Here is a 57,671-nt window from a genome sequence, read left to right on the forward strand (position 1 = left end):
CGGTGGTGTGAGAGGTCGGATAATCAATTAATGGTTATCCTCCTACTCGATTATAGTAGCGTATATTTCTTTGCCGCGGCGAGCAACGTAACTTTATACCTTATCTTTTATATTGCTTTTGTTTGCCTTCTACTTGAAGTTGCTTTCAAATATTTTCGCCGGAGGCGACGCCTTTTTTTATTTTTTACATCTACTACCCATTTAATAAATTTTAATTAACACTTTTTACATTTTCTTGGCTTACCACTTTCTGAAATCGTGCCGCTTAATATAGTTTTACTACGACTTAAGGAACTGCAGTTTCTTGAAGTATGATATACTTCTCCATTTGGTACCCAATAAACTGTTCTTTCATTAGATACACTGTTTGAATTTGTTACAGCTTCTTCTTTTACTGGTGCTACTTCTTCAACCTTAGTCTCTACTTTTGTTTCTTCTGTAACACTATCAATTTCTTCTTCTGCTTGTTTTTTGTCATCCTCTAGATTGTTTTCTACTTTTTCATCTACAGATTCTTTAGTACTTCCTTGCTCTGAACTTATTTTATCTTCAGTTGATTCTGCTGGACTACTTACTTCCACTTTATCATTTGTTTCTTCTATTTTTAAGTCTGTTTTATTTTCAGCAGCTATAATATTATTTTGTGGCGTCGAAGGCTTCTGTGTTTCATGACTTGTTACATTTTGGGTAACTTGAGTGGTTGGTTCTATTATTGCTTCTGTTGCAGCTGGCTCCCAAGGAATTAAACAAGCTATTAGAAGTGCTACGCCATAATATTTAAGAACTGTTTTTCTAGTTCTTTCTTCAAAAGGTTTTAAGGTTGGCAAGTTTTCCGGATTAATCATCCCAACTATTAATGCAATGACTAAAACGACTCTTCCTAAACCAACTAACCACTGGAAACTATCTTCAGTAATTGCTGCAAGCATGCCCAGCATCATAGCACCTAAAAAGCCTATTCCATAACAAAAGCATACTTTTTTACGATTTCTTTCTTCTTTTGGTCCCCATACAATAACTGTTTCTGGGCTAATCATTCCTATAATAAATCCAGCTAAGCAGGCTACCATACTTGTGACCGTTAAAGCTTGTGTAAAAGATATTTCCTTCGAACAGCCCATGCCTAAAGTTAACATGAGCCATGCACCCAAACCATAATATCTCATTACATTTTTTCTTGTTCTTGCTTCGCCCCATTTAATAACCCAGGTTGGTTGAGCTAACCCTATAGGTATCGCTAATAGGCACAGTATACTTAATACAACAAATAAATTTTCCATTTTCTCACCTTTATCCTCTAAACTCTTTTATCCTTTTTAAGCTTCTTCAATTTTTTCATCATTAAATTGTTCTTTATCTCTTTGAAAATGGAAAAATTAATACAGGTAATAATGATGCGATAAATGACATTGCCAATGAACAAATCATATGCTCATTATTATATGTAGTCGTTTTAAGCCTTTCTCCAATAGCCTCATGTATTTCTCTTTTTTGCTTTCTTTGTGCTTGCAGTTCATCCCATTGTCTTTGCATGACATTATCATAAACCTTTATACATACATTTACAGATTTAGTGTCTTCCATTTTGTATGTTTCAGTAATTGTAACTTCAAATTTACAGCGCTCGTTGTATGTGTCATATATATGTTCCGCAATGTCCGCTGGTAACACCCCTAAATCTAATCCATCCTTTTGTCTTACAACCATATAACCTACTTTATCTATGTACAAGAATGGTTCTATCGCTACCTTACTGTTTTTTCTTATTGCTGCAAGCACATCTTGTCTTTGAATATTAGGTGCTTTCTTACATTCAAAGGTTACACCCACTATCTTCGTATTGATGATTTCTGCAAGTTCATATGTATCTTTGTTCTGTACTTGTGCTTCGTCTGCCTTATATTGAGTATTACTTCTGCTTGCCTGTGGCTTAGATTTTGAACTATTTAAATGATGTGTATAAGATATACCATGTCCTAAATTATGTGTTACTCTCCCTCGTGAATTAATAGTCGTTCGGCCAAGCTTTACTGAAGTTGAAATTCCCTTATTGCTGATATTTAAGTTAACGCCCTTACAAATCTTGATTTTCTTTCTAACTTTAAATCCCATTTGTTCCTCCTATGATGTAATATTCTAGTGCCTTACGCCTTAATGTATTATAAATTACCCTATATTTTTCTCTAGTAATATTTTCCACATTTTATTGTGTTCAATTCTTATTTATTTAATACCAATATATAATCTTCAATACAAAAATTTTATATTAACGTACAATAAAAGGAATGTCCCAAATGGCACATTCCTAATTTTTCTACCTATTTTTTAATAATAGATGTTATACCTGCTACCGCATCATAATTTACAGTCATTCCAAAAGACTCTGCAATATATCTTGCTGGTACATAAGTACGACCATCTTGTACTGTTGGTGCTACTGTTAATTCTGTTTTTACACCATTTGCTTTAGCTGATTTTGAATTAAGTAATAAAGAAACATAACCGTTATTATAACGTGCAATAACTGCTGATGCTGCTTTATCATACTCTAATGAAATACCTAAACCATTTGCAAATGTTTTAAGTTCTACTAAACTTACACCATTTTTTACGATAGTATTGATTGCAACTATTTCCCCATTTAAATCAAAGTTTTGCTCTTTTACTGTATAGGTTGGTACAGCTGCTTGCGCTTTACTTGCTGATGAACTAGTTGATGTAGAAGATGAACTGCTACTTGGTGCAACATATCCTGAACTATATGGACATACCCCATTACTATGTAAATGTGCTGGATAGCCGCCACAGTGATAATGATAACTTCCTAATCCACTCTTATTCTTATTGTCTCTGTGTCCCCCATTGCTATCTGTTCTTCCGCTATGTGCAAAGCTAGTTACTGTCATAGCGATACTCATTGCTAAAATTATGCCTAATCTAATTGTTTCTTTAAAGTGTTTCATATTGCCTCCCATTAGTATCTTTATTCGTATATCCTGCTGTTTATTTATCTAGTTAAACAGTCAACTGCCATATTACTATATATTAGGAACAAAATCAATATTTAGTATTATTGCATAAGTAGTTCTATTTCTTATGTTAACTTTATTATCGACATTTTTGTCACTTTACTTTACTTGCTACTGTATAGACTGTATCTAATAATGCACGCTGTGTATTCTCGATTTTTTTAGATAATACGCCCACAACCTATGTTTCTTATCCTTATACCCTCACAATATACCCAAATTGGAACCGAGACTTTTCACTCACTTCTTTTAATATCTTTCCCGTACTGGCAATCTTAAAATTTTCTACCGTATCTTCTGCCGCTAATTCTGATATCTCATCAATCTTAAACCAAGTTTCACGGCACGCCAATTGCCATGCCTTAGGTGTTAATAATGGTTCAGGGGAAACAATTTTGCTACGTCCTGTAATAATCCCTAATACACGGGCCTTAACGTATAATTCATTGATGCCATCATATACTTTCCCAATGCCAAAATATATTTCTACAACTTGTCCTTCACTAATTGCTCGTAAAAATTCTTCTTTTCTTTCCTTACATATTCCTAGCGCTAAAGCACTCGTTCCAAACCAGGCATGTGTATGTAACTGTAGAAACTCTTTATAATCTCTTATAACTTGCCTGCCATTATATGCATTCTCTGAATCCTTTCCTAACTTTAAAAATATCTTCAGCGGATAAATGACTTGTTCCATCTTGCTACCTCCTCTATACTCATTTTTATTGATATTCTTATGACCTTTTTTTGCTTATGCAAAAAGCCTGAAAAATGTATTGCTACATTTCTCAGGCTCTGTTTGATACTTCTTTCAATTACCTCCCGCCGGATCTCGCACACTATCTATCGCTTAGTCTCCTTACTTCTCTTAAAAATAGTTATAGTTTCCTATTTCTAAGCAAAATGCTCCTATAAATAGCCTCCCGATGCTTTATAGTCTTTTAAGTATCAGTAAGGTTTCTTAGCAATATCTATTTTACAAAGATCAGATGAAGGGGGAGGCAAACCTTTTTTCACTTGCTAACATGTTATATTTTAAGCTTACCTATAAATTTATTATAAGTACTGCTTAAAATTTGGATTCCTACAAGTTTCTAAGGCCATCTGAATTTTAAACTTAAATTTGATTTATTTGGTGTAAATCCTTACACATTTTCCTTAATAAGCGTAGCCATCTGGCATCTTCTCGCCACCATGAGCTATGATAGTGCTCGCCTTAATGGGTTAGATATCGCACCGCTGGTTTAAAGGGTAGCCGTTTTGCATTGCTTTTTAGGTATTGGTGTTTGTCTCTACACTTATATATATGTCATAAAAAAAGCTTTTCCCTATCTAATATTCTTTTTAATTCTCTTCCCATCTTCTCAACTAAATCAACAACTAAAGCATTTCCCATACAGAAATATCTAAATTTCTGTGGCATGCCTGAGTTTGTCCAGTTGTCTGGGAAACCATTTATTCTTTTACACTCTACTGGTGTTAATACTCTTAATCTTTTTGTTTCTGGATCTTCTACAACATGTGTACTTCTATTTTTATTCTTCTATAAAATACTTTACTAGCTGCTCATAATAGTTCTGCGCTGAAAGACAAGTATCTACTAAATAACCTTTTTCATTTTTATACTCATTTAAACCGCGATAGTAAAATAACTTTTGCGATTCCTCAATAATAAATGGCATAATATTATTTCTTAAACATTCCTTAAACATAATGAGCCTTCCAACACGACCATTACCATCTTGAAAAGGATGATTTATATTCACCTACATTCTTTAAGGCCTATCTCTTTTTCTTCTTTTAACATTTCTAATAATATATTGTGCGTATTATTTTCCATTCTCTTTTTATTATTATTGCCTTTTTAGATTAATATTTTCCATAATAGCCGTGATCTTTCTGATGATCTTAATGTACATAAGATAATATTTTTATTATAACACCTTTGCCTACTAATATAATAAAATAATTTACTTATACTTCATTTCACTTTATTATTAAATTACTATTAATTATTCTAAAAAGGGAGAACTCTCGTGCAAAATTTATCATCTCATTCACCTTCTTTTCCTTGGTCTACTATGCCTACACAGCAAGAGCAGGCTTATTTAACTCACAACAAACTCATTATCAATCATGGGGAACGCAATCTATTAGATGAGCTTAAACAGTGTCTTCTAGAATGTGAACGTTTCTATATGAGTGTTGCCTTCATTAACTTTAGTGGCTTACAACTTCTACTTGATACGTTTAAATCACTAGAAGAAAAGGGGATAGAAGGTAAAATTTTAACTTCTACTTATTTAAATTTTACGCAACCGAAAGCCTTGGAGCGTCTAAAAGACTTTAGTAATATTGACCTTAAAATCTTCATTGCCACAGAGGAAATGGGCTTTCATACAAAAGCCTATATCTTCGAAAATACTGACCATTATAAAATTATCATTGGTTCCTCTAATATTACACAACGTGCACTTAAAAGTAATATTGAATGGAATGTACGTGTCATTTCTAAACATGATGACCACTTTGCTAAGGAAGTCCTTGAAGAATATCTTAAACTTTGGGAGCGTACAACCATTGTAGATGATGATTTTTTAAGGAAATATGAAGCCCTTCTTAAAGAGCTAAAAAAGGTTGAAAAGGCAAAATCGCTAAGCTTAGAAGACTATACGCTTATTAAACCTAACACCATGCAACAAAGAGCCTTGGATAGCCTGGAAAGATTACGTCATGCTGGTGAAAACAAAGCACTTGTCATTGCTGCTACTGGAACTGGGAAAACTTATATGTCTGCCTTTGATGTACTTGCCGTGAGCCCTAAACGTATGCTCTTTTTAGTACATCGTGAAGAAATTCTAAAATCAGCAGAAAAAACTTTTCAAAAGTTAGTGGCTAATAAATATATCACCACAGGAATCTTATCTGGAACACAGAAAGATTTAAATGTTAACTATCTCTTTTCAACTATTCAATCTATGTCTACCCATTACACAGATTTTACGCCAGATGCCTTTGACTATATTGTAATCGATGAAGCCCATCATGTTTCTAGTCCGACTTATCAAAAGGTCCTTCATTACTTTAAGCCTAAATTTCTCTTAGGGATGACCGCTACCCCTGAACGCTGTGATGGTGAAAATATCTTTGAAGTTTTTGACCATAATGTTGCCTTAGAAATCCGTTTGCATGAAGCTTTAGAGGCAGAACTTGTCTTACCTTTTCATTATTTCGGAGTAACAGATATTGAAGACATTGATTTAAGCGATGTACCCCTTACCCAAATAAATGAGCTTGTTAAACGCCTTAAGGTAAATGAACGTGTAGATTATATTATAGAAAAAATGAATTTTTATGGTTTTGATGGTGCGAAACGAAAGGCGATCGGTTTCTGTGCCAATATTGAACATGCACAGTATATGGCTGATGCCTTTAATAAACGTGGTATCCCTAGTATTTGTTTAACGGGAAATAATACAGTTGAAGAAAGAACTGCTGGTATCCAGCAACTTGAATCTGATGAAGACCCATTAGAAGTGATTTTTACAGTGGATATTTTTAATGAAGGTATAGATATCCCAGCTATTAACCTAATTCTTATGCTAAGACCTACTAACTCACCGATTATATTTATTCAGCAACTTGGTCGTGGACTTCGTAAATATGAAGATAAAACTTTCTTAACAGTACTCGATTTCATCGGCAACCATGCTAAAGCTTTTTTAATCGCCATTGCCCTTAATGGAAGTCGCTATTACGACAAAGATAGTCTACGTGTTGCTGTAGCTACGGAATTCGCCACTATTCCAGGCTGTAGCCATATTCAAATGGACCGCATTTCTCAAGAACGTATCTTAGAGCAGCTTAATACAGAAAACTTCAATGCGCTAAAATATCTTAAAGAGGAATATCTGGAATTTAAAATGCTTAATAGTGGACATACCCCTTATTTCTTAATGGACTACATTAAATATGAAGGTGCCCCAGATCCACTGCGATTTATAAAGAAAGAAAAAACTTACCCTGGTTTCGTTGCTAAAATGGAAAAAGAAGAACGCCTTAATTATCTTCTAGCCTATGAGCCTTTTAGTAAATTTCTTAAAGAGATTTCAGGTCAATTGCCTATCAAGAGACCTCATGAATTTGCTATACTTAAATACCTTTTAAAACATGATTTCATTACCCTTGAAATAGCTGTTCAAGAAATCTCTAAATACATGGAAACAGTAACCTTAGCCACCGTAGAACATGCCTTTCAATGCCTTAGCCGTGCTTATCATGATTCGGGTCAGCTCAAAAGTACCATTTCTGCTTTTTCTTATGAAAATGAAACTTTGACCAGAACGGCTACGCTAACGGAGCTCTTAAAAGATAAACGCTATAGCGTCTTTATTGAAGATGTTATTTACTATGGTTTAATATGTTATGAAAAGAATTTCGGCGATACCAACTACGGCTTACCTTTCTTCAAACTCTATGAACAATATAGCATGGTTGATACTGCCCTTTTATCTAACTATACCAAATGTCATAGTGCTTTCCGTGGTAGTGGTCTCTTAACGAATGGCAATGATTTCTTCCTCTTCATTGACCTTCACAAGGACGAAGGCATTAAAGAAAGCATTAACTATCAAGACCTCTTCATTGACTCTGGTCATTTTCAGTGGCAGTCACCTAACGCAACATCTACAACCTCTGAACGTGGTCAAAACATTGTACATAACAAAGAAAATAACATCCGCCTTCATCTCTTTATTCGAAAATATAAAGAACTAGATGGCATCGTTCAGCCTTATATTTATATTGGTACAGGCGATGTCATCGAATTCTATGGTGAAAAGCCAATTACAACACTTATCGCCCTGCACCACGAAGTACCTAGCGGGCTTTATACAGAATTTACACAAACAGGGACACTAAAATAAATATCTTACCTAGTCAAAAAGGTTCCAATACATTCATCACAAGAATATATTGGAACCTTCCTTTTATATTACTGATTATATTACTAATTCTTTTTGTAATTTCTCTACAATAGGAATATCTGCTGGTGCCCAGTCTAGTGTCATAAGTTCTTCTACTTTTAGCCACTTATGATCTACATGCTCTTTTCTTATAAAGTGAGGTGTATCTACCTTACAAATATAACTATGCATCTTAATCTTAAAGTCTGGATAAGTATGCTCTACTGTCATAAAGAAATCTTCTTTCCTTATTTGAACTGCTAGTGCCATCTCTTCTCTTAGTTCTCGCTCTAATGCAGCCATCTGAGTCTCCCCATCTTCAATTTTGCCTCCTGGAAATTCATATTTATAGGAAACATAATCATATTTCCCCTTATTCCTCTGCATGCAAAGTATACGATCTTCATAAATAATAATTGCTGCTACTACTTCATGTTGTTTCATATACGGCCTCTTTTCCCTAATAAACTATATTAATTCTATTATACTGGATTAGGCTTTAATATTTAAGATACTGCACTTATTTTCACTACTGATTGTAACTTGCATTTTTAAAGTCTAAACGTACTAATTCTTTCTTATTAGGCATCTCAATTCTTTCTTCATATATAAATAAGTATCCACTATTACACATATTGATTATCAGCTCTTCTTGATTAACATCATGATGTATTGTATCCAAGCAGCTAAGTGCTTCTAGATATGGTGAATCTGATACAAAGGTATTTTCATGATTAACTTGAATTACTACCGATACATAATGTGCATTCATCTTTAAAATATTCTTTAAAAAAATATCAATGCCTATGTATTCAATAAGTAAATTAGCAATAACCAACTCTACATGAGGTAAAATTATATTGTTTATATCTAGCAGATTTGCATGAATCAATTTTAGTGTATTAGATAATCCACAATATCTCTGATTACATTCACTTAAATATTTACCATTAATATCTACACCATATACTTTATCAATTTTATCGCGCTGAATATGATCCAAACCATTTCCTCCAGCTACTCCTAATATACATAATGTCTTTATATTATATCTATATATTTGATCTTTCATCATTAAATTAAGTACCTGTAACTGTTGTACTGTATTTAATTTCATATGCTTCTCATAATCTTGTAAATCAATTATCTCCCATGGATTCATATTTCACCTTCATAAACTTAATTTTCATCAGCTATTTTATCTTTAATTAAAAATTTCTTTATCATTGTAAAACATAATATTACAAATAAAAAGGCCTGTATTGCAAAAGCAACACTAACATCTATTCTCTCAATGATAATTCCACCAATTGCTAATCCTAATGCCATAGATATCATACTTCCTAATGCTTTAAATGAATATACCCTTCCTAAGAATTCACCTTTTACCTCTTTTTGCAAAATTACACCTATATTTACATTAACAATTGCAACCGAAATACCTAAAATGAAAAAGAGTACACTAAAACTAATAATGACAAATAACTCATAATTTATGTACACACTATTAATAATCAATATTATAGGTAGCATTACAAATACTGGAAGTTGTATAATAACTACATGCGTTAAGTGCTTATACATATTCTCTTTCATGTTATACCTTGAGGCTATACTAGCTCCTATAATCATTCCTACGAACATACCTATTTGAATTATGGCTACTGCTCCAATAGTCGTCTTATATATGGTATTAAATACATATGGAATGTATATAGAATATACAGATATATATATATAGTTCCAAACTAAAGCAAATACGATAATAAAAAGTATTCTATTATTCGTCATTAAATACTTAATACCATCTTTTAAACTAGTATTTTCTTGTTTTCTACTATTTGTAATAGATCTATTAGGATGTATAAACATCTCAGAAACACCAGATAAAACATAGGCCATACCAGCTATGAGAAAGATTAGTTTTATTCCAAATATCTGATATATTATTCCTCCAACTGCTAATCCTATTAGAGCTATTAAATTATCTACCATAGATAGTAATGCGTTAGCTTTCACTAATCCCCTTTCCTCCACCAATTCGGGTATTATACTCATTGATGCAGGGTTAAATAGTGCTGCACATATATTTAAAACTACTGCACATATGTACATCCATATTAACTGTCCTTCCAATTTAAATACTATAACAGCAAAAAGAAAGAGTATATAAATTCCACGTATAATATCAGCTATATATAAAACCTTTTCCTTTTTCCATCGATCTATGTATCTTCCGAAAATCATAATTGAGATGCCACACACAACATTAGCTAATACTAAATATGAACTCATTGCTGTTGCCGAATTTGTAACACTTAATATGTACCATGGTAACGCTAGATTAAATATTCCATCTCCAAGCTGAGAAACTATTTTACCAAATAATAACAGCCAAAAATTTACCCCTAAATTATAAGTACCTACCTTCTCTGGTAATTTAACTGTTTCATCACAACTCATAATAATCTAGGTCTCCTTCTATAGCAAATAATCTTTGAGTTACCCTTTTTAATAATTCACAATATTCTTCAAGTACATAATTTGCACTTCCAAAACTTTGTTCCAATGGCCCTAAGCAGAATCCTGAACAAAATCCTTCAATATCACAAGCCTTACATTTACTTGAATTATTAATACTTCTCTTAGCATATATTTGATATGTTTCATTACTTAGTAATTCTTTAATATCTCTTATATCACCAAAGTATGCTGATGAACCCTTACAAGAAAAAACTTTTCCATTTGGTTCAATGCTAAATTGGCTTCCTGTTCCTGAGCATGTCTTAAACCCTTTTTTCATAGCCATAAAATCAAGTGATGCTAGATATGTACTCATCCAATAACCTGATACTTGAATATCTTTTTCTAACCCATATTGATAAACCTCTATCAACTTGTCACTGATTTCTTCAATTGTATCTTTTGTATAGAAGCTTGGATCCAAATCAAGTACTATACCAACCTCGCTTACATTATATTCTAATGCACAATCTATAATTGAAGTATCAAAATATTCAATAGTCTGTTGTGATAAAACTGAATTAAATGCAACATGATTATTATTACTTTTTAGTATTTCTAAAGATTCTATAACCTTCTCAATACTGTTTTTCCCTGATTTCATATTCCTATCTGTTTTTTTGGGGTTATCAAAGCTAATAACTACACCAACGTTGTATCTTTTAAAATACTCAGCTATATTTTTATCAATTAAAGAACCATTTGTCACAATACTATATGAGATATCAATACCATATTGTTTCCCGTTTTCAAAATGTTCTAGAACTGCTATTATGGCTTCCTTATTAGTTAATGGCTCGCCCCCAAAAAACTGAATATGCAAGGCATCTGCATCTTCCTTTTTAATGGTATCTATTACTACTTGAATATACTCTATAGCATCAGCTGAACTCATAATCTTATTATTTATATCATGTTGATACTTTTCTCTTTCCTCAGAACAATATATTTTATTTTCAAAACAATATTTGCACTTAAAATTACAATTGTTACTTACTACTAATTGAATAGTCTTTATTTGTCTACCCGTTGATAAATTTTGTATTCTTTCATTTGTATACTTCTCTACATAATCTGTATCAACTCCATCTACAATGAGAAATCCTTTTTCACTAAATTCTTGAAAAACTTCTTCCAGTTCGCTTTCATCTATATTAAATTTTAGCTTAGAAATCAATTCCTGAGGTGAATTACATACTTTAATATCCTTCAACTTTTCAAAGATTTCTCTTATTTTTTCATCAATTGCACACGCACCACCAATTTGACTATGATAAATAACTGTATCATTTGGCCTCTCTATAAACTTCACATATTTAGATACTTGAACTTGGCTCATTCTTATTCCTCCATCTGCTCATTCATAATAAATATAGAATCAAAATCAGAATCCTGTGATCTCATTATCAACTCTTGAGTTACCTTTTTATATATATAACAAAGACTTTCATTTATCCCATACATGCTCCCCTTCTTTTCAAGTGCCCCTACACATACACCTGAGCAAAAAGCGTGTAATTCGCATGTACTACATTTTTCACCATTCATATATACCTTATTTAAATACTGTGTATATCTTTCACCCTTTAAAAGAGAATCCCAATCTTCTAGAGAACCAATTTTATATGTACAACACTTACATGCAAATATATCTCCAGAGGGTTCTACGCTTACCTTACACCCTGTTGCTGGACAGGCCTTATATCCTTTTTCAAAATATGTATAGTCCTTATTAGCTATCTGTTGATACATCTTTTCCCAATAACCAGTAACATTTAGCCCCTTTAATCTTCCATAATCATATGTATTTAATAATAGTGTAACAATATCATCTTCTGTCCAAGTATCTGTCAAAAACTCTGCATCTAAATCTAATATTAATCCCAAATTTCGAACTCCATTTTCTAAAGAAAATTCAACTAATCCTTTATAATCATAATTACCAATGGTCCACTTTGAGATAACTGAATTAAAACTTACTAAAATATTTTTTCTCTTTAAAATTTGTAATACTGGGCGAAGTATACTCGTTAAATCTTCACCATTTCTATATAAATCAAACACTCCTTTTATTAAAGGCCAATTCATTAATGGCTCACCACCAAAAAACTCAATCGATAAGACGCTATTACCATTTATTTTGATGTTATTAATCATTCTATCAATAGATTTTTGTGCAACTTCAAGTTTCATATTAGAGGGTGCATTGTAAATACTATTATCTCTTAACTTATGCTCTTCATCTAAAAAACAATATTTACAATTGAAGTTACAATAATTTGATACAATAAGTTGTAAACCAATTAAATTCCTTCCATCATTTGCTAACTTTCTATCCTCTCTTTCTTCTCTAACTACTTCATCTTCTTCATCATCCTCGACAATAAAATAGTTATCACTTAATCTTTTAATAATTTCAGGATACTTTTCTTCATATTTAGAAAAGTTATTAAGCATCTTTATGCATTTCTCATCAAACTTTGATAAGTTCCCAAATAACTTATGATACACATAATAATAGTCCCCATGCTTGCATATACTTAACTTATTACTAACCTGTCTCATTTTTCATCCCCTTATTCCTAATACATAATAAACATCTTAGAATTTAAAAATAGCAATCTTAATACAATATCCATCGTATTAAGATTGCTATAATTTAACAGTTTATATTTTATAAGCTTATTGTTTTCTAATTATTTAACAGCACCAATTGTTCCAGCAATTGTATTGTTTTTTACTGTTTTAGTTGTTTTTTTCATAATATCCCTCCTTCCTATAAATATGTAGGTTTAAATATCTTTATAAACTGTTAAATTTATTTGATTTTATTATATTTCTTTATTTTTGCCAAACTATTTAGTTAATTAAATGTGCCCGTTTAATATTACATCAATACAGCTAGATTTATACTTGATGTATTCTACTATTTAGCATTTATAATAACAGAAACATTACTATTATTACCTTAGATATTAAATATTTCATTTTGTTATATTGTAACTTCCTTGTCTCATAAGCATTTTTGTCTGCCCTCTTCATTACTTATAAAATTACAGCAATAAAATACCTTCCTTATATAGTAAACAGTTTTACCACTTCCTATAAGGAAGGTTTATATATTATTTTATTTTTCCATCCATAAAATCACTCTACGACACTAACTTCCACTGCTGATTGTAACTTGCATTGTCATACCACATCTGTACACTATCCCCATTGTTCGATAAGCCACCTGTGTCTAAACATTTGCCACTGACACGATTGATGAATTTCACATAGCCATTTCCTTGGTCAACGATTTTCCATTGCTGATTGTAGCTTGTTCCTTCTTGCCATAAGCCTACATTGTTACCGTCACTGCTTCTTCCTAGACTATCAAGGGCTATATTGCCATTTCGGCAAAGGATTTTATAATAACCGCTCTCTACATGTACCAACTGCCATTGCTGATTATAGCTAGAACCACTTTCCCATTGTCCGACATCTGTGCCATTGGTTGTGCTACCTAGACTATCGAGGCATTTATTAGAGCTACGGTTTAATAACTTATAATAACCGCTATAAGTAGGTATCGTGCTTGTCCCGAAACCTTTTAGGGCAGATGTAAATTTACCGTTACTATCACATGCCCCTAAATTATAACCACCATTAAAGCCTGGATAAGCTGCTGGTTCCCAATAAAATACACCTAATCCTTTTGAATTAGATAATGATTTTACCTTAGATACCATATCGGCTAAAAATGTTTGTACAATGTCTGGGCTTGCATAATCCATCCCCACTTCACAAATCATTATTTCTTTATTATATCTAGAAATCATACTGTTCATATTGGTTAATGTCTGGGCTGTAAGTGTTGACCAATTTGATGTCGAAGGATATAGGGACATACCAATCACATCAAATTTTGCCCCATTGTTTACAAGCCCATCAAACATCCACGTATAGAGGGCATTATCATTGCCATTAGCTAAGTGAACGATTACCTTGGAATTAGGACTAACAGCCTTTACAGCATCATAACCACAGTTAATGAGCCATGCAAAGTTTTTCATATTATTAGTAGCCTTTCCATAATCCCAAAGCATGCCATTGTTCGTCTCATTCCCCACCTGTACCCATTTAGGATAAATGTTTTCACTAGCTAGACTAGACATGACATCATATGTATAGTTGTAAACTGTATTCATGAGCTGCTCGAAACTATAACTGCTCCATGCTGCTGGAATCTTTTGATTCGCTGGGTCTGCCCAAGTATCACTATAATGAAAGTCTATCATCACGTCTAAACCTAATGCTTTAGCCCTTTTTGCCATAGCGATTGTATTTGCCTTATCACACCACCCATTTCCTATGTCCCCTGATGGATTCACAAATACCCTTAAGCGCACAGCATTGACCCCGAAATCATCTTTTAAAATACTAAGCACATCTTTTTTTACACCATATTGATCATACCAAACGTACCCATTTGCTTCCATAGCAGGCACCCAACTCACATCTGCACCATTTGCAAATGTTGTAGCTGCCCTTACTTCATCATTCATGCCAAGACAAACTAGTAAAACTAACGAACACATTACATATCTTAGTATCTTCCTAAACATAGCCGCCTCCAATTATTTAATTAATAATACCAACCACACAACTCCCCTTTAGGACCTTATCCCGACTAGCCTTATCACCCTCTTTAATATGAATAGTCATAATTTTAAAATATCTATACTCTATTTTTACAACATTTTCTATGTTTTTTCAACTAATTATTCACTATTTTTTAGACAAATATCACATTTGTGTTTAAAAATGCTCTGATATATCACTTTATATCTATTTGCAAAAATATTTTATTATAAATTTCATATCCTTTTCTTTTTCTGCTAAAATATATTAATCATATCTCTTAGAAAGGTTAATAATCATGTCTAAAATTTCTATTAAAAAATTAATTACACATAAAAAGACACTTCTACTTTCTCTCATGCTCATCATTAGCTTGGCACTTGGGCTCTTTGTAAATCAAAAGTTCTATCATGCTGATGATACAGCCATAGCAAGTTTAGAATCTACATCTAGTCTTACTGTTGTAGAGACTTCTGATTATTATGCATTCATTCCCGTAGCTGAGGCTACAGGGAGTGCCTTTATCTTATATCCTGGTGCATTAGTTGATGCTAAGGCTTATGCACCACTTATGGCTAAGCTTGCAGAACAAGGTGCTACCAGTTTCATTGCAAAGATGCCCCTTAATATGGCTATCTTGAAAAAGGATGCTGCACGTCAAATCATTGCAGATTATCCAAATATCACAGACTGGTATATAGGTGGCCACTCTTTAGGCGGCGTCATGGCTGCAAGTTATGCTGATGAAAATCCTGATTTAATTAAGGGTATTGCTTTTCTAGCTTCTTACCCTAATAAGGACTTAACGGACCAACCCCTTAAAGTCGTTTCCCTCTATGGCACCAACGATGGTGTCCTCAATATGTCTGCTTATCAAGACGCCAAAAGACTCTTACCAACGGATTCTGCTAACTATAAGGAAATTCCCCTTATAGGTGGCAATCATGCAGGCTTCGGAAATTATGGCTCACAGTCCGGGGATGCCACTGCTACTATTTCATCTAAAATACAGCAAGAACTTACCGTTAATGCACTTATTAATCTAATGAATAATAACTAATGAAACAAAAGGGCTATAACGAAATCCTTAAAAATCTCGTCATAGCCCTTTTTTAATATTGGCATATAAACAGCCCTTACTTCATCCCTTAACCTTTTTATATGCATTTCATATAACTGTCTCGGTATTGTTACTCTAAATCAACAATAATGCAACCACTGGTAATGCCATTAATATTAATGCCCATATCCAGTCGGCTTTTCTTGTTATAATTGTTACCATACCTAGAATCCAGGTTAAAATGGCACTTAAGATAATGCCTACTTGTGCTTGCATCACGTAACATATAAAGTAAGCAATACAGCTTATAGTACATAATATAAGCCATATGTGACTCCCCTCTTTTTTCTCAACTTGTGCATCTACGACAACGGCAATGCTAGTAGTAGCTGCACCTTCTACTGCTTGGCAGGTCAGCATACAACTTCCTACACCTCTTGCCCACAAAAATTGTGAACCATCTTTTTGACTTGCTACAGTTGCTACGCTACCATCAGTCGTATACCACCTATATTCTGTATTATAGGCATCACTAGGTTCTACTGTAACCTCTATAGGTTTCACCTCTCCTACCACAGCACGCCATTGGCTCTGGCTTAATGTAATCGTCTTAATCTGTGGCCTTACTATAAGTGTTATAGTCGCTTGCGTATGTTCACCCTTTAAAGTAATCGTACACGTTCCTTCTGAAATGGTTCGTATTCTGCCCTCATCTAATATCACTGCAACCTTAGGATCATCACTTATGACTTCTATTTTTGTTACATCTTCTTCATCTATCGCATATTTTTCAAAATCCACTTTTTGAGTTTTATCAACTCCCATAACCATTTCCCCTAATGGCATAGGTGCTATTTCTTCTACTTCTTCTATTGCTTCTACTTCTTCCTCTACTTCAGTTGCTGCAACTTCGCCATCGCTCATAGCATCGCTATCAATTGCAATGGCCCTAGCCAATAGGTTTAATTCTTCTGCGCTTAAGTTTTCAGCTTCCTGCTGCAAGTCATGATGTAAGGCTATAATTCTTGGTGTATAAAGCTTTCTTTGTACTACTGTTTCTAAAAATTTATAAGCCTCACTATCGGTAAGCCCAAGCACATAACTCTTACCTACTCTTCTGGCCTGAATAGGCTCATCTAAGTAAATAATGAATTTGCCATCCTGCTTCTTTGCTAAATCTACGCTTTCTGGTTCATTATTAACCATAATAACATCTGCTTGTTTTTCTTCAAAAGTTGTTGTATAACGCATAGGTAAAGCAATCTTTCGAATAGCTTCATCACATATTAAAATGTTATCTTCAAACTTTTTATAATCTGCAAGATACTTTTTCCCTAATGTTTCTAATGTATTTAAACGGATTTCATCACTTTCATCTACTTCAAATGGTTCATAAATATATTCTGTACACCTTGAATGAGCTGTCTTTAAGTGACTAAGTAATATATTTTCAAATTCCCCTGCTGTAACGATTAATTTAAATTCATCCCCAATAGCTTCTTCTACTATTTCAAAAAATATATAAGCCCACTCCAAAAATGGACGTTTCTCTAAACTATTTAATGTACTACTTGGTGAGAGCGGCTTATCATTAATGCGTATAGAATTAGTATTTTGATACGGATTAATCTTTAACTTTACTACATTCATATATCTAATCTCCTTTAGTTTAATAATGTATCCCACTAGCTTTTCCTATATAAATTTAGGGATGTTCATTATGACCATCCCTAAATTTAAGCACTATTTCTCTTCCGTATTTCATTCTACATAGATTTCTTTTCTATAGATTTATCTTCTATAGATTTCACATTTATAAAACTTAGTGATTCATAGTTTTATAAATGTGAAATCATTTATATATGTGTCCCATTATTAATATTATATTTTCTTTAATCTAATAATTCAATATTTACTAAAAATTATTTCTAAATTTCCTTTCTCAACTTCTCCAATGCCTTCTGCTTCTTATTTTCTACTGTCCTATACTTTAAATTTAATCGTTCTGCTATAACCTTTAACGGCATTTGTTTCATGTAATACTCACAAATAATTTCATATTCTATATCTGAAAGCACACTTAAGCATTTCTCGCATAACATTTTGCTAATAATCTTTTCTTCAATACTGATAGTCTCATCTACATATCCTGTTTCATCTTCTAAAAGTGTGAACTGTCTTAGCTTGATTTTACGATTCATATTGGCACGCCAGCCATAGAGCCTTGCCCGATAATATGTTCCAAAGGTTACCCCTAAACTTTCATCATAGTTTTCCCATGTCTCTCTAAAGATGAAGTAACATTCCTGCTCTATATCTTCCTTTTCATACCCAAATAAATACGTCTCCCTACAAAACTTATTACGTAAATTCCTTAGTTTCTCCCACCACATCTCAAATGCACTTTCTACACTTGGTTTCATCTCAGCTTCTTTCCGCTGCAGCTGTTTTATTTGCGCAACTCAAAGATAGCATATTCCTCATTTCCTATAAAACCTAACAAGGCACTACGTCTTACGCGCCCTAGACCTATTTGCTGCATTTACAGTACTCAGTTCCTCCTTTAGGCGCTTCTTCTATTGCATTGTAGCCTTTCTAGCATATTTTATATATTTACACATTAAAAAAGCAGTTTGAAAAGTCTTAACGCATTACCTCTTCAAACTGCTTTTATTTATTGATTTATTTATGCTTTACCTGAAAGCACTTTTTATCTTCTTGTAAAATATGTGTGAAAAACCATTGTTGTAAAAATGTTCTTAACTTCTTTAGCTCTGCTGTTGGATTTTTAAGCAGCTCCTCACAGTCCACAGCATTGATAACCTTCATAAATTCCTCATGCTGCGCTTTATGTTCGCCTAAATAAATGCTATTATTTTTCAGCAAAATTTGTTCCTCTGTATAAAAATGATATGTCATGTAATCCCTAATCTCACATAACGTGTCTAATATCTGCTGATGTTGGCGATCTATTTCTTCTACCCCTACACTGATACTGTCATCCCAATCAAACTGAAAATCAAACACTTTACTATCCTCACTTTACTACTTTCTCCTCTCCCCTCTTTATAATCTATCTCCATTTCCCGTTTCTAATTCTTACCTTCTTATTCCTTACTCCTCAATTATCCCGCTGTGCGTCTCCTCTCCCTTCTCTCCTTTTTATTTTTCATTATAAATTACCAGCCTTCCCCTTTACCGCCTTTAGGATGCACACTTCAATGTACACTTTGAAACAATACGCCCCCTTAGGTATGGCAATGCCACACTTCTGATGGATTTGCCTCATAAGTGGCTTTACAATTTGCTTTAAAATGGCATCATTGGTTAGTGGAAGTTGTTGCTGAATATTGGTTAACTCACCAATGGCTTGCGGTGTTAATATTTCTCGTTGTAACTTTTCAGTAGCAGCCTCTACTATGTCATACCTTTCTTGAAGTTCGCTTCTAATTGTCTCTATGTTATTTATTTTTTGTTCTAAAACTTGAAGCTGCTCTTCTAATACAGTTTCATTGTTTTTTTCTTTTAGAATACCTAAATCATATAGCGGCTTCTTCATTAAATAACCTAGTTTTCTTTTTCTACAACGCATCTCTCGATGCTGCTTTTGCAAGCTTTTATAAGAAGCAATTAATTCTTCCATAAGCTGATTTGCCTGTGTTAGACATGTAGGCTCTTGTGCTATTTCTAAGCTGCTATTGTCCTCCTTAGTATTTCCATCTCTCAGTAACGTTGCTGTCTGCTTAAGGTGCTCTATATTTTTGCTTTGTTTCTTTTGATACTCATAAACTTCTATAATATGGCTATTGATTTCTACCAGATTATCAAAAATGCTTTCTTTCATAAAAAAATGTTTTGCTTTCTCTTCAAATAATCTATAAGCCTCTGAAGCTTTTATGTTATTTATTATGTCCTCGTACCAACTTTTAATATCCCCATTTAGCATTTCTAAAAAAGCATCTGAATAAATAAATTCTATAAATTCTGCTGGTAATGTCTGTTCATCCTGCCAGTTTAATGCCCTATATGCCTTTTCATCTTGGCCATAATCTGCCAGAAGATTGATATAATATTCTTCTGCTCTTCTAGGTTCCACCTCTCTATTCAACTTTTTTTCTTCCTCCTGTTACTGATCCCTTGGTGATTTTTATATTTTCTTCTTTATTCTACCATATTCTTTTACTCTTCGTTATAAAAAATCACCTTAAAATCACCTATTTATCATCTCGTGGCTCTAACATAGACCTAATGTGCAATAAATTCCTTTCCTGATCCTTTGAAAGTGTGTCACCATTCACAAGTATTTCACCTATTTCTAAGAGGCTCATTATATTGGCACCTGCACATTTAACTTGTCTTCTTCTCAAATCTTTAATAACAGCTAAAATCTTCTTGGCTGATTCTTCACTAATGCAATCTCTTCGCCTTCGTCTATCACCTATCTCTATCAGTGCATACATCCCATTATAAGTAATATAAGTTACATCTTGTCGCTGTTCCTTGTTAATAATATCTATAATGACAGGGATACTATACTCCACTTGTGAAATATCAATAGGATGTGTATTTTCTCTGCTCCCTATCTTACCAATTGCCCAAAGTGTAGATATATTCGTTTTTTCTTGTGAAATAGTTAAATAACGAATAAGTACATCCATAGATTCTCTTGTGGTCGCAACCTTACCTAATGATATAATCACAGCGTCAACTAAGCCTCTCATATTGGGTCTTTTGATATTCAGCAATTCTCTTAATATCTCTTCTATCTGATTATCTCCCGTTTTGCCTATTGCCTCTATGAGATATCTATAATATTGAATTTTTCTCGTTTCAATAAAAAAGCTCTGTTTAAGATCTGTAATTTCTTTACTTACATAAGTTAAAAATTGTTGATTGAGTCCCGTCACTTTCATTAAGTTCCCTGCTGTAAGTGCTAATCTACTTAATGTAAATATATCTGACTCCTTATTCATGCGTTGCATCAGCCAGCCCATAAGTTCGTTTTTATTGCTGCCGCTTACTATCATCTTCTCCGCTGCCTTAATCTTTAGCATACAATTACTCTTATCTTGTACATATTTTTCCCGTGAATAACGCTTACACTGTTTCATGAGCTGTTCAATTATACCTTCACCTACCACATATTCTGTGGTATCTTCATAGGCTTCTTTTAGATTCTTTCTCCCGATATTTTTTAATCTGGCATCTTCTACTTCTGCTGCTTCTCTTTCTTCCTCCATTAAATATCTGATTTCCATCGTATATTTATGCGCCACATCTTCATTAATCCATGCTTTCGTTGTGGCAATACCAGCTTCATCTATTTCTAGCTGAATAGAAATCTTATCTCTTTTATGCAAAGGTCTATCAAAGGTAATTTCCCGCATAGCTATTTGTTTATTGGGCAAATGGGTGTCCTCTCTGCTCCCGCGATAAAACGGAATCTCTATAGATGTGGTGCCATCCCTTACTGCAAATTCATCATAAACTGGTGATGTAAAAGGTAAGATTACACCTGGCTTTGCCAAATGCCTTACATACCCCCCTATCGTTTCAATGCCAATGCCATCATTTAAGATATTTGAAATCTGCAACCCATTGTGTAATGCATGATGATAATATACAGCACCTAATGCCACTGATAAATCAGGATTTTGTACTTCTAAAGGTTCTATGCCAAAGAACTCCTTTAATCGTCTTTGAATAAGTGGCAATTTGGTCATGCCACCATTTAAAAGCACCGCATCCACTTTCACACATTTACCTTCTTTTTGATATGCCTTGCTTAGTACATCTAATATAGGATAGATTATATTATTTACATCTAAGATTTCGCCTGCTTCTACCCTTGCTACATCTTGTAAGGTATAGTCCTTAGCAAGTAATTCTGCTACCACTTCTTCGTATTCTTTCTCTGTGATTTTTTCGTCAATAGGCACACCGCCCATAATAGCTGGATGACTAATCTCTATGACGACTTCCTCTATAGGCTCCTCTATGGCTTGCTGCTCATAAATGAGTTTATACTGCTGATAGCATGCTACAATATCCTTTTTCGCCTTTTCAGCTAACTTCTTTAATTTTTGTAATCCTACCTCTTTTTCTTGATGATTAATCCCCTTTACCTTATGGGCAATCTTATTGTATAAGTATCTGGAAAACAATATATCAAAGTTGTCCCCGCCCACCAATGTATGTCTGGATATAGCATAATCCTCAAATTTAACTTCTTCATTTTCATCACGCCATACCTTATGAAGAGAGACATCTAGCGTCCCTCCCCCTAAGTCATACACCAAAATATTTTTAGGCTTCTCTAATGCTAACACTGCTTCTGGGAAAAGGTCTCTATCTAGGCCATCAATAAAGTTATATAATGCAGCCCTTGGTTCATCTAAAAGTATATTACGCATAGAGCCATCTTCATTTTTTACCTTAATGCCTGCTAGCTCCGCTGCCTTCAAGGTATCTCTTCTCATTTCACTATCGAAGGATGCTGGTACTGTAATAATCACATCATCTGGAAATTGTCTAAAGAATGTTTTTGCATTTGCCAAAGCAAATCTTATAATATAGCTGCTAATCTGAGGTGCCGTATATTTCTTATCTAAAATGTAATATTCTCTTCCTGTTCCCATGCTACTTTTCACAGATGTCACTACCTGCCGTGGCACTTTTGCCGCCATCTCCTTGGCATAACTGCCCACTATAGGATTCGCCTTCTGATCCATATAAACACAGGATGGGACAACTTCCTGTTCTATAAATTCCCCATTACTCTGAGGTACCTTAAGCCGCATTATATGCGCCTCAAACCTCTTGCTCTTATGATTAAATGTCCCATATGCAATAGCCGTATTAGTCGTTCCTAAGTCAATCGCGCAATAAAAATTGTGGTTCATCCTGTCACCTTCTTACCCATATAAACTGGCTTCGATATGATGCTCTCTTTATATCGCCAACCGGGTGACTTCACCTCTATATCTCTCTTATCTTCATCACTCATAAAAGGGTCTCCATAATATATACAATCATCTAATTCCTGCTTGGTTGTAATAAAATGCTTCTTATGCGTGACTGCCGTTATCCCATAGTTCTTTAGAAATCTAGCAAGGCCTTTTATTAGCACCATCATAGATTGTAGCTCTTCTGGTACCACATACCCCTTTGCTTCTAATTCTAATATCTTTTCATTACATTTACTCAGTTCATTGAGTAAATTGCCTTGGTCATCTTCATTAAGTGCACTTAAAAACTGGGCAATATATTTTTGCTGCTCGTTCTTTTGATTTTTATCTATATGATTTTCATAATCTCTTAACTGCGTTTGACTCAGTTTCAAAGCACTTTTTAAATCCATATAGCTTGTGTCATTGTATACCTTAATACCTGCTGACATTGCCATCTTATCTATGAATTCTCTCATGAAATGCTTAGCCGTTACACAGGTCATTGCCTGCATTAATTCCCCATAAGTGCTCAGTAACCTTCTATCTAATAATTGTGCAAAATAATAGGTGACAAGTTTATATTGTATTGCCATCCACTTCCTATCATTCAAGCTTTTGTATACTTGAGTATATTTATTTTTAGTTGTATCTCCACCAATACTGAAGGCATATATGGCTTCAGCTACTTCTTTACTCTCTTTAATCAGTTCTTCTCGCTTTTTCTTGCTTAGATTATCTATATCCTTTAGGCACCATCTAACAACTCTTCCCTCATACCCCTTTTTAATTAACTCTTCTTCATAATGTTTAATCTGAGCGGTAGGTGTGCTTTCCATCAATTCTACAATTTCTTCCTCTACTTTAGCCTTCATCACTAATTTTTTATCATACTTCATAATTTGTGATTTAAAGTTTACAAAATTAAATTTTAGAATTTCCTCTCCGTCCATTATTTCATCTCCACTTCATATACCTTCTTATTTTCCACCCGCACGACATCTATATCTGGCATTTCTTCTTGTATTTGTGCCATAAGTGTCATCGCTTTATATTGCATATTCTGATGCACCAAGAATAAATGTTTAGGACTTACAAGCCTCACAAATTGCACCAATTCATCATAGTCTGCATGTCGCTTTGTATTGAGATTAACTTCATCCCTTTGCCCATGTGTGCTTTCCATAATGAGTACATTACATTGTTTCAAGATTTGTAGTACCTTTTTCTCACATTCCTTTGGGCTAAAGCCAGTTAGTGGAAAAGAGAAATCTCCCGTATATAAAACTCTAAAGTCCTTATATTCCATTAAGGTCATAGCTGCACCGCTCATATGGCCAGCCGGTAAAAATGTTATCTTTACATTTCCAGAATAAAAGGATTTAAAATACTCATATGGAATGATAGAGTGCATATAACTCTTTACCTTTAATGCTTCCTTATCCATCTCATACTTTGCAGTATTAATTTGTTCTAGTATCCTATCTCTAGTTTTAGGCGTTGCTATGATTCTAAATTTATCTGACTCCTCTTCTAAATATCTCACGCCCTCATAATGATCCTTATGGGCATGAGATATAATGATGGTCTTAATATCATACATATTTTCAATTAAGGCATTCCTTAATAACTCATCATAATCTGGCAGTCTATTTCCTTCACTTCTAAGACCAAAGTCTAATAGAAGCTTCGTATCTCCTATTTGCAAGTAGTAGCTACTTGCACCTATTTCATCCCCTCCTCCTACTGCCATAAATACGATACGTTCTATAATCTCATCTCCTTACAACCACTTTACTTGGTTATACTTCTTCTATATATACTATGGACTCCCACATACATATATGACGTATCCCGTAGCGTATTTAGGGGCAAGAGGCGGGCTATTCTTTTTTATTGCTCTGGTAAAATGTATATATCTGTATCCTGGGCTACCATATCAGCCACTGTAATCATTGTTTTTCCTTCTGCTTCTTTATAGAGTGCGTATCCCTCTGGTGGGAACACTTGAAAGACAGCCTCCTTAGAAACTGTATATTTATTGACCTTACCATTTTCACGGTGTAATGTGACATTATAAGTTGCTTTATCATTCTCTAAGTTTGTTACAAATTCAGGTACTTCTAACCCTTCCTCTGTATAGGTTATAAAAGACTCTGTCAAAATCAATTCCGCCTCTTCACCATAAGCAATCTCACTGTATTTCTGTAGCTCCAATGTCTCTGGATTATACGTATACACAAAGCGCATCACATCATATTTTCCCGCATCAAAGTAACTACCTAAATATACATCTTGGCTACTAATAGGAACTTCTGTAATCATTGTCCCTACACCATTTTCTATGGAGTTCTCTACCATCTTCTCATCGCCCCAAACATTTAAATCCTTTGCTTCTAGGTCCCCAATATAAGCTTCTATCTGATGGTCTATAAAGAGGCGTATACTAAATTTATTATCTTCTGGATCAAAGATATACATCCTTCCTCCCTTTTGAAATTCAGTATAACCATAGGAATTTTCATAAGTTGTTTCATACCCCTCCTTACCTATGCTAATACCTTCATAAGTCGAAAAATCTGCGCTTCCGTCCTCCTTATAATAAATTGTATTCACTAGTTTGGTGCAATGGCCTTTTAGAACCGATTCCGTCGTATTGGCTGCCACTAAATCCCCTAGTGTAATTTGAGGTGCCTTTTCATCTGCTCTCTGCCTTGTTCCACAAGCGGTTAAGGCTATGCACAGGCATAAGATTGGTAGTAACTTCTTTATTATTTTCATATAAAGAAGCCCCCCTTCAATAATTACATGATGTTATTATATGCAAGGGGGACTTTAAACTTCACATAAATAAGCTATCAAATTTATGGCTTAATTTCGTGATTTTTAAGGTACTTTATATGATTAGTATAACATCTCAGGCATGTCATTTATTGTATATCTGTGAACCCTAGTCCTAAAATTTTTCACAGGTAAAAGAAGTATCAAAATAAATGAATCTCTCCATTTTCAAGATATACAAGGACTTGTTCTTCGCCCTTGCTATTATAAGCCTTTAATATACCACTGATGGACATCTTACTTTCATAAACCTTCGTTTCTTCACCTGTATCCTTTCTCATCATAACCGCCTGATGTGCTTCATCAATTGTATATAAAGCTTCCCCTATAACAAGTGACTGCTCTAATTTTATTTGTTTCTTATCTATAATCTTTTCAAATCCCCTCAGAATTTCCTCTTTTAATTCCTTCTTGAGTTCTTCTTTAAACTCATTTTTCATTTGTCCTTCGATTTCTCTGCCCAGTTCATTAAGTCTTACCATTTGTGCTGTATTAATAAGTTCTAAATCTTCTTTAATCCCTGCAATATGTTCTTCTAAACTTGTAATCTTTTCATGACTTTCTTCAAAATCCTTTAGCTGCCCCACCGACTCTATCTGTGCCATAAGTCTTTTAAAAGATTCATTAAATGCCATAAGTGTTTCACTTAAACTTTGGCTCTTGTTTTCATTTTCTCTAATTCCAGCTATAAGCTGCTCCATTTGCGCATCATTCATCTGTTCGCTTCCTCCTATATATACTGCGTATTATCTCTCATTATCTTTTATCTCATTATATTTGTTTCTAGCATTTTAGCAGATGTTTCTACGTCCTGCCTAAATTCCTCAGCACACAGGATTGTAAAATCCTGCTCCTCCTGCTCATGTGGCAACCTCTCTATATAATAATTCACACACATTGCTTCTATTTTATCTCTCAAAAATGCTGTCATATAAGGCTGCAGATCTCTTTCATATACAATGCTTTCATTACATATGATTTCTTTCATAAAACTTTTTTCATCCCATCTTACGAAGCATTCATAATATTTCTCATATATCTTAGCCTTATAATATACCTTTGTGGCATCTTCCCATGCCTTAGCTTTTTCATAAAAAGCACCTGCTTCTTTAAATGCCCCATTGGCTTCTTGCAGTTTACCTTTACAAAAGGCTTCTCGTAACCTTGCCTTCGGCATACGTAATTTCTCATATTGCATAAGTGCACGTCTATAATCTTCTGCCGCCTCAAACTTAAGGGCCTCCAAATAAAAATCTTCTGCACTAGAGTCTTCATCTAACCCAAAGACCTCATCATTAAATACGGTTTCATTCTGCATCTCCATGTCAAAAAGATTTGTAATGAAATCTGCATCTACCTCATCTTCTATCAGGCATAAACTTTCCTGTGTCCTCGTTAAAGTCACATAAAGCATATTCATAATGTATCTGTAAAAATAATTTTCCTTAATACCCTCAGATAAAGTCTCTTCCTTTTTACACTGTGCAATAAACTGCCATTTATTCTTAAAACTGCTAAGTAAATTGACACCTATAATATATTTGTTTTCTAAGCCCTTTACTTCATAAATGGTAAAGATACGGATTTTATTTTCTAGCAGTTCTTCTAACTCTTCCTTTTCCCTATCCGTTGCCACCACAATATAAACATAAGCCTTTTTAACGGCTTCTCTTAGCAACTTCATCTTTTCTATGCGGTTTCCGCACAAAGTATAAAGGTTTCCTTCCTGCTCGCACATGGCAACTTCTTCGCTATAATCATTACGTTTATCTTTCCCAAAGAGCTTTTTTCTAAGCTGGCTAATACCATTAGCCAGTTCCACAACCTGTCTAGGATTTCGATAATTATGCGTTAAGACAAGGCGATTGGCATCTTCCTTATAACGATAGTTATGATGCTCTAAAAGAGTCATAATACGCTTCGTATCAAAATACGTAGGTGCAATCGTCTGATGATAATCTCCACTCAAGAGAAAGTTCCCGGACTGTCGTACTCTTGTTTGTAAAAGATAAATCTCAAGTTCCGTTAAATCTTGTACCTCATCAATTACAATCCAATCATATAAAGTTGGCATGCTCTCTTTATCTAGTCCATCTTTTCTCTCCTCGTAGCTAAAGCTACCAAAACCACGCTCTGTCTCTTTTGACAACGTTTCTTTTGCTAGTAGCTTTCTACAAAGGTCATTTTCATCATAGATACCTTCTTCCTTTTGCCAAAGCACATATTTATGAGCTAAGGCATACAGTACCTTGCGCTGTGCTGCATTATAGAAGGAATGCTGCTGACTTAATCGCATATATTCTGCTTCTGGCAAAAGCCCGCTGCCATCTTCCTCAATATGTGGCTGCCATGCATCTCCTGCATACCCCTTAATAAGCCCTCTAATCTCACGCCACGCTTCATAACCCGTTAAATTTAAAATCACATCTTTATATTCCGGATTCATACTCCAATTCTGACGCAGTGGCATAAAGAACTTCTCATTAAACTGGTCATACTGAATCATATAATCCGTCTGTGTCTCTTCCTTTAGCCAATCTCTAAGCGGATGAAAATCTACTTGTGCTTCATAATCTGCAATTTCATTTGCCTCTAACTCATTTTCAAGTACCGTATGAAAAATCTTCTTTGCGGATTGTGCTAATTTACTTGAGTAAGTAAAGTATCCCACCTTAATGCCTGGATTCTGTTTAATTAAATCTACTAATTTATAAACACCTATAGTCGTCTTGCCACTTCCTGCACTTCCAAATAAAATAAGGGGCCTGTAATCTGCATTCACACATTCCCTTTGATTTTTGTTTAAATAATAGATTCCCTGTAATCGTTCTAAATCAATAAGTGCCTCAATACCAATATGCTTAAACACTCTAGTAATAGACGTTTCCGGATCATATCTTAGCTGCATTGCCTTCTCATCTGCCACCTGATCTGCCAATAATTCCGTATCACCGCCACTTATGTCACCTACCATTTGTGCCATATTGCCACTTGCCTCAAGTGACTCTTCTACCTTCGGCATTACCTTAGATAGATTCCTCGCCTTCACAATCTGTGTATCATGCTTACAGAACATCAGTAAAATCAATGCATCCTCATAACCACTTTCTTCTAAATCCAAACTCTTTCCTTTCGTGAAAAGTATACGGCACCCATCACTCACCTTAAACTTCCACACTTCCGGCAGCATCGTCTCACCATATACCTTCTTCACGCTAAACCTACGATTTAATTCTGTAGGGTCAATATTACTTTCCCATGCCCTTACGAATTCACCTATTTTACTTAAAATCTGGTCTCTATTCTCCCTTGGCAGACTTCTCTCAAATCGAATATCTTCTAGTACACTCATACTGCCACCTCATTTCATTTTATTACTTTTATATTTGATATTATTTTTTTATCTAATACTACTTTTTATATTTTCTTCTCTATAGATTTCACATTTATAAAATTTAGTTATTCATAGTTTTTAGTCATGTGAAATCATTGGGAGAAATCTATTTACCTACAGGTATATTTCAAGGTTTTAGTTGCTTTCTCTATAGATTTCACATTTATAAATTTTAGTTATTCATGCTTTTTAGTCATGTGAAATCATTGAGAGAAATCTATTTACCTACAGGTATATTTCAAGGTTTTAGTTGCTTTCTCTATACCTTATTTTAAGACCTACTTATGTTTTTACTATAAGCAACCTCATCTATTTCATAAATTTACCTGCGCCTATAACCCAAAAGGCCGTAATAAAGTTAGCGTCAAATCCTCTAACTTTACCACGACCTTCTTATAGCTCTTCAATTTTGCACCGCTACTCCTTTAACATCTTTTGTGCATATTCTTTTAATTATTATACTATCTCCTTATTTTATTCCAAGGCCCTTCAAATTTTATCCCTAACTTTAATAAGTTACTACAAAATTACCTTTATCATATATTAAGTTATAAGATATACTGCCCTCGCCTAATGTAAATATACTTACAAGCCTTTTCTCAAGTAAGGTATTTTTACCATCAATCCATTTATAAATACCTGGTGCGTAACCAGATGTCACATAAGCAATGCGTTTGCCAGATACTTTAAAATCTCTGATAGGTTTATCACTTACTGTAGTCGTTGTTCCCGTGCCTAAACCATAGATATAAAGTCCACTGCCCAAATCTTTGTTACCGCCCTGCTTTGTATAATAGAGGCAATTATTTTGAAGGTCAGCCTTTTGAACTGGCGTGCTCACCAATGTCTTTTCTCCATTGCCTTCTAAATCTACTGTTTTTATGTATCCTGTAGCTGATTCAATATAATAAATATGCTCTCCATTCAGCCAATAGTTTGCCGTTGGCGTTGTAATCTGTTTTTGTACATTGGTTTTTAAGTCAATACTACATACTGCCTGTTTCTTTGAACTACCATTTTCATAAGCTAATGTATAAAGCTTGCCATTTCTAATAAAGGCATTGCCACAAATACCATAGCCATTAGCTTCGTCATCCACTAAACTCATCTTCATGTCATACACGTAGCTTGGGCTACCTATCGTTCCATTTTGTTTGGTCTTTTGATTATAACAGCCTATGTTCTGAGTATTGAGCCAGTTAGACATTTCTGTGTAGTAAATCATATTCCCATCTATAATAAGGCTACCAAATTGACTGCATCCTATCAGTTTTTCACATTTTCCATCAACAATCTTGTAAAGTTCTTCACTTCCCATAGTCCAATCGCCATTATGAACGACTACATAAAGCACATCCTCTACTGGAATTACCCTACTGACAAAATTGAAATTCTCATCAACTGCCATTTGCCATACAACATGTGACTGCATTGTGGTTAAGTCAAATCTTTCTAAGTTTGCCCCTCTACTGCCATTAACTAAATAATAAAAGTCATAATCCACTACTTGTACATTGGTATTATAGGCACTTTCAATTTTCTTAAGTACCTGTGGCGTCCCTTTACCTTGCTGGCTATAAATGGTTAGCTCATTCTCACCAGTCTTTTCATTATAGTGACTAACTGCATAATAATTAATCCCATTGTAATTTGTTACGGCCGTTACATATTCATCAGATTGAACAGCCTGTCTATTACTTTCTAGATGTGTCTTCACTGTTTGAATTGCACCAGTCATCTCTTCATTTTCTAAGTTAATACCATTCTGGCTTATAAAAACCAAACCATTTTTATAGCTCACTTGTTTACCTAGTATTTCGCCTATGGCACGTAGTGGTAAACAAATACTTCCATTTATTTTCTTAGGTGCCTTAGATAACTGCTGCATACTCTTCGTCGCTGCATCATCATTTGTCCCAGACGTATTTATCTCAGCAGCGCAGCTTCCTACCGTTAGCTTAATTGTCTTAGTCTTCCCGCTACTTAACCAGCCGCCTAATTCTGTACTCGTCATATAATTACACTGCAAAATAACCTCATTTGGTTTCTTACTATCCCATTTAGCTTCCCAAATTTCCTCATTGGTACTCACTACCTTTGTCAGCAAGCGCAGTGGCAAATAACTCGTATTTGATTCACTATATACTTTGTATTTTTCATAAGATAAGTCAATATATTCTCCATTGGTAAAAATCTTACCTTGATAATTCACAGGTACAATGCTGACTTCATCTAACTGGTCCTCGCTCACTTTCTGAGCTGCTGTTGGTGCCACTTCTTCATTTTTTGCTACGTTCGCTTCCTGTACGATTTCCTGTTTATTTACTGCATCGCTGCTTACTATTTCTTCTTTATTTGTTACTGCATCACTACTTGCTGTTTCTTGTTTATTTGTTACTGCATCGCTGCTTGCTGTTTCTTGTTTATTTGCTACTGCATTGCTACTTGCTATCTCTTGCTTTAAAGCCACTTGATTACTACTTCCTATATCTTCTGCAAATAACGTCCCACCCATACTTATTGCCATAAGTCCTATTATTACCCATTGTTTGTTCATCCCAATATCATCCTCCCATTTATAACATCTCTATTTATAACATCTCTATTTATAGCATCTTTATTTATAGCACCTTTATTTATCTTTTTATCTAACATCTTATCTAATTTCTTTTCTATTTTTTTATCTGCTATTTGTCTTGTCATTTATTTATATTGCTGTTTATTTATCCCCTTCTCTTTTTTATCTAACCTTTATCTAGCACCTTGTCTATTCTTACATTACCACACCTATTTGTTCTTAGCCTTGTCCTCTCCTCAATCTTAAACAAATAGTAATCTTCCTGTAAAAATCTATTTCTTCCCAACAAAAAAAGCCCTTTAGGGAGCTATGCATTGCATGCCCCTAAACGGACCTTCTCTAATACCCTAATTCTTTCCACTGCCCATATTTTCTAAAGCGGTTGTAACGTGCTTCTACGAGCTGGTCAGTTGGTACTTCTTCTAAACTATTTAATGTCTCTAATAAATACTGTTTTAACTTTTCTGCCGCAGCTTCTGGATCTTGATGTGCCCCACTAGCAGGTTCTTCAATGATTTGATCTATGATTTGATAATCCAATAAATCTTTGGCCGTAAGCTTCATTTTGCGTGCCGCTTCCTTGGCACGGCTCGCATCTTTCCATAGAATACTTGCAAAGCCTTCTGGTGAAAGAATAGAGTAAATCGCATGTTCCTGCATAAATACTTTATCGGCTACACCTAAAGCTAAAGCTCCGCCACTGCCGCCTTCTCCAATAATTCCTGCGATAACTGGTGTACGCAATTTAGACATTTCAAAGAGATTCCTTGCAATAGCTTCACCTTGACCTCTTTCTTCTGCGCCCACACCGCAATATGCTCCGGGTGTATCAATAAGGCAAATAATAGGCCTGTGAAATTTCTCAGCTTCCTTCATTAAACGAAGTGCCTTGCGATAGCCTTCCGGATGAGGCATTCCAAAGTTGCTAGCTATATTTTCCTTAGCTGTATTACCCTTGCTCTGCACAATGAGCGTTACAACTTTACCTTCTATTTCACCTATCCCACCAATAATAGCCGGATCATCTCTAAAGGCTCTATCACCATGTAGCTCTATAAACTTATCACACAGGGCATGAATATAGAATTTACCACGCGGTCTTTCTGCTTTTCTTGCCAGTAATACCTTATCCCATGGTTCCAATCTTTCCATCTACTTTCCCTCCCTTGTATGAAAGTCTAGTAACATACCTAACGTTTTCTTTAAATCACGTCTTTCTACAATGGCATCAATCTGCCCTTTTTCTAATAAAAACTCAGCACGCTGAAAACCTTCTGGCAATTTTGCTTTAATAGTTTGTTCAATAACCCTTGGACCTGCAAAACCTATAAGGGCACCCGGTTCTGCAAGTATAATATCGCCTAATGTTGCAAAACTTGCTGTGACGCCACCTGTTGTTGGATCTGTCAGGACATTCATCTGTAACATTCCAGCTTCATCATGTCTTGCTAGTGCCGCACTCGTTTTTGCCATCTGCATGAGTGAAAAAATCCCCTCTTGCATTCTGGCACCACCTGATGCAGTAAAGATGATGATAGGCAATTTACACGCTGTGGCCATTTCAACTGCTCTTGTAATTTTTTCACCTACTACTGAGCCCATGCTTCCCATCATAAAGTTAGCGTCCATAATAACAAGCATAACCTCATGTCCTTCTATTTTTGCCTTACCAGTTACAACAGCTTCTTTTTGCCCCGTCTTCTTTTGATACTTTGCAAGTTTATCATCATATTCTCTAAAAGCTAATGGATTCACACTTTCTAGATTTTGATTAATTTCTTCAAAAGTATGTTTATCCACAATAAGGCTTATTCGCGCCTTAGCTGTCAGTGGATAATAGTAACCACAGTGTGGACAAATTCCTAAAGTTCCTTTTAAATCAGGACGATAAATACTCTTTTTACATTTAGGGCATTTCACATAAATACCTTCTGGTACTTCATTTTTCTTTTTTCCTACATGCTGAGATGTGGTCGCATATTTTTTCTTTAACAACGTCCTAAGCCTCATTTAAGATTCCTCCTAAGATATTGTCTAAATTTTTCTCGATAAAGCCTGTATTTACATTGGCCACTACAAAGTCTGGATGATTTAAAAGCTGATATTCAAATAATATATTTGTTTGAATACCTTCAATGTTTATTTCATCTAAAGCACGTTTCATAATCTGAATGGCTTCTTCTCTTGTATCACCATAAGCAATAATCTTTGCCAACATTGCGTCGTATTGAGGTGGTACTTTGTAACCTTCATAAAGGGCAGAATCTACACGTACACCTCTTCCGCCTGGTAAGTAAAGCTCTTTGATTTCACCAGCAGAAGGTCTGAAATCTAATTCTGGATTTTCAGCATTGATACGGCATTCTATGGCATGCCCTTTAATCTGCACCTCACTTTGGCTCACACCCAAAGGCTCACCACTTGCAATCTGAATTTGCATTTTAATTAGGTCTATACCCGTAATCATTTCTGTTACAGGGTGTTCTACTTGAATCCTTGTATTCATTTCAATGAAATAAAAATGGCCCGATTCATCCACGATGAATTCGATGGTTCCAGCATTTTCATAATTTACAGTTTTTGCTGCTCTAATGGCTACTTCACCCATTGCCATTCTTAAATCTTCACTTAAAAAGGGTGATGGCGCTTCTTCCATAACCTTTTGATGTCTTCTTTGTAATGAGCAATCTCTTTCTCCGAGATGAATCACATTACCAAACTGGTCACCTAATATTTGAAACTCAATATGTCTTGGATTTTCGATATACTTTTCTAAATACATACTGCCATCACCGAAGGCACTTAAAGCTTCACTACTAGCTGCCCCAAAGGCTTCTTTAAGCTGCTCGCGATTTCTAGCAATACGCATACCACGTCCACCGCCGCCTGCTGATGCCTTAAGCATCACAGGATAGCCGATTTGCTCAGCTAACTGAATGGCTTCTTCTGTATTTTCTAGTTTGCCTTCTGAACCAGGTACGACAGGTACATCAGCTGCTATCATCATTTCTCTTGCCTTTGCCTTATCACCCATAAGTGTAATCATCTCACTACTAGGGCCAATGAATTTAATGCCACAATTGGTACAAATCTCTGCAAACTTAGCATTCTCAGATAAAAAGCCAAAGCCTGGATGCAGTGCATCACATCCTGTAAGTACTGCTGCACTAATAATGTTTTCTATATTAAGATAGCTATCTTTAGGAAGAGGACTGCCAATACATACTGCCTCATCTGCAAGCGCCACATGAAGCGCATCTTTATCTGCTGTAGAATATACAGCCACAGTTTCTATTCCCATCTCCCTGCAAGCTCTAATAATTCTTACAGCAATCTCTCCCCTATTTGCCACAAGTACTTTCTCGATCATCCTCTTATCCCTCCTAATTAACCAATAGCAAAAATGAGTTCTGCCTCACAAACCTTTTTATCACCCACATAAGCTGTTGCCTTTCCAACACCCATAGGCCCTCTTAACTTAATAATTTCACAGCACAACTTCAGCGTATCACCTGGTACAACCTTGCCTCTGAATTTAGCTTCTTTAATCCCTCCAAAGTAAGCAATCTTACCTTTAAATTCATCCTTAGATAAAAGTGCAATAGCACCCACCTGAGCTAAAGCTTCCACAATAAGCACCCCAGGCATCACCGGTTCTACAGGAAAATGCCCCTGAAAGAATGGCTCATTAATCGTCACATTCTTATAACCAACAGCACCATTCCCATCCTCAGCAATCTCAGCCTTATCCACCAGTAAAAAAGGATATCTGTGCGGAATAATCTCCATAATCTGTTTCACATCCAACATCTTCTCATCCCTCCTACTTTCTACTTCTCAATCTACTCCAACCTAAGTCTACGTTATTCAACTTCATACTTATTACATCTATCATTATTCAATCATTTCTTATTAGTAATTTATCGATATCCTTGCTACTATGTCTACGCCAACTATTACCTTGTATTTTTCCCAAGCAGATACAGTTAACTTCTTCTTTTCTCCACTACACTAGTTTGTGTGTGTGGCTACTACTAGTCTGCCTGTGGAGTAATTTGATGAAGCTCTTAGTGAAAATTTAAGGAGCTTTTAGCACTGCTGTTTGAACGCAGTGAGTTCAGTGCGTTTCTTTAATTTTTGAACTTAGAGCTTCACAAATTACGGAAGGTGCAGCTAGTAGTAGCCACACACACAAACAATCATTCTTTATTACCTCACCATAAATAATGGTTGGCCGTATTCTACCATGTCTTCATTTTGGACTAAGATTTCTACGATTTCGCCGTCTACTTCTGCTTCCACTTCGTTCATTAGTTTCATTGCTTCTATGACGCAGACAACATCGCCTTTTTTCACGTAGTCACCTACTTTTACAAAAGGTTCAGCGCCAGGTGCACTTGCACTATAGAATGTCCCTACCATAGGTGCCTTAATGCTTTTTTGAGATACTGACTTTGTATCAGCACTTACAACATGCACTGCATTCTCCTCTGTATGGCTCTCATTGCCACAACTATCATCTTGGATATTTTCGTTGCTATAGCTACCTGATTCAAATTGATATGCTGAATCAACTTGACCGTCACCTATGCCGTTTGCACTAACTACAGTAACTTCTTTTTTAAGCTTTAGCTCAAACTCATCACATTTTAATGATAAATTTGTAAGTCCTGCTTCTTTAAACGCTGATACAAGTTCCTTTACTTTATTAATTTCCATGGTTTTATTCCTCCCATTTTTTCACAATAAGAGTGGCATTATGTCCTCCGAAACCTAATGAATTACTCATCGCATAACGTACCTTTTGGCTTCTTCCTTCATTTGGTACATAATCTAAATCACAATTTTCATCTGCTACTTCATAACCAATGGTTGGTGGTATAAAGTCTTCTTCTACAGCTTTCACTATGGCTACAGCTTCTACGCTTCCTGCTGCGCCTAAAAGATGTCCCATCATAGATTTAGTTGAACTTACAGCCACTTTTGTATTTTCACCAAATACTGATTTTATTGCCTCTGTTTCATATAAATCGTTAAACTCTGTACTTGTCCCATGGGCATTAATGTAGTCTATCTCCTCTGGTTTTATGCCCGCTTCCTGTATTGCTAATGCCATAGCGCGCGCCGCACCCTCACCATTTTCTGCTGGTTTTGTAATATGATAGGCATCACCTGTTGCACCATATCCTACAATTTCACCTAAGATTCTAGCGCCTCTTTCTATAGCATGGTCTAAAGTTTCAAGAACTAAGATACCTGCACCCTCACCAAGTACGAATCCATTTCTCTCTTTATCAAAAGGAATAGACGCACGCTTTGGATCTTGTGATGTGCTAAGTGCTGTTAATGAATTAAAACCAGCAATCCCAATTGGGCAAATACAACTTTCTGTACCACCGGCAATGATGACATCATTAATACCTGCTTGCAGGTTTCTATACGCTTCTCCAATGGAATGTGTCCCTGATGCACAAGCTGTTACAACTGTACTGCATACACCTTTTGCACCTAATCTAATGGATACGTTTCCTGCTGCCATATTGACAATTGCCATAGGAACAAAAAGCGGTGAAACTCTTTTAGCCCCTTTTTGATGAAGCTTCAATACCTCTTCTTCTATCACGCCCAATGCGCCTACTCCGCTACCAATAATAACGCCTACGCGGTTTGCATCTTCTTTTGTCATATCCAAATTTGCCATTTCTACTGCCTTATGACTTGCATAAACGGCAAACTGTGAAAAGCGAGCCATTCTTTTTGCTTCGCGTCTATCTAAGTATGGTTCTGGACTAAAATCTGTTACACTCCCCGCTACACGCACTTGTATATCTTCAAGTTGCAATGCTTCAGGTAATAACTTAATACCGCAGGCACCTTCTTTTAATGAATCCCAAAATGTCTCTATTGTATTTCCTACTGGTGAAACTACACCCATTCCTGTGATAACTACTCGCTTGTTCATTTTATTTCTCCTTTACATTGCCATTCCACCATCAACTCTTAGCACTTCACCTGTCACATAACTTGATAAATCACTGGCTAAAAATAGGGCAGCTTTTGCGACTTCTTCAGTTTTGCCAAATCGTTTCATAGGTATACTGCCCGTTACAGTTTCCTTTACAGTGTCACTTAGAACATCTGTCATCTCTGTCTGAATGAATCCTGGTGCAATAGCATTAATACGGATATTTCTACTTGCAAATTCTTTTGCTACAGATTTGGTAAAGCCAATGAGTCCAGCCTTTGACGCTGCATAATTGCTTTGGCCCACATTACCCATAAGCCCCACTACAGATGTCATATTAATGATGCTACCACCTGTTTTGAGCATGGCTCTTGAAGCTTCTTTAGTACAATTAAATGCACCTTTTAAATTCACTTCAAGGACGCGGTCAAATTCCTCTTCCTTCATGCGAAGCAGCAGCATATCCTTGGTAATTCCTGCATTATTTACTAAAATATCAAGTTTACCAAATGCCTTTACAGTCTCACTAATCATAGCTTTTGCTTCTTCACTCTTTGAAACATCACAGCGAATTGCCTTCGCCTTAACGCCCATTGCTTTAATTTCTTCTACTAATTTTTTTGCCTCTAACTGGCTGCCTTCACTTGTATAGTTGACAACAATATCAGCACCTTGCTCTGCAAAACATAAACTAATCGCTCGGCCGATGCCACGTACACCGCCAGTAATGAGTGCTACCTTACCTTTAAGCATGAGTGACACCTACTTTCTCTATCACATTTTGCAGTGTCTCTAAATTTTCTATATTATAAACGTCTACCGTTTGATTAATTTTCTTAACTAAACCACTTAAAGTGCACTTAGGACCTACTTCAATAAATGTATCAAAACCTTGTGCTACAAGGTTCATGATACTCTCTCTAAAGCGTACTCCCTTAATGACTTGTAGTGGAATATTTTCTTTAACTTCTTTAGCATTCATAAACTGAGCTGTGACATTGCTTACAATTGGACAAGTCGGTTCATTAAATGTAAGGTCATCTAATTTCTTAGCAAGTTCCTTAGCCGCCTGCTCCATCAGTAAACTATGAAATGCCCCACTCACCTTTAAAGGAATAACGCGTTTAGCGCCTGCTTCTTTTAAAGCAATAGCTGCTTCTTCTAGTGCCTCTTTGGTACCTGCAATGGTAACTTGGCCTTCGCAATTGTCATTTGCCACACTTACCCATGAGCCCAACCTTTGACTCACAACCTCACAGATTTCATCAACCTGCATCCTCTTCATTCCTATAACGGCATACATGCCTCCAGGATACCTTATAGCACATTCCTCCATGAGCTTAGCACGTTCTTCGACTAAAGCTAATGTTTCTTCAAAGCCTAAAACACCACTTGCCACAATCGCATCATATTCTCCAAGACTAAACCCTAGTACACAAGAAGGTTTAATTCCCCCCGCTTCTAAGGCCTTATAGATTCCATAGTTGGTAGTAAATAAGGCAGCTTGTGTATAACGTGTTTGATTAATAAGTTCATTTTTATTTTCAAAGCAAACTTCTTTTAAATTCCAATCTAATAATTCATCTGCCTGATCAAATATTTGCTTTGTCTCTGTATAATAATTGTATAATTCCAGTCCCATTCCAGCATGCTGTGCACCCTGTCCAGGAAATAATATTGCCACCTTCATTTTGCCTAACCTCCTAAGTATCTTCATGTATTTTCTTGTATCTCTTCTTGTCCCCACTCAGTTATCTCTATGCAGACTATATTGCCACTTCTCTCATTAACTTTTCATTTTTCGCTTTTAATTTTTAATCTTTAGCTTTTAATCTTTAATCTTTAATTTTTTGCTCTTTGCTTCTGGCGTCTAAGCATCTTTTAATGCATAAGCTCTTTTGCCTTCCCGACGATATCTTCAATAATTTCTTTAGCTGTCTCTTCTTTTTTCACCATACCTGCGATTTGTCCTGCAAGTACAGAGCCATTATTCACATCGCCTTCAATAGCTGCTCTTCTTAAAGCACCTACACCTAACTTATTTAATTCTTCCTGATTAGCACCTGCTTTTTCAAGTTTATCAAAGGCTCTTGTTAATTGATTTCTAAGACTTCTTACAGGATGTCCTGTTGAACGCCCCGTAACAACTGCATCAATGTCACTTGCTTTAATAACTCTTTGCTTATAGCTCTCTGGAATCTGACATTCCTTAGCTACTAAAAATCTTGTACCAATCTGCACGCCCTTTGCACCTAACATGAAAGCTGCTGCCATGCCGCGCCCATCAGCAATGCCACCTGCTGCAATTACAGGAATACTTACGGCATCAACTACCTGTGGTACAAGTGTCATCGTTGTAAGTTCACCAATATGTCCACCAGATTCACAGCCTTCTGCAATGACTGCATCTGCGCCACTTCTTTCCATGCGTTTTGCCAACGCTACTGAAGGTACGACTGGTATAACTTTAATGCCTGCAGCTTTGAGCACTTCCATATACTTGCCAGGATTTCCTGCGCCCGTTGTCACAACAGCTACCTCTTCTTCAAGAATAACTTGCATAACTTCTTCCACATAAGGACTAAGCAACATAACATTCACGCCAAAAGGCTTATCTGTAAGCTTTTTACATGCTCTAATTTCTTCTCTTACCCACTCACTTGGGGCATGCCCTGCAGCAATAATGCCTAAGCCACCGGCATTAGACACTGCTGCTGCTATAGAATGCGTTGCAATCCAAGCCATTCCCCCTTGGAAGATTGGATAAGTAATATCTAGTAAGTCGCAGATTGTTTTCACTACTGACTCCCCCTTTTTTATGCTTGGTTTTCACTAATATAATCCATCGCATCTTGTACTGTTTTAATTTTATCTAAATCTTCATTATCGATTGATACATTAAACTCTTCTTCAATTCCCATAACAACTTCAAATAAATCTAATGAATCTGCACCTAGGTCTTTTGTAAAGCTTGCTTCTGGTTTAACTTCACTTACCTCTACACCTAATTTTTCTGCAATAATTTCTTGTAATCTTTCTAACATTTTTATGTCCTCCTAAAGTTAATTTTCAGTTTTTAATAATTTAGTTTCATTTATTGTGTATTACCACTTAATAAGCATCGTGCCCCAAGTAAGTCCTGCACCAAAGCCTGAGAGAATGATTAAATCTCCTGGTTCAAATAATTCACTTGCTTCATAGAGTGCCATAGGAATACTTGCTGCTGATGTGTTGCCATATTCTGAAAGGTTCTTAAAAAAGCAGTCCTTAGGCATATCTAATTTACGCGCAACGCTATCCATGATACGGCTATTGGCTTGATGCAAGATATACCACCTTACATCGCTACTTGTAAGTGCCTGTGTATCTAGTAAACTTTTGATGCTCTCTGGTACCTTGGTTGTCGCAAAGGCATATACTGTCTTACCATTCATCCCAATTACCCTCGGCGCTACTTCACCTTCATAGAAGGTCTTATCGCCTTCTCCTGTAGGTAAGGTAATTTCATCAGCTCCCTTAGGGTCACATCCTGTTTGAATGGCTAAAACTTGATTTTCATCACTTACCTTATACACGGCAGCACCCGCCCCATCTGCAAATAAAACACAGGTTCCGCGGTCTTGCCAGTCGACTACTCGGCTTAGCACCTCCGCACCTATGACAAGGGCATTTTTATACGTGCCTTTTTCAATCATGCTAACTGCTACATCTGATGCCACAATAAACCCACTACATGCTGCAGTAATATCAAAGCACATTGCCTTTGTGGCACCTATAATTTGTGCTACCTTGCATGCTGTACTTGGCATTGTGGCATCTGGTGAAACTGTCGCCACAATGATTAGCTCTATTTCTTCTGTCATTAAGCCCGCCTGCTGCACAGCTTCCTTAGCGGCTTCACTTGCTAATTGCGTCGTCGTCTCTGTCACTGCCACATGTCTTCTTTCAATACCAGTACGTGACTTAATCCATTCATCATTGGTATCTACCATTTGACTAAGGTCTGCATTGGTTAATACTTTGCTTGGAACAGATTTCCCAAGGCCTGCAATTTTAATGCCCATTTCTTTTCACCTCTTTACATTTGGTTTAACTCTCTATGACTTAATATTTCTCATAAGTTTCTTTCACAAAATGATTAAGTGCACTTAATGCTTGGATTAGGACATCTACTTGGTCTTCTTCAATGTCCGCTAACATTTTCTTAATCATCACATGGTGAAAACGACTATGTAATTTATAAGCAATAATTCCTTTTCTTTTAAGAACGATTTTTACAATACGTCTATCATCTTCTTGCCGCATTCTATCTACATATTCTTTTTTCACCAAACGATTAACCATCGTTGTCAGTGTTCCTACTGTAACCCCCAACTTTTTAGCAATCTCTGTCATGGTGCCACCATTAAGACCTATAGCTTCAATAGCATGCAATTCACTAATGGTTAAATCATTCATGGGACCTCTGCTTAACGCATTTCTTTCAATGGCTGTAATCTTATTAAAAGAGTCTACCAACAGCTCATTGATGACCTCCTCCCCACGCTTCAACCTCACACCTCCTAATTTGGAATATTTTTTACTTTTAACCTCAAACCTTTCTAGGTTCAAAGTATATTGGGAAATCATCTAGTTGTCAATGTATTTTCTTAAAGTTTACTGACTTTTTAATACTATTGACAAAACTCTAAAGCACGCCTATACTTTGAATATCAAACCTTTCGCTTTGATTTTCAAAGTATTATTTTTAGAAAAATTTTCTTGTGAGAAAGGACATAAACTTTTATAGTTTTATGTATAGGTAAAAATATGAAACATTCTTTAAATATTAATGGTCTTATACCCAAATTTCCTATTATTCAAGGTGGTATGGGTGTAGGCATTTCTCTTCACAGCCTTGCCGGACATGTTGCAAAAGCAGGTGGGATTGGTATCATTTCCTCTGCGCAAATCGGCTACCGTGCCGCCAACTTTCTAACGAATACCCTTAATGCCAACTTAACTGCACTCAAAGAAGAACTTACAAAAGCCAGAGCCATTGCCCCGCAAGGCATCATTGGGGTAAACATTATGGTTGCCCTTAGTCACTATGAAGAAATGGTTAAACAAGCTATTGCTGCTGGTGCTGACCTCATTATTTCTGGTGCTGGACTTCCTGTAAATCTTCCGCTCTATGCCAAAAGAGGTGAAGAGGTATGTAAGGCTAGCTTAAGTAAGAAGGTTAAACTTGCACCTATTGTTTCTTCTGGTAAAGCTGCTAAAGTCATCTGTAAACTTTGGGATCGTAAACATCAAGTTGCTCCAGATATGTTAGTTGTAGAAGGGCCTTTAGCTGGTGGACACCTTGGTTTTTCTGTCAACGAAATCGAAGAAAATCCTAATGTACTAGATATTATGGAAGATGTAAAAGCCGTTGCTACTGAATATGGCGAGAAATACAATAAATACATTCCCGTTGTTGTAGCTGGTGGCTTTTATTCAGGTCATGACATTGCCCATGCCCTAGAAAAAGGTGCTGATGGGGTACAAATGGCGACACGTTTTGTAACAACTTATGAATGTGATGCCCCCCTTGCCTATAAAGAGGCTTATATTAATGCGACAGCTGATAATATTGGCATCATAAAAAGCCCTGTAGGCATGCCTGGCAGAGCTATTTACAATCCTTTTATTAAAAACGTACCTGGCAACAAAGCTTGCTATTACCACTGTCTTGAAAAATGTAGTGTTACCGATATTCCATACTGTATCTCCACTGCCCTCATTTCTGCGGCTAAAGGTGATGTCGATAACGCTCTCCTCTTCTGCGGTAGTAATGCCTACCGTGCACAAAAGTTAGAACATGTCCAAGACATTTTCAGCGAATTAGAAGCCGCTATTAAATAATAAACAAGAAGGAAACCCTTTCCAAATAAGGGTTTCCTTCTTGTTTATTTTAACTTTAGCTGATTTCAACCATATCTAACTTAAAAAACTGCTTTATCTCATTCTTTAAATTAACAAACTCTAATTCATTAATATCATTTGATTTATTTTTAAATGACGTATCAATTTTTGAAATAATAGAGGCCGGAGATGCTGACATTAAATATACTTGTTCTGCAATAATCATAGCCTCTTCTATATCATGCGTTACAAACACTATTGTATATTTATGTTCTTTCCATAACTTCAAAATCAATCGCTGCATTTCCCTACGAAGTTTCGGATCCAAAGCCGCAAAAGGTTCATCCATTAATATTAACTTAGGCTCTAATACTAATGTTCTTGCTAAAGCTACACGTTGTTGCATTCCTCCCGAGAGTTCATTCGCATAGTACTTTTCAAAACCTTTTAAACCTACTGCTTCTATGTACTCCTTAACTATCTGTTTTCTTTTATACTTAGGAACCTTTTTTATTTTTAATCCATATTCGATATTTTCTTCTACATTTAACCAACTAAATAGTACAGGTTGTTGAAATATAAATCCTCTTTCACCTTTACGATTATCATCACTTATTCCTCTAAGAATCATACTCCCTTGAAAAGATTTTTCTAAACCTGCTATTATATTTAATAGTGTAGATTTACCACATCCACTAGGTCCTAATAAAGCTATTATCTCTCCCTTATTGACAGATAATGAAATACTCTTTAACACCTTTAACTCCGTATTCAAATATGTATTATATGTTAGGCTAATATCTTTTAATTCTAAAAGAGGTCTATTCACTAATTCTCCCCCTCCCATTTAGAGGATAAAACATTGAACATACTCTAACCAGCAAGAAATCAGTTAACTTTCCACATATAGCAATAATCACCATTGTTACTAATATCATATCTACATGTCCTAACATTCTTGCATCACTCATTATAGCGCCTAATCCTTTAGTTACACCAGTTATCTCACCTAGTACTAAATAAGCCCACGTAACACCCATCCCTGTTCTTAGTCCTACTAAAACATTCGGGAATGCTGCTGGAAAAATAATCGTTGTAAACAGTTTAAATCTATTAGCTCCTAACATATGCCCTGCTCGAATTAATAATGGTGAAATATTACTTGCACCTTCTTGGGTGTTTATATAGATTGGGAAAAATGCTGCTAATGCCATTAGAAATATAGTATTTTTTTCACCAATTCCAAACCATACTATGGAAATAGGTAACCATCCAATCCCAGGAATTGCCTTAATTGCATTAATCATTGGATCAACTAAACGTTTTATAATCCTAACTCGTCCTGAACAAAATCCTAACGTTATTCCACAAAATGCTGCTATAAAAAATCCTATACACACTCTACATAAACTAGCCCATAGATTTTCCATTAATTTTCCTGAATATGAGTTTTCTTGATATATTCCGCATATAAAATCCAAGCCTACTCGTCCTAACTTAATTGGTGAAGGCATCTTATACGTAGGGATACTTCCAAATTTTACAACTAAGCTCCATACAACAAATAATATTACAGGAATAATCAAACCTACCCAATCTATATGAAATTTTTTTGAATCTTTATTAAAAGATATCCTTTTCATATTACTATTCCTTCTTTGATTCCTCTAAAAATGTTAAATCGAATAATTCCTCAATATCAGGGAGATTATCTATAATTCCCATCTCCAACATATATTGTGCTAGATTCTTAGTATGTTCAATATATTCCTGGTCAATATCCCAACATAATTCTATATTCTCTGCTGATATATCTAATACATCCTTATCTGTTCCAAATTCAGTAGATTTTTGTAACCATATTTCTTTATTATTATTTAAATATTGAGTTGCTTCTACATGGGCATTAACTATTTCTTGTATTTTCTCTGGATTATTTTGTATCATATCCTCTGTTGTAATCATTGCACCATTTATAGTACTTATTCCTTCATCAAAATATGGATAACTTAAAATCTTGCCATACCCTTCTTTTACTGCCTGTGACGGATATGGTTCTCCACTACAAAATGCATCAATAGTTCCATTTGCCAAAGCTTGTCCCATATCAAAAAAGTCGATACGTCTAAGCTCTACATCTGTATCTGCATTAATTCCATTTCGCTTTAAAACATCTAAGAGTAATGCATGATGCATTGTACCTGGTACATAGGCTATCTTCTTTCCAATTAAGTCACTTTCACTATTTATCCCTGAATTGTTTCCTACTACAAAGGCTGAACATTTGTTGCATAGGCTACTTACTATTTTAATAGGTTCTCCATTAGCCGCTGCTGTAATAGCTGTTACTAATGTCGTCCCGCACAAATCTAAGCTTCCTGATAATAACGCTGTTTTTTGATCACCGGGATTAGTAAATGGTAACACCTCCACTTGATACTTTTCATCCATATATTGATCATAAAAAAATGGTTGGATAGTTTGTGCAGTTTTCCATGTTCCTACTTTAATATTGGTTGAATGATTTTGCATAGTTTCTGCTTCCCCATTACAACCTACAATTAAACAACTACACATAAAAAATGTTATTATCTTAACTATGCGTTTTCTCATACATTCTCCCTCTATCTAGCTTTTTGACATAATTCATACCCATTTCGTTCAAACCAAGCCTTAGCTACTACTGCATCAAACTCATTCCATTTATTTTTAAAGCAATCACACCCTTGTCTAGGTACTGATCCTGTTTCAATAACAGCTACATTTGCCCCATATTTAATAGCTAACTCACTTGCTGGATGTACACAGATATCAGGCACATGATATCCTCCTGCTAACCTTGTAATGGCTATAATCTGTGCCAATCTCTTCTCCGAAATTTGAGGGTATTTACCAAGTGGCGTTCCTTCTACTGGTATCCTCGCCATTGCACCAGATACTATCGCATTATGCTCAATAGCTGATAAACATATATCTGCAATTTCTTCATTGCTATGTTCTACCCCTATAGGTTCCACCAAATATACTAACTTTAATGGTGAATTCTTAATAGCACGTAGTGTATTTAATCTATCCTTAGGATCAAATCGTGTATCTTTCCCTTCTCCCATTCTTAATGAATGATAGATAAAATCAACACCTATTTCATGTAGCTTCAATGCTTTTTCATCATCAAATTCACCTACATTTAATCCTATTTCATACTCTCCCACAACTTCTTTTCTAATTTTCTTTATTAACTCACCTAAAATGTCCAAACTATAAAACTCTGTTGTTCTTAATACAATCCATCTTGTGCCATCACTTACATATGCGGCTACTTCCTCAATAATTTCTTCATCACTAAATTCTCTACTTGCCTTTACAAGTCCCCATGCTTCTCCTAATGAGCAAAAATCACAATTCATCTCACAAGGCTTATAATCTACCCCCATAGCTCCCCATAAATAAGCTGCTCCTTTAGTAACAACTTGTGCCACTTCATAAGCTGCTTTACCAAGTTCTTCACATACTGATGTCTCTGGATTAATACTTAATAATCTAATAATAGTTTCCCTATCTATCTTTTCACCTCTTAATGCCTTGATTTTAGTACTTTGTATTAAATCTAATACATCCATCTGCTTTCTCTCCTTATTATAATCTCTATAAATCCATTTACTTTCTTCTCCTTTAGTCCCGCTAATATAACTACTCACCTCTCCTAACCTCTCTTGGTCTAAGGAGTAATGCATCCACTTACCTTCTCTTCTACTATTCACTAACTTACAGTCACAGAGAATCTTCATATGATGCGATAATGTGGGTTGTGTAATATTAAACTTATCCAACAAACGACATGCACACTGTTCGCCGCCTTCTAAAATCTTAATAATTTTTAACCGATTAACATCTGATAAAGCTTTGAAAACTAATGCAATATCTGTTTCTTTCCTATCCATATTCGGCTCCTTTTGGGTCTTTATATATTCATGTACTTCTCTAAGGAACTTCTTTTCTCCATAAGTACTGTATTTCTCCATTTACCATCTTTATCTTTGCCTATCATTTCTCGATACCCAACTTCTCTAAATCCACATTTTTTATGTAATCTAATACTTGCTTCATTATCTTGCATAATACCAGACTGAAGCATCCAAATGCCATGCGCTTCTGATTGTACTATCATATGCTGTAGTAACTTAGTTCCTACTTCCTTATTTTGATAATCTGCATCTATATAAATGCTCACTTCCGCAACGCCTGCATATACACACCTACTAGATACATTTGATAGCGCAATCCAACCAATAACTTTATTATCATATATAGCAACATAACGACAATTACTTATATGTGATTGGTCCCATTGTTCATAACTTGGTATACATGTTTGGAACGTTGCCTTATTGGTTTCAATTCCTTCTTTATAGATTCTAGCAACATCTTCCCAATCATACTCAGTCATATTCCTGATTACAACTTCCATTCAATTCACCTCCTACACCTATCTAATCTCATTCTCCCTGCTTAATTATATATAGAGAAAAGTGATGGCCTTGGTATCTCCACAACTAACTTAAACTCTTCATATATTTGCATAAGTTTTTGCGCTACCTCTTTGTAATCTTTTCCTTCTACTATGACATATCCTGTTCTTTTAGTAGTATTTATGTTCTCATCAATATAATCACCTACATGATTATAAATTCTTACCTCTTTTACATCTTCTTTGTTCTTATAATCATCTTCTGTTGCTATTTCTACTACTTTGCCTTCCTTTGTAGGTAACGCCACAAAACCAACAAACTTCTGCCCATCTACTGATTCTCTATGAAATTCTCCTGTACACTGAATCTCTATAAATGCATCATATAAATTTACACCATATGCGTATTTAATAGTATTTCCAATAAGATCCCCTCCACCAATACGCGTAGCGATTTCACCAAAAATGCATTCATCTTCTTCTGTAATGAAAACTTCCAAATGGCATATACTTGTTTCTACACCTAATGCACTAATAGCTTTCTCATTAACCTTCTTTATCTTACTTATAGTCGCATTATCATCGTATGTACTTGGGAAAGTTATTGATGCTACTGGTTTTTGTCCCTTAATTGTTTGGATACAGTTTGCGAGATATTTAGATACTGAGGAAAATACAACTTCTCCATTAATAACAATGGAATCACAATGATATTCTTCGCCTTTAATATATGACTCTATAATAAAATTCTGACTGACATCTACTAAGTTAATTACCTCTTGTAATTCATCTTCATTATGAATAAGGAATGTATTTTGTGTAGCTGCACCATTTCTTGGCTTTATTACTACAGGATATTCATTTTTCTCAATAAATCTATTAATGCTCTCTAAACTTTCAATGCATTCAACATTTGCCGTCTTGATACCAGCTTCTGACATAACCTTTTTCATCAAGAACTTATCCCTTGATTTCTTACATACCATTTCCTTTAAACCTGGTATATGAAACTTTTCTCTTAGATAGCCACATACCTCCACTACCCATTCATGATTAGCATATAATGCATGAATAGTATTGTTTTTTTGTATCTCTTCGATCACGGTTGACATCTCTACAGGGTCAGTTGAATCCTCTACCAATATTACATCATCAAAATAGCTTTTTAACTCTTCCATCTCGCAGCTAAAACTAGTTTCTATAATAAGAATTTTAAAGAAGTTAGTGTACCTTTTACTTGCCTTAATTACCTCACCAAAATATCCAACGAACACTAAGCTTTCCAATGTCTTCACTCCTTTTATGAAGTATTATGCTTTTCTTCCAGTTACTACATAGTAACCTATTTCATCTTCTAAGAATTTAGCCGCAAATGGATTCTTTTCTTCAAATTGTTTTACTTGCTCTTGTGCTTCTATGTTATCTTCTAAAAGTTCCTTATATCGTCTATTCTTCTCAAAAGAATAATCATATGTTTGAATATCTTTAAAAGAGTGTTTTTTCATATATTCCATATTTTCATCCATTGTAATACTTCCAGCTCTACATCCACTTACTAGTCCTAAATCTTCTCTAATTTCTTCTGGCACTGGCTTAAGTGAAATGAAATCTGTATATACAAATATTCCACCTGGTGCTAATACTCTTTCTATTTCACTCATAACCTTTTCTCTGTCTCTTACTAAATTAAGTACACACTCTGTATAAATAAAATCAAATTGTTCATCCATATAAGGAAGTTCATTAACATCTGCCACAAAAAAGCCTATTTTCTTCTTAATCTCTAATGGTAACGTTTTACTTCCTTCTTTAGCACGTTCAATCATCTTATCACTAAAATCTACACCCATAAATAACTCACCTTGCGTATACTCATTCACAATACGCATTAATGTTGTCCCCATGCCACAGCCAATATCAAGAATTCTCTTTTTATCACTTCCCATAAGGATTTTAACGATTTCTTCTGTTGGACCATTTGGTGAAAATTTATCAACATCCTTAGTATAAGGTCCCATTCCTTCAGCAGCTGAATTATAGAAATCCTTGATTGTTTGGCTTTTTTTATCTAACTTTTTCTTTTCTCCACTACAACAACAGCATTCATTCTCTGACATCTTAATCCCTCCATTTATATCTATTAAATTTATATACTATACTCTTGATTAACATCCTGTTCTGTAACACTTCTATAGAATACGCCGAATGTACCTATACCTAAAATCCAAACAGCTACTACAAAATAAAATGTAAATTCTACATTTATATAATCTACAAGTGCACCTAAAACTAATGGTCCTATGACTGCGCCTAGGCTAGTTGCAGAGCCTAAAAATCCCATTGTCTCACCCATACCTTCTTCTCTCCCCATAATAGTTGCTAGAGCTGATGATGCACATAGTAAGACGGCTGATGCAATGGACAATATAACAAACATAGTAACAATCCCTATAAAATTATCAGTGAATCTTAATAGCAATACTATAGTAGATGTCACAAGACCTGATACTATAATTAATTTTTTCTTTTGTACACGCTCTACCATCGTGGCTATTATAACCTGACTTCCACCTATTATAAGATTATTAATAGTCAATAAAATTCCAATCACTGTTACATCCATCTCTAATTTAGTTAAAAACATAGCATAAAATGAAACAGTAAATACTGACAATATAGCACTAATTACATTAATAATTCCTAGTCCAATAAGCTTTTTATTAACAAATTTTTTTGTTTTTCTTTCAACTAAATTATTATCATCTTTTTCTTCAGTATCTAGTTGAGTGGTTGGTAGAAAACCTACTATAACTAGGGAAATTAATGAAACTATCAACAAAGATGAAAATGCCATTTGATAGCCATAATTCTTAGAAATTAGTCCGCCAATTGTAGGGCCTATACCATTAGCAATAAATATTACTGTATTATAGACTCCCATATACTTACTTTCTTGTCCTTTTGGACTTATTTTTCCTATATAGGCCATAACCATAGGTAACATCATAGCGGATGCCATTCCATGAAATAGTCGTGCTATAAATAACACTATGTAATTTGATGCGCAGACATAAAGTACTGCTATAATCGGATATAATATCAAGCTATATCTTAATATAGCCTTAGGTCCTTTTTTATCAGCTAGTTTTCCTATATATGTTCCCATTAATATTCTAACTGAATAAAATCCACTAAATAATAATCCAACTTCTACACCCGTGGCTCCTAGCGTTTGTGCATATGGAGTTAATAGTGGTGCTACTATTCCCGTCCCTATGACTAATATAAATACTGCTATACAAACTAATGATAAGTTCTTTTTCATTGGTATCCCTCATTTCTATATAGCTTTAAAATAGCTTTAAACAATCTGGATTTGAAGTTTTTCTATGTATTCTTCTGCTATCTTTCTAGCATTCTCCTCATCATAGGCTATAACATAACCTAATCTATTAAAGTTATTAGTTGTTCGTTCTACATACTCACCATTTTCAACGGTTAGACTTACATCTTCTATATTCTTCTCGGATATTTCGTTATCATTAATTTGTACAACTCCACTCTTATTTGCTATGGCATATGCAATTGCTGCTGAATTTGCTGAAATTGGGTAAACTTGATTATCCTCCAAATTACCACGCATAGCTATGCTTAACGCTATTTCTCTCATAGCTAATCCTGTTACAGCTCTTACAAGTTCATCTATATGGTCTCCTCCAGGTCTTCCATTTACCTCTATTACTTTAGGCCCATCTATAGTGAGCTTAATTTCTGTATGTGTTACACCATAGTCAATATCTAGTGCAGTTAATGCAGCTTTAGTAATTGTTTCAATAGCCTCTCGTTCTGTCTTATCTAATATAGCCGGAACCATATGTCCAATCTCTATACAATCAAATGTCTTCTTGCTCGTAATCGCTACAATAGTATGTACATTATTTATAGTATAAGACTCTACACTATACTCTAATCCTTCTAAATATTCTTCTACTATAATCTCTTCGTCTAACTTTTGACCTATGAAGTTAGAACCTGTATGTTCTATGCATTCTACTGCATCGATTAATTCTTGCATATCTTTACATATAAAAACGGATTTGCTGCCTGATTCATTAGAAGGCTTTACTACTATTGGAAATTCAATTTGATTTATTACTGATAATACTTCCCTTACAGACTTTATAACTACATATTTTGCTGATGGCGTATTATTCTCCTTAAATTTTTCTTTTGCTCTTATCTTATGCCTACAATTTTCAGCTGCTTCTAATTTAAGTCCCCAATATTTAATATGGCATTCCTCTGCTAGCTGTGCGACAACTGGTATATAATATTCATTAAGAGTAAAAATACGTCTTACATCAAATTTTTCACATAGTTGTTTTGTAAGATTTATTACCTCTTCTACATTTGACTGCTCTACTTCATATGGGAAATCTATTGCAATCAATTCATCCATATCTATATTTTGTTTTATATAAACAATCTGATATCCCATATTATGAATTAATGAAATTTCACTTTCTCTTAAATGAGTTTGTACAACAATCACTACTGATTTTTTATATACTACATCTTGTCTTAGCAACATCTTCCCCCATTTCTTTTACCACCTTGTTCTAATAACTTTGTTATCTTCTGCCCCTTCATAGCTGCAACAATCGCCATAACACATCCAATTTCTTGTACTGATATATCAAGTTGCTTTGCGTTCATAACGGCTTGTTTAACTGCATCAGCATCTTCGAAAGACGTCACAGTAGCTAATGCTACCAACCCCTTTTCCCTTTCAGTTAATACTTGTGTTTCAAACACTCTTTTACTAAATTCATTAAAAGCCTCGTTAATTTCTGGTACTTGATTAATCATTTTTTTCCTCCTAAACTCCCTTAAAATATTTACACTTATTGTGCCTACATACATCATTGTATTTACTTTGCCAACAAGGTTTCATCTCATGTTCATACAATGGAAAACTTACATTTAAATATGTATTTGCTACTTCAATACTTTTCTCTAAAACACGCCTTACTGATGCAGTACAACATCTAGGCCCGCCCTGATCTGCTACACTTAAAAGTCCTTCTGCTGTAGCTATATTTGCAATGTTTCTTTCTTCGTCACTCATAGGAGTAGACTTATTGATAATTGCAAAAGCTACCCCTAAACCTACTGCTGCTCCGCAATTTCCATAGTAACCACACCACCCACCAGGTATCTTGAGTGCTCTATCTATTCCCTCATATACATCATTATCAGTTATCTTGCCAGTTAAGTTTTTATAGGCAATTAGAAAGGCTGCTGTTGTTAGGGGATGTGGTGAGTTCCCACATATACCACATTCAACAAATAGCATTTCAGCTATCTCACAAGGATTTTTTTGGCTTATAAGAGGAACCATTTTATACAGTTTATTTATTACACTCTTAGAAGCACACGTATTGCAATAATAATGACCATTCTCACACTGTATATACGTCTTTTCCTCAACACCACATTCTGTGCATTTGGCAAATACTAAATGGTCACTATGCTTTAATTCCCCATTACATTTCAAACATTTTCCTATTATCATATTAGACTCCTTTAATGTTCAATCTTTAAAGCGCTTTAATATAGATAACCATCTATTATATATATAATTATCTATATTATATATATAATTTTACAAATTGCAAATATTTATTTTATTATTTTATCTTTTTCTTGAAAAATATATTTTCTACCTTTTATATCTATTTATTAGCGTAGTTATTTATGTACAAGCATATTATACTTATATCAAATCTTAAATTTATGTCTCGCTTTTTTATATTTCACTGTTTCATTCATATATAGATTTCACATTTATAAATTTTAGTTATTCACAGTTTCTAGTCATGTGAAATCATTGAGAGAAACCTATATACCTATATGTATAGTTCAAGTTTTTAGTTGGTTTCTCTATAGATTGATTCTATACACTACTTAAATAGGAGGAATTTATGATTAATTTAATGGATTTACAAGGTGAATGGCAATTTGCTCTAGACCCTAATAAACAAGGGATGCCTCAGAATTTCTCGGACACAATTATACTTCCTAACACCACTTCACATGCCCAAAAAGGCCCTATTAATGAAGAAATTAAAACAGGTAGCCTTACAGATGAATATGCCTTCTTGGGCTGGGCATGGTTTAGACGTGAGCTTACTATTTCTGATGCCACAAATAATTCGCAGATTTTCCTTTTCTTAGAACGTACACGTATCACTAAACTTTGGATAGATGATACATATATTGGGTGTCAAAATAGTTTATGTACACCTCATCTTTATGATGTTACCCATGCACTTTCTCCAGGAAAACATACACTTACTATCTGCGTGGATAACACTGATTATCCTACTAAAGGCGGCCACCTTACTTCTGAAGATACCCAGACCAACTGGAATGGAATCACAGGTAAGATTGAACTACGCTTTTTTAGTGACTGTTTCTTAAAGGACATTATGGTTTTCCCTAACGTTGCCAATAAAACTATTACAATCAAAGGAAAATTAGAAAGCTGCGCCCCTACTAATCTTCTTGTGGAAGCACGTAGCTTCAACAGTGATTTTACGCATCATGCCAAACCTATGATTTATACCCTCCAAGGCAAGGCATTTGAAATCACTTATGCCTTAGGGGCAGAAGCACTTCTCTGGGATGAACATCATCCTAACCTTTATAAACTTTCACTCAAATGCTTCTCAGGGGAACAATTATTAGATCAGCATACTCTCTCTTTTGGGCTTCGTGAATTCAAAGGCTCAGAAGATAAATTTATCATCAATGGCCGTCCTACCTTCTTACGCGGTAAGCATGATGGACTCATCTTTCCTCTTACAGGTTTTGCACCTACAGATCTTACCACTTGGCTTCATGTACTTAGTACCGCTAAAGCTTATGGCATTAATCATTATCGCTTTCATACCTGCTGTCCACCAGAAGCGGCCTTTGAGGCAGCAGACCGTTTAGGGATTTACATGCAGCCTGAACTGCCTTTCTGGGGCACGATTACAGAGGAAGGCGAAGAAAATCACAATCAAGCTGAACAGGATTACTTAATTAAAGAAGGCTTTAATATGCTTCGCACCTTTGGTAATCATCCTTCTTTTGTGATGATGTCTCTTGGCAATGAGCTCTGGGGTAGTCAAAAAATCTTAAATACAATTTTGGGAAAATATAAAGCCCTTGACTCTCGTCATCTTTATACACAGGGTTCTAATAACTTTCAATTTTGTCCTTGTATCTTAGAACATGATGATTTCTTCAGTGGCGTACGATTTAGTAGAGATCGCCTCTTCCGCGGATCTTATGCCATGTGTGATGCACCTCAAGGTATTTTGCAAACCATGGCGCCTGGTACTCATTACAATTTTGATGAAGCCATTTATCCCACTGAAATCATTAAATATCTGAATCAACATCAATCTATCTCTGACACCATTGCCCTTACGGATTCCAATTTAAAGAACGAGCATTCAAATAGCTGTGATGCTACAAGTATAGAAATTCAATATGGTACAGGGGTCAAAAAGGTTTCTATGGCGGAAATCAATGATGCACTCATTCCGCATATTCCTGTCATTTCTCATGAGGTTGGACAATATGAAACCTTCCCTAATTTTGATGAAATCCAAAAATATACTGGTTCTATTAAAGCCAAGAATTTCGAAGTCTTTCGTGAACGCCTTACTGAAAAAGGACTTCTTGATTTAGCGCCAGATTACTTTAAAGCATCTGGTCAATTAGCTGTAAGTTGCTATAAAGAGGAAATCGAAACAGCACTTCGCACCAAACATTTAGCTGGGTTCCAGCTTTTAGATTTACAAGACTTTAGTGGCCAGGGTACTGCCCTTGTAGGCATTTTAGATGCTTTCATGGAATCTAAAGGTTTGATTTCAGATAAGGCGTGGCGTAACTTCTGCTGCGATACTGTTTTATTAGGTGATTTTGGCAATTATATTTATGAAGCAGGCGAACTCTTTAATAGCAAAGTACATCTTGCTTATTATGGAGATAAGCCACTTAAAAGCAATCAAGTAAAATGGCAACTTACCACGCCTACTCAAGTTTTGGCAGAAGGCATACTTCCTGTTCTTGATAAAAGCTATGGTCTTTGCACCTTAGGTGAAGTTGATTTCCGTCTTCCAGAAGTAAATGTCCCAACACCTGTTACCTTTTCATTAACACTAATCAATCCGCCTCACTTAGCAAACACTAATAATACTAATAACACCATAGATGTAGATTCTCATATCATTACAAATAGCTATGACCTTATGCTTTATCCACATTTGGATTTTGAATTAACAGAAGTTATCCACGCTAACGGTCAATCACTCCACATTGTCCACACATTTGATGAAGCTAAGGAAAATTTACAACAAGGTAAGTGTGTACTTCTTCTACCACAAAATCATTTAGCAGCTAGTATCCCTGGTACTTATTGTACAGACTTCTGGTGTTATCCAATGTTTAGGTCTATTTCCGAATCAGTGGGCAAACCTATCCCTATTGGTACAATGGGTCTTCTCATCCAAAATGACCATGCGGCTTTAAAGGAATTTCCAGCTCAATATTATAGTACGCCTTGCTGGTACAATATGGTGACTCATGCGGATTGCCAGATTCTCGATACAGTCACACCTCAAATGCGTCCTATTGTTCAAATGATTGATAACTTTGAGCGTAATCATAATCTAGGCCTCTTATATGAAGCCAATGTCTTAAACGGTAAACTGCTCGTTTGTACTAGCCGTCTTGAAGAAGTTTGGTCTCATATTGAAATCAGACATTTTGCCAAATCAATTATTGATTATGGTCTTTCTTCTGATTTCAACCCTACAACTTCACTAGACCCTAGTCTACTCAGCAAATTATTCTAATACTAAAATACGCCTTAGCGAGACCTATTTAATCTCGCTAAGGCGTATTTTAACTTATTTATATTTTTAATTAACCCTTGCTAAAAATAATATAGCTGGATACATTTCAAAACCATGTATATACTCTATACTTTGGACTATCTCCCTATCCAATACCCATAGACAAGACCAATTCACTCCATACTCTAGTCCCATCTGTTTAATTGCTTCTTTCTGTACTCTTCGTAAACCTTCTAAATCATATCTTAATCCAGTCTCATCCATAGCACTTACATAGACATTTAAGGCTTGTAATGTAATGCTCACCATACTCCTTTTTTCATGAGCTTCTAACTTTTCTTTAATCTGCTCAAGCTTCTCACAAGACATAGTCCACTCTTCCTTAGCCTCATCTGTAAGTTTGCATTTTATATAAGAAATACTTTTTTTATTAGCTTCAATGCAGTAATTATATGCCCCATATCTGCATCTATAATCG

51 protein-coding genes and 1 pseudogene (1 of these 52 running past the window's edge) are annotated in these 57,671 nt (G+C 35.1%); 4 read left to right on the forward strand and 48 right to left on the reverse strand.

Annotated features, from left to right (window positions below; genetic code table 11):
* Positions 1 to 215: 215 nt before the first annotated feature.
* From AC1VAQ_RS07940 to AC1VAQ_RS07965, 6 genes and pseudogenes are all read right to left on the reverse strand, one after another.
* Positions 216 to 1,280, reverse strand: coding sequence for an MFS transporter (locus AC1VAQ_RS07940; RefSeq protein WP_479903771.1), 1,065 nt, complete (start codon positions 1,278 to 1,280; stop codon positions 216 to 218).
* Between the two features lie 73 nt (positions 1,281 to 1,353).
* Entirely contained in the window at positions 1,354 to 2,112 is a 759-nt protein-coding gene (locus AC1VAQ_RS07945) for a DUF4236 domain-containing protein (RefSeq protein WP_479903772.1), read from the reverse strand.
* Positions 2,113 to 2,318: 206 nt separating this feature from the next.
* Positions 2,319 to 2,918 carry a stalk domain-containing protein gene (locus AC1VAQ_RS07950; protein WP_479903791.1) on the reverse strand — a complete coding sequence of 200 codons (600 nt, stop codon included), beginning with the start codon at positions 2,916 to 2,918 and terminating at the stop codon, positions 2,319 to 2,321.
* 307 nt (positions 2,919 to 3,225) lie between these two features.
* The gene (locus AC1VAQ_RS07955) at positions 3,226 to 3,726 is read right to left on the reverse strand and encodes a hypothetical protein (protein WP_302595625.1); all 501 of its coding nucleotides are present in this window, start codon (positions 3,724 to 3,726) and stop codon (positions 3,226 to 3,228) included.
* A gap of 612 nt (positions 3,727 to 4,338) precedes the next feature.
* Positions 4,339 to 4,542 (reverse strand): annotated as a pseudogene (locus AC1VAQ_RS07960) (DNA cytosine methyltransferase); the annotation flags it as partial.
* A 22-nt stretch (positions 4,543 to 4,564) separates the two neighbouring features.
* On the reverse strand, positions 4,565 to 4,795 hold the full coding sequence (locus tag AC1VAQ_RS07965; RefSeq protein ID WP_302595626.1) for a Fic family protein: 231 nt from the start codon (positions 4,793 to 4,795) through the stop codon (positions 4,565 to 4,567).
* 270 nt (positions 4,796 to 5,065) lie between these two features.
* On the opposite strand from AC1VAQ_RS07965, the gene AC1VAQ_RS07970 reads away from it, so the two are divergent.
* Positions 5,066 to 7,954 (forward strand): DEAD/DEAH box helicase, encoded by a 2,889-nt coding sequence (locus AC1VAQ_RS07970; RefSeq protein ID WP_479903773.1) that lies wholly within the window; start codon positions 5,066 to 5,068, stop codon positions 7,952 to 7,954.
* A gap of 75 nt (positions 7,955 to 8,029) precedes the next feature.
* Here AC1VAQ_RS07970 and AC1VAQ_RS07975 read toward each other — a convergent pair whose 3' ends face one another.
* From AC1VAQ_RS07975 to AC1VAQ_RS08000, 6 genes are all read right to left on the reverse strand, one after another.
* Positions 8,030 to 8,437: a (deoxy)nucleoside triphosphate pyrophosphohydrolase gene (locus tag AC1VAQ_RS07975; RefSeq protein ID WP_302595629.1), complete on the reverse strand. Its 408-nt coding sequence runs from the start codon at positions 8,435 to 8,437 to the stop codon at positions 8,030 to 8,032.
* 85 nt (positions 8,438 to 8,522) lie between these two features.
* Positions 8,523 to 9,155, reverse strand: a complete 633-nt coding sequence (locus tag AC1VAQ_RS07980) for a methyltransferase type 11 (protein WP_302595632.1) — start codon at positions 9,153 to 9,155, stop codon at positions 8,523 to 8,525.
* Positions 9,156 to 9,172: 17 nt separating this feature from the next.
* Positions 9,173 to 10,456, reverse strand: a complete 1,284-nt coding sequence (locus tag AC1VAQ_RS07985) for an MFS transporter (protein WP_302595634.1) — start codon at positions 10,454 to 10,456, stop codon at positions 9,173 to 9,175.
* The gene (locus AC1VAQ_RS07990) at positions 10,446 to 11,855 is read right to left on the reverse strand and encodes a radical SAM protein (protein ID WP_479903774.1); all 1,410 of its coding nucleotides are present in this window, start codon (positions 11,853 to 11,855) and stop codon (positions 10,446 to 10,448) included. The genes AC1VAQ_RS07985 and AC1VAQ_RS07990 overlap by 11 nt, the downstream gene beginning before the upstream one ends.
* 2 nt (positions 11,856 to 11,857) lie before the next feature.
* Positions 11,858 to 13,081, reverse strand: a complete 1,224-nt coding sequence (locus tag AC1VAQ_RS07995; RefSeq protein WP_479903775.1) for a radical SAM protein — start codon at positions 13,079 to 13,081, stop codon at positions 11,858 to 11,860.
* A 587-nt stretch (positions 13,082 to 13,668) separates the two neighbouring features.
* Positions 13,669 to 15,126, reverse strand: coding sequence for a glycosyl hydrolase 53 family protein (locus AC1VAQ_RS08000; RefSeq protein ID WP_479903776.1), 1,458 nt, complete (start codon positions 15,124 to 15,126; stop codon positions 13,669 to 13,671).
* Positions 15,127 to 15,440: 314 nt separating this feature from the next.
* Here AC1VAQ_RS08000 and AC1VAQ_RS08005 point away from each other — a divergent pair, with 314 nt between their 5' ends.
* Positions 15,441 to 16,202: an alpha/beta fold hydrolase gene (locus AC1VAQ_RS08005; RefSeq protein ID WP_302595643.1), complete on the forward strand. Its 762-nt coding sequence runs from the start codon at positions 15,441 to 15,443 to the stop codon at positions 16,200 to 16,202.
* Positions 16,203 to 16,337: 135 nt separating this feature from the next.
* Here the strand turns inward: AC1VAQ_RS08005 and AC1VAQ_RS08010 are convergent, their stop codons facing one another.
* From AC1VAQ_RS08010 to AC1VAQ_RS08125, 24 genes are all read right to left on the reverse strand, one after another.
* A complete protein-coding gene (locus AC1VAQ_RS08010; RefSeq protein WP_302595645.1) occupies positions 16,338 to 17,852 on the reverse strand; it encodes an Ig-like domain-containing protein in 1,515 nt (504 codons plus the stop codon).
* A gap of 278 nt (positions 17,853 to 18,130) precedes the next feature.
* Positions 18,131 to 18,625, reverse strand: a complete 495-nt coding sequence (locus AC1VAQ_RS08015) for a sigma-70 family RNA polymerase sigma factor (RefSeq protein WP_302595649.1) — start codon at positions 18,623 to 18,625, stop codon at positions 18,131 to 18,133.
* Positions 18,626 to 18,884: 259 nt separating this feature from the next.
* Positions 18,885 to 19,229: a bacteriohemerythrin gene (locus AC1VAQ_RS08020; protein WP_479903777.1), complete on the reverse strand. Its 345-nt coding sequence runs from the start codon at positions 19,227 to 19,229 to the stop codon at positions 18,885 to 18,887.
* Between the two features lie 145 nt (positions 19,230 to 19,374).
* Complete coding sequence (locus tag AC1VAQ_RS08025) at positions 19,375 to 20,310, reverse strand: hypothetical protein (RefSeq protein ID WP_302595653.1); 936 nt, start codon at positions 20,308 to 20,310, stop codon at positions 19,375 to 19,377.
* Between the two features lie 106 nt (positions 20,311 to 20,416).
* Complete coding sequence (locus AC1VAQ_RS08030) at positions 20,417 to 23,104, reverse strand: Hsp70 family protein (RefSeq protein ID WP_303244003.1); 2,688 nt, start codon at positions 23,102 to 23,104, stop codon at positions 20,417 to 20,419.
* The gene (locus AC1VAQ_RS08035) at positions 23,101 to 24,102 is read right to left on the reverse strand and encodes a hypothetical protein (protein ID WP_479903778.1); all 1,002 of its coding nucleotides are present in this window, start codon (positions 24,100 to 24,102) and stop codon (positions 23,101 to 23,103) included. The genes AC1VAQ_RS08030 and AC1VAQ_RS08035 overlap by 4 nt, the downstream gene beginning before the upstream one ends.
* Positions 24,102 to 24,902 carry an MBL fold metallo-hydrolase gene (locus tag AC1VAQ_RS08040; RefSeq protein ID WP_302595657.1) on the reverse strand — a complete coding sequence of 267 codons (801 nt, stop codon included), beginning with the start codon at positions 24,900 to 24,902 and terminating at the stop codon, positions 24,102 to 24,104. The genes AC1VAQ_RS08035 and AC1VAQ_RS08040 overlap by 1 nt, the downstream gene beginning before the upstream one ends.
* Before the next feature lie 140 nt (positions 24,903 to 25,042).
* Positions 25,043 to 25,930: a hypothetical protein gene (locus AC1VAQ_RS08045; RefSeq protein WP_302595658.1), complete on the reverse strand. Its 888-nt coding sequence runs from the start codon at positions 25,928 to 25,930 to the stop codon at positions 25,043 to 25,045.
* Between the two features lie 203 nt (positions 25,931 to 26,133).
* Positions 26,134 to 26,706 (reverse strand): hypothetical protein, encoded by a 573-nt coding sequence (locus AC1VAQ_RS08050; RefSeq protein ID WP_302595659.1) that lies wholly within the window; start codon positions 26,704 to 26,706, stop codon positions 26,134 to 26,136.
* A 47-nt stretch (positions 26,707 to 26,753) separates the two neighbouring features.
* Positions 26,754 to 29,342 (reverse strand): UvrD-helicase domain-containing protein, encoded by a 2,589-nt coding sequence (locus AC1VAQ_RS08055; RefSeq protein WP_302595662.1) that lies wholly within the window; start codon positions 29,340 to 29,342, stop codon positions 26,754 to 26,756.
* A gap of 550 nt (positions 29,343 to 29,892) precedes the next feature.
* On the reverse strand, positions 29,893 to 31,941 hold the full coding sequence (locus AC1VAQ_RS08060; RefSeq protein ID WP_302595666.1) for a stalk domain-containing protein: 2,049 nt from the start codon (positions 31,939 to 31,941) through the stop codon (positions 29,893 to 29,895).
* Positions 31,938 to 32,087: a hypothetical protein gene (locus AC1VAQ_RS08065; RefSeq protein ID WP_479903779.1), complete on the reverse strand. Its 150-nt coding sequence runs from the start codon at positions 32,085 to 32,087 to the stop codon at positions 31,938 to 31,940. Before AC1VAQ_RS08065 ends, AC1VAQ_RS08060 begins: the two co-directional genes overlap by 4 nt.
* Positions 32,088 to 32,301: 214 nt before the next feature.
* Positions 32,302 to 33,114 (reverse strand): acetyl-CoA carboxylase carboxyltransferase subunit alpha, encoded by an 813-nt coding sequence (locus AC1VAQ_RS08070; protein WP_302595667.1) that lies wholly within the window; start codon positions 33,112 to 33,114, stop codon positions 32,302 to 32,304.
* Positions 33,115 to 33,972: an acetyl-CoA carboxylase, carboxyltransferase subunit beta gene (accD, locus tag AC1VAQ_RS08075; RefSeq protein WP_302595669.1), complete on the reverse strand. Its 858-nt coding sequence runs from the start codon at positions 33,970 to 33,972 to the stop codon at positions 33,115 to 33,117.
* Complete coding sequence (locus AC1VAQ_RS08080) at positions 33,962 to 35,332, reverse strand: acetyl-CoA carboxylase biotin carboxylase subunit (RefSeq protein ID WP_302595670.1); 1,371 nt, start codon at positions 35,330 to 35,332, stop codon at positions 33,962 to 33,964. Before AC1VAQ_RS08080 ends, accD begins: the two co-directional genes overlap by 11 nt.
* 17 nt (positions 35,333 to 35,349) lie before the next feature.
* Positions 35,350 to 35,772 (reverse strand): 3-hydroxyacyl-ACP dehydratase FabZ, encoded by a 423-nt coding sequence (gene fabZ, locus AC1VAQ_RS08085; RefSeq protein ID WP_302595671.1) that lies wholly within the window; start codon positions 35,770 to 35,772, stop codon positions 35,350 to 35,352.
* A 399-nt stretch (positions 35,773 to 36,171) separates the two neighbouring features.
* Positions 36,172 to 36,681, reverse strand: a complete 510-nt coding sequence (gene accB, locus AC1VAQ_RS08090; protein ID WP_302595704.1) for an acetyl-CoA carboxylase biotin carboxyl carrier protein — start codon at positions 36,679 to 36,681, stop codon at positions 36,172 to 36,174.
* Positions 36,682 to 36,685: 4 nt separating this feature from the next.
* Complete coding sequence (gene fabF, locus AC1VAQ_RS08095) at positions 36,686 to 37,924, reverse strand: beta-ketoacyl-ACP synthase II (RefSeq protein WP_302595705.1); 1,239 nt, start codon at positions 37,922 to 37,924, stop codon at positions 36,686 to 36,688.
* A 12-nt stretch (positions 37,925 to 37,936) separates the two neighbouring features.
* A complete protein-coding gene (fabG, locus tag AC1VAQ_RS08100) occupies positions 37,937 to 38,680 on the reverse strand; it encodes a 3-oxoacyl-[acyl-carrier-protein] reductase (protein WP_302595706.1) in 744 nt (247 codons plus the stop codon).
* Positions 38,673 to 39,617, reverse strand: coding sequence for an ACP S-malonyltransferase (gene fabD, locus AC1VAQ_RS08105; RefSeq protein ID WP_479903780.1), 945 nt, complete (start codon positions 39,615 to 39,617; stop codon positions 38,673 to 38,675). Before fabD ends, fabG begins: the two co-directional genes overlap by 8 nt.
* A gap of 191 nt (positions 39,618 to 39,808) precedes the next feature.
* Entirely contained in the window at positions 39,809 to 40,726 is a 918-nt protein-coding gene (gene fabK, locus AC1VAQ_RS08110) for an enoyl-[acyl-carrier-protein] reductase FabK (RefSeq protein WP_302595710.1), read from the reverse strand.
* A 17-nt stretch (positions 40,727 to 40,743) separates the two neighbouring features.
* Complete coding sequence (gene acpP, locus AC1VAQ_RS08115; protein ID WP_302595712.1) at positions 40,744 to 40,971, reverse strand: acyl carrier protein; 228 nt, start codon at positions 40,969 to 40,971, stop codon at positions 40,744 to 40,746.
* A 60-nt stretch (positions 40,972 to 41,031) separates the two neighbouring features.
* Entirely contained in the window at positions 41,032 to 41,991 is a 960-nt protein-coding gene (locus AC1VAQ_RS08120) for a beta-ketoacyl-ACP synthase III (RefSeq protein WP_302595714.1), read from the reverse strand.
* Positions 41,992 to 42,031: 40 nt separating this feature from the next.
* Positions 42,032 to 42,478, reverse strand: coding sequence for a MarR family winged helix-turn-helix transcriptional regulator (locus AC1VAQ_RS08125; RefSeq protein WP_302595716.1), 447 nt, complete (start codon positions 42,476 to 42,478; stop codon positions 42,032 to 42,034).
* A 258-nt stretch (positions 42,479 to 42,736) separates the two neighbouring features.
* Between AC1VAQ_RS08125 and AC1VAQ_RS08130 the strand changes: the two genes are divergently transcribed.
* Positions 42,737 to 43,813 (forward strand): NAD(P)H-dependent flavin oxidoreductase, encoded by a 1,077-nt coding sequence (locus tag AC1VAQ_RS08130; RefSeq protein WP_302595718.1) that lies wholly within the window; start codon positions 42,737 to 42,739, stop codon positions 43,811 to 43,813.
* Positions 43,814 to 43,868: 55 nt separating this feature from the next.
* On the opposite strand, the gene AC1VAQ_RS08135 is transcribed toward AC1VAQ_RS08130, so the two are convergent.
* The 11 genes from AC1VAQ_RS08135 to AC1VAQ_RS08185 are packed head-to-tail and all read right to left on the reverse strand — an operon-like array spanning position 43,869 to position 53,856.
* The gene (locus AC1VAQ_RS08135) at positions 43,869 to 44,642 is read right to left on the reverse strand and encodes an ABC transporter ATP-binding protein (protein ID WP_479903781.1); all 774 of its coding nucleotides are present in this window, start codon (positions 44,640 to 44,642) and stop codon (positions 43,869 to 43,871) included.
* Positions 44,635 to 45,456, reverse strand: coding sequence for an ABC transporter permease (locus AC1VAQ_RS08140; protein WP_479903782.1), 822 nt, complete (start codon positions 45,454 to 45,456; stop codon positions 44,635 to 44,637). The genes AC1VAQ_RS08135 and AC1VAQ_RS08140 overlap by 8 nt, the downstream gene beginning before the upstream one ends.
* A 4-nt stretch (positions 45,457 to 45,460) precedes the next feature.
* The gene (locus AC1VAQ_RS08145) at positions 45,461 to 46,426 is read right to left on the reverse strand and encodes an ABC transporter substrate-binding protein (protein WP_302595724.1); all 966 of its coding nucleotides are present in this window, start codon (positions 46,424 to 46,426) and stop codon (positions 45,461 to 45,463) included.
* Between the two features lie 11 nt (positions 46,427 to 46,437).
* Positions 46,438 to 47,754 carry a metalloregulator ArsR/SmtB family transcription factor gene (locus AC1VAQ_RS08150; RefSeq protein ID WP_330697481.1) on the reverse strand — a complete coding sequence of 439 codons (1,317 nt, stop codon included), beginning with the start codon at positions 47,752 to 47,754 and terminating at the stop codon, positions 46,438 to 46,440.
* Between the two features lie 20 nt (positions 47,755 to 47,774).
* The gene (locus tag AC1VAQ_RS08155) at positions 47,775 to 48,281 is read right to left on the reverse strand and encodes a GNAT family N-acetyltransferase (protein ID WP_302595727.1); all 507 of its coding nucleotides are present in this window, start codon (positions 48,279 to 48,281) and stop codon (positions 47,775 to 47,777) included.
* Positions 48,282 to 48,322: 41 nt separating this feature from the next.
* A complete protein-coding gene (locus AC1VAQ_RS08160) occupies positions 48,323 to 49,567 on the reverse strand; it encodes an ATP-grasp domain-containing protein (protein ID WP_302595729.1) in 1,245 nt (414 codons plus the stop codon).
* A 24-nt stretch (positions 49,568 to 49,591) separates the two neighbouring features.
* Positions 49,592 to 50,398 (reverse strand): putative arsinothricin biosynthesis methyltransferase ArsM, encoded by an 807-nt coding sequence (gene arsM / locus AC1VAQ_RS08165; protein ID WP_302595731.1) that lies wholly within the window; start codon positions 50,396 to 50,398, stop codon positions 49,592 to 49,594.
* A gap of 29 nt (positions 50,399 to 50,427) precedes the next feature.
* Positions 50,428 to 51,606: an MFS transporter gene (locus AC1VAQ_RS08170; RefSeq protein WP_302595734.1), complete on the reverse strand. Its 1,179-nt coding sequence runs from the start codon at positions 51,604 to 51,606 to the stop codon at positions 50,428 to 50,430.
* Between the two features lie 36 nt (positions 51,607 to 51,642).
* On the reverse strand, positions 51,643 to 52,869 hold the full coding sequence (locus AC1VAQ_RS08175; RefSeq protein ID WP_479903783.1) for an ATP-grasp domain-containing protein: 1,227 nt from the start codon (positions 52,867 to 52,869) through the stop codon (positions 51,643 to 51,645).
* Positions 52,863 to 53,150 (reverse strand): carboxymuconolactone decarboxylase family protein, encoded by a 288-nt coding sequence (locus AC1VAQ_RS08180; protein WP_302595738.1) that lies wholly within the window; start codon positions 53,148 to 53,150, stop codon positions 52,863 to 52,865. The genes AC1VAQ_RS08175 and AC1VAQ_RS08180 overlap by 7 nt, the downstream gene beginning before the upstream one ends.
* Positions 53,151 to 53,160: 10 nt before the next feature.
* Positions 53,161 to 53,856 (reverse strand): DUF5714 domain-containing protein, encoded by a 696-nt coding sequence (locus AC1VAQ_RS08185; protein WP_302595742.1) that lies wholly within the window; start codon positions 53,854 to 53,856, stop codon positions 53,161 to 53,163.
* Positions 53,857 to 54,265: 409 nt separating this feature from the next.
* On the opposite strand from AC1VAQ_RS08185, the gene AC1VAQ_RS08190 reads away from it, so the two are divergent.
* Entirely contained in the window at positions 54,266 to 57,193 is a 2,928-nt protein-coding gene (locus AC1VAQ_RS08190; RefSeq protein ID WP_302595745.1) for a sugar-binding domain-containing protein, read from the forward strand.
* A 66-nt stretch (positions 57,194 to 57,259) separates the two neighbouring features.
* On the opposite strand, the gene AC1VAQ_RS08195 is transcribed toward AC1VAQ_RS08190, so the two are convergent.
* Positions 57,260 to 57,671 carry the 3' portion of a hypothetical protein gene (locus tag AC1VAQ_RS08195; protein ID WP_302595747.1) on the reverse strand. Its footprint extends 332 nt past the window's final position, so 412 of the gene's 744 nt are visible here — the last part of the coding sequence; its start codon lies off the right edge, out of view — the gene reads right to left on this strand; the stop codon is at positions 57,260 to 57,262.

The organism is Cellulosilyticum sp., assembly GCF_982396655.1.

What these genes read in the sequence shown, in the direction of transcription:
- AC1VAQ_RS07940 (WP_479903771.1), bottom strand. Translation starts at nt 1,280, where the DNA reads ATGGAAAATTTATTTGTTGTATTAAGTATACTGTGCCTATTAGCGATA.
- AC1VAQ_RS07945 (WP_479903772.1), bottom strand. Translation starts at nt 2,112, where the DNA reads ATGGGATTTAAAGTTAGAAAGAAAATCAAGATTTGTAAGGGCGTTAAC.
- AC1VAQ_RS07950 (WP_479903791.1), bottom strand. Translation starts at nt 2,918, where the DNA reads ATGAGTATCGCTATGACAGTAACTAGCTTTGCACATAGCGGAAGAACA.
- AC1VAQ_RS07955 (WP_302595625.1), bottom strand. Translation starts at nt 3,726, where the DNA reads ATGGAACAAGTCATTTATCCGCTGAAGATATTTTTAAAGTTAGGAAAG.
- AC1VAQ_RS07975 (WP_302595629.1), bottom strand. Translation starts at nt 8,437, where the DNA reads ATGAAACAACATGAAGTAGTAGCAGCAATTATTATTTATGAAGATCGT.
- AC1VAQ_RS07980 (WP_302595632.1), bottom strand. Translation starts at nt 9,155, where the DNA reads ATGAATCCATGGGAGATAATTGATTTACAAGATTATGAGAAGCATATG.
- AC1VAQ_RS07985 (WP_302595634.1), bottom strand. Translation starts at nt 10,456, where the DNA reads ATGAGTTGTGATGAAACAGTTAAATTACCAGAGAAGGTAGGTACTTAT.
- AC1VAQ_RS07990 (WP_479903774.1), bottom strand. Translation starts at nt 11,855, where the DNA reads ATGAGCCAAGTTCAAGTATCTAAATATGTGAAGTTTATAGAGAGGCCA.
- AC1VAQ_RS07995 (WP_479903775.1), bottom strand. Translation starts at nt 13,081, where the DNA reads ATGAGACAGGTTAGTAATAAGTTAAGTATATGCAAGCATGGGGACTAT.
- AC1VAQ_RS08000 (WP_479903776.1), bottom strand. Translation starts at nt 15,126, where the DNA reads ATGTTTAGGAAGATACTAAGATATGTAATGTGTTCGTTAGTTTTACTA.
- AC1VAQ_RS08005 (WP_302595643.1), top strand. Translation starts at nt 15,441, where the DNA reads ATGTCTAAAATTTCTATTAAAAAATTAATTACACATAAAAAGACACTT.
- AC1VAQ_RS08010 (WP_302595645.1), bottom strand. Translation starts at nt 17,852, where the DNA reads ATGAATGTAGTAAAGTTAAAGATTAATCCGTATCAAAATACTAATTCT.
- AC1VAQ_RS08015 (WP_302595649.1), bottom strand. Translation starts at nt 18,625, where the DNA reads ATGAAACCAAGTGTAGAAAGTGCATTTGAGATGTGGTGGGAGAAACTA.
- AC1VAQ_RS08030 (WP_303244003.1), bottom strand. Translation starts at nt 23,104, where the DNA reads ATGAACCACAATTTTTATTGCGCGATTGACTTAGGAACGACTAATACG.
- AC1VAQ_RS08035 (WP_479903778.1), bottom strand. Translation starts at nt 24,102, where the DNA reads ATGGACGGAGAGGAAATTCTAAAATTTAATTTTGTAAACTTTAAATCA.
- AC1VAQ_RS08040 (WP_302595657.1), bottom strand. Translation starts at nt 24,902, where the DNA reads ATGGCAGTAGGAGGAGGGGATGAAATAGGTGCAAGTAGCTACTACTTG.
- AC1VAQ_RS08045 (WP_302595658.1), bottom strand. Translation starts at nt 25,930, where the DNA reads ATGAAAATAATAAAGAAGTTACTACCAATCTTATGCCTGTGCATAGCC.
- AC1VAQ_RS08050 (WP_302595659.1), bottom strand. Translation starts at nt 26,706, where the DNA reads ATGAATGATGCGCAAATGGAGCAGCTTATAGCTGGAATTAGAGAAAAT.
- AC1VAQ_RS08055 (WP_302595662.1), bottom strand. Translation starts at nt 29,342, where the DNA reads ATGAGTGTACTAGAAGATATTCGATTTGAGAGAAGTCTGCCAAGGGAG.
- AC1VAQ_RS08060 (WP_302595666.1), bottom strand. Translation starts at nt 31,941, where the DNA reads ATGAACAAACAATGGGTAATAATAGGACTTATGGCAATAAGTATGGGT.
- AC1VAQ_RS08065 (WP_479903779.1), bottom strand. Translation starts at nt 32,087, where the DNA reads ATGACAAGACAAATAGCAGATAAAAAAATAGAAAAGAAATTAGATAAG.
- AC1VAQ_RS08070 (WP_302595667.1), bottom strand. Translation starts at nt 33,114, where the DNA reads ATGGAAAGATTGGAACCATGGGATAAGGTATTACTGGCAAGAAAAGCA.
- accD (WP_302595669.1), bottom strand. Translation starts at nt 33,972, where the DNA reads ATGAGGCTTAGGACGTTGTTAAAGAAAAAATATGCGACCACATCTCAG.
- AC1VAQ_RS08080 (WP_302595670.1), bottom strand. Translation starts at nt 35,332, where the DNA reads ATGATCGAGAAAGTACTTGTGGCAAATAGGGGAGAGATTGCTGTAAGA.
- fabZ (WP_302595671.1), bottom strand. Translation starts at nt 35,772, where the DNA reads ATGTTGGATGTGAAACAGATTATGGAGATTATTCCGCACAGATATCCT.
- accB (WP_302595704.1), bottom strand. Translation starts at nt 36,681, where the DNA reads ATGGAAATTAATAAAGTAAAGGAACTTGTATCAGCGTTTAAAGAAGCA.
- fabF (WP_302595705.1), bottom strand. Translation starts at nt 37,924, where the DNA reads ATGAACAAGCGAGTAGTTATCACAGGAATGGGTGTAGTTTCACCAGTA.
- fabG (WP_302595706.1), bottom strand. Translation starts at nt 38,680, where the DNA reads ATGCTTAAAGGTAAGGTAGCACTCATTACTGGCGGTGTACGTGGCATC.
- fabD (WP_479903780.1), bottom strand. Translation starts at nt 39,617, where the DNA reads ATGAAGGTGGCAATATTATTTCCTGGACAGGGTGCACAGCATGCTGGA.
- acpP (WP_302595712.1), bottom strand. Translation starts at nt 40,971, where the DNA reads ATGTTAGAAAGATTACAAGAAATTATTGCAGAAAAATTAGGTGTAGAG.
- AC1VAQ_RS08120 (WP_302595714.1), bottom strand. Translation starts at nt 41,991, where the DNA reads ATGGGCATTAAAATTGCAGGCCTTGGGAAATCTGTTCCAAGCAAAGTA.
- AC1VAQ_RS08130 (WP_302595718.1), top strand. Translation starts at nt 42,737, where the DNA reads ATGAAACATTCTTTAAATATTAATGGTCTTATACCCAAATTTCCTATT.
- AC1VAQ_RS08140 (WP_479903782.1), bottom strand. Translation starts at nt 45,456, where the DNA reads ATGAAAAGGATATCTTTTAATAAAGATTCAAAAAAATTTCATATAGAT.
- AC1VAQ_RS08145 (WP_302595724.1), bottom strand. Translation starts at nt 46,426, where the DNA reads ATGAGAAAACGCATAGTTAAGATAATAACATTTTTTATGTGTAGTTGT.
- AC1VAQ_RS08150 (WP_330697481.1), bottom strand. Translation starts at nt 47,754, where the DNA reads ATGGATAGGAAAGAAACAGATATTGCATTAGTTTTCAAAGCTTTATCA.
- AC1VAQ_RS08155 (WP_302595727.1), bottom strand. Translation starts at nt 48,281, where the DNA reads ATGGAAGTTGTAATCAGGAATATGACTGAGTATGATTGGGAAGATGTT.
- arsM (WP_302595731.1), bottom strand. Translation starts at nt 50,398, where the DNA reads ATGTCAGAGAATGAATGCTGTTGTTGTAGTGGAGAAAAGAAAAAGTTA.
- AC1VAQ_RS08170 (WP_302595734.1), bottom strand. Translation starts at nt 51,606, where the DNA reads ATGAAAAAGAACTTATCATTAGTTTGTATAGCAGTATTTATATTAGTC.
- AC1VAQ_RS08180 (WP_302595738.1), bottom strand. Translation starts at nt 53,150, where the DNA reads ATGATTAATCAAGTACCAGAAATTAACGAGGCTTTTAATGAATTTAGT.
- AC1VAQ_RS08185 (WP_302595742.1), bottom strand. Translation starts at nt 53,856, where the DNA reads ATGATAATAGGAAAATGTTTGAAATGTAATGGGGAATTAAAGCATAGT.
- AC1VAQ_RS08190 (WP_302595745.1), top strand. Translation starts at nt 54,266, where the DNA reads ATGATTAATTTAATGGATTTACAAGGTGAATGGCAATTTGCTCTAGAC.